The organism is Parabacteroides distasonis ATCC 8503 (assembly GCF_000012845.1).
GTDB lineage: Bacteria > Bacteroidota > Bacteroidia > Bacteroidales > Tannerellaceae > Parabacteroides > Parabacteroides distasonis.
This window is the reverse complement of record NC_009615.1, coordinates 3,160,858-3,218,528: the sequence shown is the minus strand read 5'-3', so window position 1 is coordinate 3,218,528 and position 57,671 is coordinate 3,160,858. Positions and strand designations below refer to the sequence as shown.

General features: G+C 44.8%; 46 protein-coding genes (2 of these 46 only partly in view). 32 read left to right on the top strand and 14 right to left on the bottom strand.

Features of this window, described 5'->3' with window-relative positions:
- On the bottom strand, positions 1–609 hold the 5' portion of the coding sequence (locus BDI_RS13540) for a FimB/Mfa2 family fimbrial subunit (protein WP_009018429.1). Its footprint begins 294 nt before the window's first position; 609 of the gene's 903 nt are visible here — the first part of the coding sequence; its start codon is at positions 607–609; its stop codon lies beyond the left edge, outside the window.
- 36 nt (positions 610–645) lie between these two features.
- Positions 646–2,037, bottom strand: a complete 1,392-nt coding sequence (locus BDI_RS13535; RefSeq protein WP_009018428.1) for an Mfa1 family fimbria major subunit — start codon at positions 2,035–2,037, stop codon at positions 646–648.
- A gap of 189 nt (positions 2,038–2,226) precedes the next feature.
- On the opposite strand from BDI_RS13535, the gene BDI_RS13530 reads away from it, so the two are divergent.
- The 15 genes from BDI_RS13530 (at position 2,227) to folE (ending at position 17,766) form a co-directional block, all read left to right on the top strand.
- Positions 2,227–4,389 (top strand): DUF4906 domain-containing protein, encoded by a 2,163-nt coding sequence (locus BDI_RS13530; protein WP_011966949.1) that lies wholly within the window; start codon positions 2,227–2,229, stop codon positions 4,387–4,389.
- A 134-nt stretch (positions 4,390–4,523) separates the two neighbouring features.
- On the top strand, positions 4,524–5,111 hold the full coding sequence (locus tag BDI_RS13525) for an FKBP-type peptidyl-prolyl cis-trans isomerase (RefSeq protein ID WP_005860958.1): 588 nt from the start codon (positions 4,524–4,526) through the stop codon (positions 5,109–5,111).
- 20 nt (positions 5,112–5,131) lie between these two features.
- A complete protein-coding gene (locus tag BDI_RS13520) occupies positions 5,132–5,842 on the top strand; it encodes an FKBP-type peptidyl-prolyl cis-trans isomerase (RefSeq protein ID WP_005860960.1) in 711 nt (236 codons plus the stop codon).
- 184 nt (positions 5,843–6,026) lie between these two features.
- On the top strand, positions 6,027–6,494 hold the full coding sequence (locus BDI_RS13515; protein ID WP_005860962.1) for an Lrp/AsnC family transcriptional regulator: 468 nt from the start codon (positions 6,027–6,029) through the stop codon (positions 6,492–6,494).
- Positions 6,495–6,595: 101 nt separating this feature from the next.
- Positions 6,596–7,978, top strand: coding sequence for a S8 family serine peptidase (locus tag BDI_RS13510; protein WP_005860964.1), 1,383 nt, complete (start codon positions 6,596–6,598; stop codon positions 7,976–7,978).
- Entirely contained in the window at positions 7,959–9,293 is a 1,335-nt protein-coding gene (gene xseA / locus BDI_RS13505; protein ID WP_009018425.1) for an exodeoxyribonuclease VII large subunit, read from the top strand. The genes BDI_RS13510 and xseA overlap by 20 nt, the downstream gene beginning before the upstream one ends.
- Before the next feature lie 39 nt (positions 9,294–9,332).
- On the top strand, positions 9,333–9,530 hold the full coding sequence (xseB, locus tag BDI_RS13500) for an exodeoxyribonuclease VII small subunit (protein ID WP_005860969.1): 198 nt from the start codon (positions 9,333–9,335) through the stop codon (positions 9,528–9,530).
- Positions 9,530–10,228 carry a 2-C-methyl-D-erythritol 4-phosphate cytidylyltransferase gene (locus BDI_RS13495; protein WP_005860971.1) on the top strand — a complete coding sequence of 233 codons (699 nt, stop codon included), beginning with the start codon at positions 9,530–9,532 and terminating at the stop codon, positions 10,226–10,228. The genes xseB and BDI_RS13495 overlap by 1 nt, the downstream gene beginning before the upstream one ends.
- Before the next feature lie 22 nt (positions 10,229–10,250).
- Positions 10,251–12,347, top strand: coding sequence for an ATP-dependent DNA helicase RecG (gene recG, locus BDI_RS13490; protein WP_005860973.1), 2,097 nt, complete (start codon positions 10,251–10,253; stop codon positions 12,345–12,347).
- 210 nt (positions 12,348–12,557) lie between these two features.
- Entirely contained in the window at positions 12,558–13,808 is a 1,251-nt protein-coding gene (locus BDI_RS13485) for a M23 family metallopeptidase (protein WP_011966948.1), read from the top strand.
- Positions 13,809–13,966: 158 nt separating this feature from the next.
- The gene (locus BDI_RS13480; protein WP_005860977.1) at positions 13,967–14,512 is read left to right on the top strand and encodes a DUF1599 domain-containing protein; all 546 of its coding nucleotides are present in this window, start codon (positions 13,967–13,969) and stop codon (positions 14,510–14,512) included.
- Positions 14,513–14,517: 5 nt separating this feature from the next.
- Positions 14,518–15,801, top strand: a complete 1,284-nt coding sequence (locus BDI_RS13475) for a BT_3928 family protein (RefSeq protein WP_005860979.1) — start codon at positions 14,518–14,520, stop codon at positions 15,799–15,801.
- Between the two features lie 36 nt (positions 15,802–15,837).
- Positions 15,838–16,593, top strand: coding sequence for a triose-phosphate isomerase (gene tpiA / locus BDI_RS13470; RefSeq protein ID WP_005860982.1), 756 nt, complete (start codon positions 15,838–15,840; stop codon positions 16,591–16,593).
- Between the two features lie 70 nt (positions 16,594–16,663).
- Positions 16,664–17,170 (top strand): hypothetical protein, encoded by a 507-nt coding sequence (locus BDI_RS13465; RefSeq protein ID WP_005860984.1) that lies wholly within the window; start codon positions 16,664–16,666, stop codon positions 17,168–17,170.
- A gap of 5 nt (positions 17,171–17,175) precedes the next feature.
- Positions 17,176–17,766 (top strand): GTP cyclohydrolase I FolE, encoded by a 591-nt coding sequence (folE, locus tag BDI_RS13460; RefSeq protein ID WP_005860986.1) that lies wholly within the window; start codon positions 17,176–17,178, stop codon positions 17,764–17,766.
- A 4-nt stretch (positions 17,767–17,770) separates the two neighbouring features.
- Here the strand turns inward: folE and BDI_RS13455 are convergent, their stop codons facing one another.
- Together BDI_RS13455 and BDI_RS13450 are read right to left on the bottom strand one after the other, a co-directional pair.
- Positions 17,771–18,043, bottom strand: a complete 273-nt coding sequence (locus BDI_RS13455; RefSeq protein ID WP_005860988.1) for a type II toxin-antitoxin system RelE/ParE family toxin — start codon at positions 18,041–18,043, stop codon at positions 17,771–17,773.
- Positions 18,044–18,046: 3 nt separating this feature from the next.
- The gene (locus BDI_RS13450; RefSeq protein WP_041525590.1) at positions 18,047–18,244 is read right to left on the bottom strand and encodes a hypothetical protein; all 198 of its coding nucleotides are present in this window, start codon (positions 18,242–18,244) and stop codon (positions 18,047–18,049) included.
- 832 nt (positions 18,245–19,076) lie between these two features.
- On the opposite strand from BDI_RS13450, the gene BDI_RS13445 reads away from it, so the two are divergent.
- Genes BDI_RS13445 through BDI_RS13435 form a run of 3 tightly spaced genes read left to right on the top strand, consistent with a single transcriptional unit; the run spans position 19,077 to position 23,007 of the window.
- The gene (locus tag BDI_RS13445; protein ID WP_011966946.1) at positions 19,077–21,236 is read left to right on the top strand and encodes a TonB-dependent receptor domain-containing protein; all 2,160 of its coding nucleotides are present in this window, start codon (positions 19,077–19,079) and stop codon (positions 21,234–21,236) included.
- 20 nt (positions 21,237–21,256) lie between these two features.
- The gene (locus BDI_RS13440; protein ID WP_011966945.1) at positions 21,257–22,315 is read left to right on the top strand and encodes a sensor histidine kinase; all 1,059 of its coding nucleotides are present in this window, start codon (positions 21,257–21,259) and stop codon (positions 22,313–22,315) included.
- A complete protein-coding gene (locus BDI_RS13435) occupies positions 22,312–23,007 on the top strand; it encodes a LytR/AlgR family response regulator transcription factor (RefSeq protein ID WP_005866589.1) in 696 nt (231 codons plus the stop codon). Before BDI_RS13440 ends, BDI_RS13435 begins: the two co-directional genes overlap by 4 nt.
- A 65-nt stretch (positions 23,008–23,072) precedes the next feature.
- Here BDI_RS13435 and BDI_RS13430 read toward each other — a convergent pair whose 3' ends face one another.
- The 6 genes from BDI_RS13430 to BDI_RS13405 all read right to left on the bottom strand — a co-directional run bounded on the left by BDI_RS13430 (position 23,073) and on the right by BDI_RS13405 (position 31,149).
- Entirely contained in the window at positions 23,073–24,266 is a 1,194-nt protein-coding gene (locus BDI_RS13430) for an esterase (protein WP_008780628.1), read from the bottom strand.
- A 65-nt stretch (positions 24,267–24,331) separates the two neighbouring features.
- Positions 24,332–25,540, bottom strand: a complete 1,209-nt coding sequence (locus BDI_RS13425; protein WP_041525589.1) for a hypothetical protein — start codon at positions 25,538–25,540, stop codon at positions 24,332–24,334.
- A gap of 63 nt (positions 25,541–25,603) precedes the next feature.
- Complete coding sequence (locus tag BDI_RS13420; protein WP_011966943.1) at positions 25,604–27,457, bottom strand: DUF349 domain-containing protein; 1,854 nt, start codon at positions 27,455–27,457, stop codon at positions 25,604–25,606.
- Positions 27,458–27,673: 216 nt separating this feature from the next.
- The gene (locus tag BDI_RS13415; RefSeq protein ID WP_009276413.1) at positions 27,674–28,909 is read right to left on the bottom strand and encodes a sodium ion-translocating decarboxylase subunit beta; all 1,236 of its coding nucleotides are present in this window, start codon (positions 28,907–28,909) and stop codon (positions 27,674–27,676) included.
- On the bottom strand, positions 28,909–30,834 hold the full coding sequence (locus BDI_RS13410; RefSeq protein ID WP_009276414.1) for a biotin/lipoyl-containing protein: 1,926 nt from the start codon (positions 30,832–30,834) through the stop codon (positions 28,909–28,911). The genes BDI_RS13415 and BDI_RS13410 overlap by 1 nt, the downstream gene beginning before the upstream one ends.
- An 18-nt stretch (positions 30,835–30,852) precedes the next feature.
- Positions 30,853–31,149 (bottom strand): OadG family protein, encoded by a 297-nt coding sequence (locus BDI_RS13405; protein WP_010185308.1) that lies wholly within the window; start codon positions 31,147–31,149, stop codon positions 30,853–30,855.
- A 289-nt stretch (positions 31,150–31,438) separates the two neighbouring features.
- On the opposite strand from BDI_RS13405, the gene BDI_RS13400 reads away from it, so the two are divergent.
- The 11 genes from BDI_RS13400 (at position 31,439) to rocF (ending at position 45,137) form a co-directional block, all read left to right on the top strand.
- On the top strand, positions 31,439–32,404 hold the full coding sequence (locus BDI_RS13400; RefSeq protein WP_011966942.1) for a tetratricopeptide repeat protein: 966 nt from the start codon (positions 31,439–31,441) through the stop codon (positions 32,402–32,404).
- Positions 32,405–33,215: 811 nt separating this feature from the next.
- Positions 33,216–34,322, top strand: coding sequence for a hypothetical protein (locus tag BDI_RS13395; RefSeq protein WP_011966941.1), 1,107 nt, complete (start codon positions 33,216–33,218; stop codon positions 34,320–34,322).
- Positions 34,323–34,354: 32 nt separating this feature from the next.
- Positions 34,355–36,382, top strand: a complete 2,028-nt coding sequence (locus BDI_RS13390) for a fimbrial protein (protein WP_011966940.1) — start codon at positions 34,355–34,357, stop codon at positions 36,380–36,382.
- Between the two features lie 28 nt (positions 36,383–36,410).
- On the top strand, positions 36,411–38,309 hold the full coding sequence (locus BDI_RS13385; protein WP_011966939.1) for a hypothetical protein: 1,899 nt from the start codon (positions 36,411–36,413) through the stop codon (positions 38,307–38,309).
- Positions 38,310–38,629: 320 nt separating this feature from the next.
- Positions 38,630–38,782, top strand: a complete 153-nt coding sequence (gene rpmH / locus BDI_RS20395; RefSeq protein ID WP_005633099.1) for a 50S ribosomal protein L34 — start codon at positions 38,630–38,632, stop codon at positions 38,780–38,782.
- A 150-nt stretch (positions 38,783–38,932) separates the two neighbouring features.
- Positions 38,933–39,559, top strand: a complete 627-nt coding sequence (locus BDI_RS13380) for a PASTA domain-containing protein (RefSeq protein ID WP_005861027.1) — start codon at positions 38,933–38,935, stop codon at positions 39,557–39,559.
- A 4-nt stretch (positions 39,560–39,563) separates the two neighbouring features.
- Positions 39,564–40,643 carry an RluA family pseudouridine synthase gene (locus BDI_RS13375; protein ID WP_005861030.1) on the top strand — a complete coding sequence of 360 codons (1,080 nt, stop codon included), beginning with the start codon at positions 39,564–39,566 and terminating at the stop codon, positions 40,641–40,643.
- Between the two features lie 2 nt (positions 40,644–40,645).
- Positions 40,646–41,638: a D-alanine--D-alanine ligase gene (locus tag BDI_RS13370; RefSeq protein ID WP_005861031.1), complete on the top strand. Its 993-nt coding sequence runs from the start codon at positions 40,646–40,648 to the stop codon at positions 41,636–41,638.
- 6 nt (positions 41,639–41,644) lie between these two features.
- On the top strand, positions 41,645–42,808 hold the full coding sequence (locus tag BDI_RS13365) for a 1-acyl-sn-glycerol-3-phosphate acyltransferase (protein WP_005861032.1): 1,164 nt from the start codon (positions 41,645–41,647) through the stop codon (positions 42,806–42,808).
- A 220-nt stretch (positions 42,809–43,028) separates the two neighbouring features.
- Positions 43,029–44,237 carry an ornithine--oxo-acid transaminase gene (gene rocD / locus BDI_RS13360; protein ID WP_005861033.1) on the top strand — a complete coding sequence of 403 codons (1,209 nt, stop codon included), beginning with the start codon at positions 43,029–43,031 and terminating at the stop codon, positions 44,235–44,237.
- A 3-nt stretch (positions 44,238–44,240) separates the two neighbouring features.
- Positions 44,241–45,137, top strand: a complete 897-nt coding sequence (gene rocF / locus BDI_RS13355) for an arginase (protein WP_005861034.1) — start codon at positions 44,241–44,243, stop codon at positions 45,135–45,137.
- A gap of 105 nt (positions 45,138–45,242) precedes the next feature.
- Here the strand turns inward: rocF and BDI_RS13350 are convergent, their stop codons facing one another.
- The 4 genes from BDI_RS13350 to BDI_RS13335 form a co-directional block, all read right to left on the bottom strand.
- Entirely contained in the window at positions 45,243–46,514 is a 1,272-nt protein-coding gene (locus BDI_RS13350; protein ID WP_011966938.1) for a hypothetical protein, read from the bottom strand.
- A gap of 129 nt (positions 46,515–46,643) precedes the next feature.
- Positions 46,644–49,094, bottom strand: coding sequence for a BamA/TamA family outer membrane protein (locus BDI_RS13345; protein ID WP_005861036.1), 2,451 nt, complete (start codon positions 49,092–49,094; stop codon positions 46,644–46,646).
- A 2-nt stretch (positions 49,095–49,096) separates the two neighbouring features.
- Positions 49,097–53,713, bottom strand: coding sequence for a translocation/assembly module TamB domain-containing protein (locus BDI_RS13340; RefSeq protein ID WP_008780638.1), 4,617 nt, complete (start codon positions 53,711–53,713; stop codon positions 49,097–49,099).
- A 29-nt stretch (positions 53,714–53,742) separates the two neighbouring features.
- Entirely contained in the window at positions 53,743–54,417 is a 675-nt protein-coding gene (locus BDI_RS13335) for a TonB-dependent receptor (protein WP_011966937.1), read from the bottom strand.
- A gap of 177 nt (positions 54,418–54,594) precedes the next feature.
- Here BDI_RS13335 and BDI_RS13330 point away from each other — a divergent pair, with 177 nt between their 5' ends.
- From BDI_RS13330 to BDI_RS13320, 3 genes are all read left to right on the top strand, one after another.
- On the top strand, positions 54,595–55,380 hold the full coding sequence (locus tag BDI_RS13330) for an inositol monophosphatase family protein (RefSeq protein ID WP_008780640.1): 786 nt from the start codon (positions 54,595–54,597) through the stop codon (positions 55,378–55,380).
- Positions 55,381–55,606: 226 nt separating this feature from the next.
- Positions 55,607–57,337 (top strand): tetratricopeptide repeat protein, encoded by a 1,731-nt coding sequence (locus tag BDI_RS13325; protein ID WP_008780641.1) that lies wholly within the window; start codon positions 55,607–55,609, stop codon positions 57,335–57,337.
- Positions 57,338–57,425: 88 nt separating this feature from the next.
- Positions 57,426–57,671, top strand: partial view of a DUF3244 domain-containing protein gene (locus BDI_RS13320; protein WP_008780642.1) — the 5' portion only. Its footprint extends 120 nt past the window's final position; the window shows 246 of its 366 coding nt (coding positions 1–246); its start codon is at positions 57,426–57,428; the stop codon falls past the right edge of the window.

Sequence of the window (57,671 nt, the reverse complement as noted above, 5' to 3'; positions counted from 1 at the left end):
GTCATGGGCGAACAATGATGAATATCCATATTTACCATTGTTGTCTTCAATATAGATGTTATGAGATATGTCCTTATCCAAATTATGAGCAATAACACGGATATGATTTGTAATCTGTTTTAGATTTATCCAAGCAATCATTTTTTCGTGTTCATCCAATGCTACAGTCTCGTGTATCCCATGATATAGTAACTTGGGCTGATCTGTAACTCGGTTATCCGTATCCCGTTTCAGGAATAAGAAAAAATCTTCTATATGTGTTTGACCCGGTATGCATGTTGTTATTCCGTAGGTTGCCTCGTTATAACCCGCCCATGTTACAAATTGGTAACTTCCTTGTTTATAAGGAAGTTCCAATTCGTAATTATCATCGATCCATATCAGAGAATCATTTATTTGTGAAACGAAAATACCTTTGTCATCAAAAATGAATACAGATAACCGATCAACCCCATTTTTGTTACTTTGGGTATTTGTACCGGTCGGATACCGGAATTTAAGAACGATGCCGGTATTGTCCGGAATGCATTCAGGTAAATTTTCTTTTATACAGCTCGTCATCGTGAACGACCATGTAATTAATACTATCCATTTTAAATAGGCTTTCATCTCACAGATAAATTTTAAGAATTCATAGATAGTGGGCTATAGATCATAGTCTTCTTCATAGACTTCCCATGGAGTTATTTCTATATCAGTACTTATCCATGTTTCTGATTTAATCACCTCTCCGGTATCGAAATTGTCTGAAGGATTTCCCGGAGCTTGTATGCTATGGATGTTTACCTTAAAATACTGATTCCGGTAAACGTTATAAGGTGCTTGAGGTGACGTAGCATTGGCATTGACGAAAATGTGGAAGTAACAGATACCATTTGTAAATGTATTCTCATTCAATATGTATGTTCCGTTGTAAAGAGGCATCCCCGGAGTATTTTTACTGCAAAGATCGGCATATTGTTGTGCTATAGTCCCATTTACAAAATAGTTGGCAATACCGTCGGCTGTTCTGACTACATAGAATGTTTTGTCGGAATTATTGGGATTACTGATAATCGCAAAATCTGCCGGTTGGGTTGGGCTGGGATTTGAAGTCGATATTACTTTATCTGGCGTAAACACTCCGCTGACACTAATAAAAGTCGTTCCGTTTACTTCTGTTTGATCCAAGCTGTATTTGAATGAGTTCTCAGGTGCGTAGGAAAAAGTGACCGGATCGTCCGTTGAAGTATAGGTGTTTATGGCGTCCGACCCTCTTTCGAAATCCGATACGGAATAATTTTCCCAATTATAGTCCTTGATAATCCCGTCTCTTTTATCCTGTATGAAATAGAACTTTTTATTCAAGTTCCTCCAACCGAATTTTATCTCCGTCATGTTTCCTCCTCCGTTTACAACAAAGTCATTAGCTTTGAATACTGCTGCTTTCGCTACAACGCGGGAAACCGGTATAGCCATGCGATTCGTTTGGGCAAGGCTTTCATTTTCATATAAGTTTGCAGCCGGGGTACTTTCCGGATAACTCGTGTTGAACATGACAAAGCCATTTGTCAGATCTGCCAGTTGCGAGATTTCTTGGGCAAATTGATTGTAACTGAATGATCCGAGTCCATTGGCTGTGATATAGTTGACCATATCTGTATTGAGGTTCACTGCTGCAAAAATATATTTATCGGCTTTTTTAGTTTTGATAGCTCTGTTTGTTACCCAAGTGGAGCTACCGGGAGATTTGGGGGCAAGAGAATTGTCGTCTACCGTAAATTCGGCAACTGTCGGAGTATTTGGGGCATCGGTATCGTAGATAAATACATGTAAGGTCTTGACCTTGTTCTCGTCCGCTATTCCCTGATCAATGGCACGGCCCGAAGCGGCTTTCGTCATAGTGGTGTGGGGAATATTGATAGCGATAGAGGTATATGCGTCCGGCATATCGGCATTCGGGTCTTTAGCAGATCCTTGAGGAAGCTCGTTATCTTTACTGCATGCAGTGATAGCTAATGCCGCAAATAACGTAATATACAAATTGTTTGTTTTCATATGCCTATATTTTTTAGTGAATACTTATATTATTATTTAATTCATCCGGTTTGGCCCGGTTGTCCTATAGAACACCCGTTCTGTCCAAATAGTTATATTTTCTTGGGAAATGGAAATTCTTTAAAAGACAATGAGTTTGGTTGATGGAACAAAGGGAGGAGGATTTGTGTTCTATCTGAAAAATGCATCATGAGAAAATTTATATATATCCTGGTCGTTTTTCTTTTTTTTATATCCTGTAATGACGAGACAGGGATATCTGTCGGAAATGATGTAGGTGGTATAAAAATGAGATTGGTAATAACGAGTCCGTCTTCTACCGTTTATTCTAAGACAAAAGCTGAGATTGATCAGCCCACTCATGAGTCTTTGATTAGTGAAGTTCAGGTATTGGTATTTGAGGACCAGAAATACCGGTATCGGGTACCTGGCATATCTATCAGTAGTAATATGGCACAAACAACATTCACGGTACTTCTGAAATCAACCTCCTTGCCTGTGGAATTGCTTATTTTGGCAAATACTGACGAAACTGTTGTTTCCAATGAACCGTCGTTGGACGATAGTAAAGAGGTCGTAAAAAAGAAGATAAATCGGGAGTTTGATAATTTAGTTTCCAATTTCCCGATGTATGGCGAATATAAATTTCCTGCCGGACTGTCATCCACCGAAATGCAAGAAATCACCGGGATAAAGATGTTGCGCTCCATAGCCCGTGTGGATGTTGTTGCTACCGAAGCTGCAAATTTTAAACTGGCGGGAGTAAAAGCATATCGTGCTAATAATTCGCTGCAAGTGATTCCCAATGAAACGGGTTCTATGAAAGTAACGACACCAAGCGTTCCCGACGGAAGTATGGCAAATGTAAGCAGCCGTATGTTTTCGGTCTCAGAGGAGGATCGGAATGAATTCTCCGCACAACTTTATTTGCCGGAGGTCAGTTCTCCAGCCGAAGGCGACCGGGTGAGCAGTGCGACGTGTATCGTTGTAGGCGGTTACTATAATGGAAGTGAAAAGATGAGTTATTATCGTATGGATTTTGACCCGGACAATAAAGAGAATGCTTTTGGGCAAATCTTGCGTAATCACAAATATATATTTAATGTGAAAAAGGTTTCCGCTCCCGGATGGGATAATCCTGACGATGCGGCGAACAATCAGTCTGCACATATTGTGGCAGAAGTGCGACAATGGGATGATAATACGATCGATATGTCTTTTGACGGAGAGCATCATTTCGGAGTTTCCTCCCGTGAAATCATATTGAAGAATAAGGCTGGTTCTAAAGCTACTATAGAGGTGTTTACCGACTTGTCCGACTACACATTACAGTGGGCGGATGAGAATGGTATGCCGATTGGAAGTGAGGGGCAATCATTGTCAAATGATTATTTTACCGTAGAAAAGAATCTGGACGGCAGCCAGTTAGTTGTAACGGCCTTACAGAATAATATGTCTGGCGATGCTGGGCCGGTCCAGAACTTTGTCATTACTGCTCATCGGTGGAAAATCTTGGTGGCGATCAAGCAAAAATATAGCGTAGCAGCCAATACGGTAATTAATTTGTTGACATTTAATGTCGGCTTAGGCAGTTTAGGTACTAATATTGTTGCTTCGGTACCTCCCGACGCACGTGCAGACGGTTTAAGAGGCATATTGGATAATCAAAGTAATTTCGGTCCGAACGGGAATGTCGTCTGTGGAGGGTATAATCTGATACGGTCCAACGTTAGTAATAATAGATTGACAGATGCCCTTTTTGCTGCTTTTGATGTCGTATATGTCCATTATATGAGCAATGGTTATTTTGGAAATGAAGATGCGAAGAAAGTACATAATTGGTTGAATGCAAAAAAGAATCGTGTGCTAATCGCTTCTTATGACGCTGCGGATGTAAGTAAATATCTGATCGATGAATTTTTAGGAGGAAATAGCAATATAAAATTTTTGACTGTCAATAATGGTGAGTTTACCGTAGCTCCATCAAGTGCGGATAATAGTTTCTTCACTTCTACTGGACCTTTTACAAGTGGATCTTATACTCCGGTCTCTTCGAGTTTCTCATTTCGTAACTACGATGCCTATCATGGTGAGATACTTTTGAACACTGAGTCGGCAAAAGGAATCACGCCACTCTTGACTGGGAAGGCTGGTGGTATCGTATTAGGAGTAGACTATTCGAGACGGATCGTTTATATAGGAGATACGGATTTGGGGAATTCTTCATCTGGGACTGGAGGTACAAAAGATAACCGGATAAATAATACTTCAGGAGAGATAAATAATGATGCTTCCAAATTGATAGCCAATGTTTTTGCATGGATAACCAATGTCGTATTATATGGGGAATAGGGAAAAGACTGAGGATGTATGTCTTTTGTTTGTTCTAAAAAGATTTGAATGAAATAAAAAGTTCTTACAAAATGCTGTTATACGATTAAAAGCATTACTTTTGTGGCTTATAATTAGTTGAACAAGAAAAAAGAATGGATAAAGTAAGTTATGCGCTTGGCTTAAGTATCGGAAATAATTTCCAGAACTCAGGCATCAAGGATCTTCAAGTGGAAGATTTTGTACAGGGATTGAATGACGTCTTAACAGAGGCAAAACCTGCTCTTAGTTATGATGAGGCAAAACAAGTGATCAATGATTACTTCATGAAGCTTCAACAAGAGAAACTGGAAATCAATAAGAAAGCCGGTGAGGAGTTCCTTACTATCAATAAGCATAAGGCTGGTGTGGTAGAGTTGCCTAGCGGTTTGCAATACGAGGTGCTGAAGAATGGTACAGGCGCTAAACCTACGGCGAACGATAAGGTAAAATGCCACTATCACGGTACGTTAATCAACGGTCAGGTGTTTGATAGCTCCGTACAGAGAGGCGAGCCTGCCGTATTCGGTGTTTCACAGGTAATCCCGGGATGGGTAGAGGCCTTGCAGTTGATGCCGGTCGGTTCTAAATGGAGATTGTTTATCCCGTCTAACCTTGCTTATGGCGAGCGTGGGGCAGGTGAGGCTATCGAGCCGAATAGTACATTGATCTTCGACGTTGAGTTATTAGATATCGAAAAATAATATATAAGAGTTAAAGAAAAATGAAAAAGTTAAGTGTATTAGTCGCTACAGTGATTGTAGCAATGGGCGCATCTTTCACCTCTTGCGGTGATTCTCACAAAAGCGCGAGCTTGAAGACTTCCATCGATAGCGCAAGCTACGCTATTGGTATCAGCACAGGTGCCGGTTATAAGGAAAACTTAAAGACTTTGCCGGGTGGCGAGGCTAACGTAGATGATTTGATCGCTGGTTTTATCCAAGCTATCAAAGGGGATTCTTCTGCGATGAAGATGAATCCGCAACAGGCTCAACAATATTTGCAGACTTACTTCGTAGAGGCTCAGGCTCGCGAGGCTAAGAAGACAAAAGAAGAGGGTGATAAGTTCTTGGCGGAGAATAAGACAAAAGAAGGCGTTATCACGACTGAGAGCGGCTTGCAATATAAGGTAGAGAAAGAAGGTACAGGCGCGAAGCCAACCGCTACCGATAAGGTAAAAGTTCATTATACCGGAACTCTATTGGACGGTACTAAGTTTGATAGCTCCGTGGATCGTGGCGAGCCGGCTGAGTTCGGTGTTGGCCAAGTAATCAAGGGCTGGACTGAGGGCTTGCAGATCATGCCGGTCGGTTCTAAATATATCTTCTGGATCCCGGCTGAGTTGGCTTATGGCGAACGTGGCGCAGGACAAGATATCAAACCGAACAGCGTATTGAAGTTCGAGGTTGAGTTGCTTGACATCGTAAAAGAATAAGTAGCGAAGAAATAGAAACGGAACGTTTGTAAGATAATAGGCGGGCAAATTATGCTAAAAAGCATTTTTTGCCCGCTTTTATTATTTATTGATTACTTTTTTCTTTCAGAATGATATATGATTCAAATTTATTATATACTTTTGATACATTAAATCTGAATGCATATAATAAAGCGAATTTAAAATGGAGAAGATAGACAAACTGGACCGGCAGATATTGAACATTATTTCAAAGAATGCTAGGATTCCTTTTAAAGATGTTGCCGAGGAGTGCGGTGTATCTCGTGCAGCTATTCATCAACGGGTTCAACGCATGATTGATATGAATGTGATCGTTGGCTCAGGGTATCACATCAATCCTAAAATATTGGGGTATAATACATGTACCTATATCGGCGTGAAATTGGAGCGTGGATCTATGTACAAGGATGTTGTCCCGGAATTCGAGAAAATACCCGAAGTGGTAGAATGCCATTTCACTACGGGTCCGTATACGATGCTGATCAAGCTGTATGCCCGTGATAACGAGCACTTGATGGAACTTTTGAACTCTAAGATTCAGGAGATACCGGGTGTTACGGCTACAGAGACCTTGATTTCTTTACGCCAAAGTGTTAAACGTGAGATCCCTATTTGTAATATCAATGAATAAGACGAAGAATTATACATGAGCCCGGCCTATTCCAGTGCCGGGCTTTTTTGTTTATTCGGCGGTATCATCTATCTTTGTAATTCGTAATTGTGTGAGGTTCTATGAGTAAATATATAGGAATATTCGTTTTCGTATTCAGTTTGTTTTCTTTGGGAGTACATGCCGGGGAAAGTTTTCGTTTTCGGGTGTATTTGAAAGATAAAGGGGATTCCGGTTATACGCTGGATAACCCGGAGGAATATCTTTCCAAGGAGTCTGTCGAGCGACGGAACCGGCAAGGTATATCGGTGTCGGAATCGGATTTGCCGATCGCTCAAGCTTATCTGGATACCTTGTCCGCCAATGGAGGAAAACCGGTGCTGGAGAGTAAATGGTTCTCTACGGTCGTGGTGTCCAGTCCGGATAGCTTGGTCGCTGAGCGTCTCTCGCGCCTCCCGATCGTGGATTCCGTGAAATGGGTCTGGAAAGGTGACGAGGAAATCGATATTCCTAGGGAGGAGAAAGATACGACACGGTTTATGCCAATAGATAAACCTGAGAAATCGCCTTACGGTTATGCCGAGGAGCAGATCAAGATGCTGAACGGTATCAAATTGCATGAGGCAGGCTTTAAGGGTGAGGGTATGCGTGTGGCCGTGGTCGATGCCGGTTTCATGAACGTGGATCGGATCAGCGTATTTGATTCCTTGCGGTTATTAGGAACGCATAACGTGGTTTTCCCCGGTCGAAGTGTTTTCATCGGGGATGATCATGGGACGAAGGTCTTATCTTGCTTGGCCGCTGATGCGCCGGGCTTGATGGTCGGTACGGCTCCCCAAGCCGAATATTGGCTGATAAAGAGCGAGGATAGCCGTTCGGAGTTTCCCATCGAGGAGGATTATTGGACGGCAGCTATGGAATTTGCCGATAGCGTGGGAGTGGATGTGGTCTCTTCTTCGTTGGGGTATTTCTCTTTTGATGTAGAGGCCCTGAACTATCATCAAGATCAATTGGACGGGAGGACTTCCTTGATCAGTCGTGCCGCTAAGATGGCTTCATCAAAAGGGATCTTGTTGTTTAGTAGCGCCGGCAACGAGGGGGGCGGTAGCTGGGGAAAGATAACCTTTCCAGCGGATGCCCCGGATATATTGACAGTGGGCGCTATCACGGATCGTAAGAAGAAAAGTAATTTCAGTTCTGTCGGCTTTACAGCGGATTACCGGGTGAAGCCGGATGTGGTTGCCTTGGGTACGGGCTGTTGCGTGATAGATCCTACGGGGAATATCCGTTACGCGAACGGTACCTCTTTCGCTACGCCGATCTTAGCGGGGTTGGGTGTTTGTCTATGGCAAGCGTTTCCCAGTCTGACGAATAAGGATATAATCTCTCTTTTGCAGCGTTTCGGCAGTAAGTTTGAGCAACCGGACGCTGAGTTGGGATATGGCATCCCGGATGTGTACAAAGCTTATAAACAGGAGCGTAAATATGCGGCCGAATCTAAATAACTTATCGGGTGAGAAAGAGGCTCTATCTTTGTTAGAGCTGAATACCCGCATACGGGGTGCGTTGTCGAGGGCTTTCCCGGAGACTTGCTGGGTGCGTGCGGAGATGAGCGATGTGCGGGTGAATACTTCTTCCGGACATTGTTATCTGGAGTTTGTGGAGAAGAATGCGCAGACCGGGCAATTGGTGGCCAAGGTACGAGGGTCTATCTGGGCGAAGACATTTCGTATGTTGAAACCTTATTTCGAGATGGAGACCGGTCAGATGTTCGCTTCCGGCTTGAAAGTGTTGGTGAAGGTGTCTGTTGAGTTCCATGAGTTATATGGATTGAGCCTTACGGTGCTTGATATCGATCCGGCTTATACGTTGGGGGATATGGTGCGTAAGCGTATGGAGATTATCCGCCAATTGCAGGAGGAAGGGGTCTTTACGCTGAATAAGGAATTGCCTTTTCCGCTACTTCCTAGGAGAATCGCTATCATTACTTCTCCGACGGCTGCCGGCTACGAGGATTTTATGAATCAGTTGACACGGAATAAAGGAGGTTATCCGTTCTATACCAAATTATTCCCCGCCTTGATGCAAGGAGAACGGACGGAGGCTTCTGTAATAGCGGCTTTAGACCGGATTTATCAACATCAAGATCTTTTTGATGTGGTCGTGATTATCCGTGGGGGTGGGGCTACCTCGGACTTGAATAGCTTCGATTCTTATCTGTTGGCGGCGAATTGCGCTCAATTCCCTTTACCGATTATCACGGGTATCGGGCACGAACGGGATGATACGGTCGTAGATTTGGTGGCGCATACCCGGATGAAGACACCGACCGCTGTCGCTGAGTTCCTTATTTCTCGAATGGATAGCGTAGGTGAGGAGTTGGAGAATTTGTGTCAAGACGTGAGTTTATTGGCTATGGATATTCTATCCCGCCAGAAAAACTATTTGCAATTGGTCGCTACCCGTTTCCCCTCTATCGTGACAAGCCGGATCGAGCGGAATCGTTCGGGACTGCAAACAATCGCGAGTGGTTTACCTGCGATGGCATCGGGCTTGTTATCACGCCGCCAGTCGGTGCTTGAGAATACGGAACTTCGCTTGCGAAACGGTATTACCTCTAAACTCTCCGAGGATGTGCGTTTTATCCAGCTTACGGAACAGTTTATCAAGATGGCTTCTCCTGATTATATCTTAAAGCGAGGCTATAGCTTAGCCTTGAAAGATGGCAAGATTATCAAACATGCCTCTGATTTGCGAGCCGGCGAAGAACTGACGACTCGCTTCATCGATGGTGAAATAAAAAGTATTATCAAACCATAGAGGGTGGTTTTATAACCGTCCGATAAATACATAATTAATATGGCGAAAAAAGAAGAAACATATAACGAGGCGATCGAGAAACTTCGTAAGATCGTGGCTGAGATCGAGAATGGAGACTTAGATGTCGATATCCTGTCCGAGAAGGTAAAAGAAGCTACCCGTCTGATCAAGCTCTGCAAGGAGAAGCTGTATAAAGTGGATGAGGAAGTTAAAAAAGTTTTGGAGGAATTGGATTGATGGATAAGTACGTCTTGATCGTTGCCGGGGGTAAAGGGCTTCGTATGGGTGGAGATCTGCCGAAGCAGTTTATTCCTATGCGGGGGAAACCTCTTTTGATGCATACCTTAGAGGCTTTTCATCGTTGGGATGCTTCCGCACGTATAATCCTTGTGCTTCCGGAGGATCATCAGCCGTATTGGAATATGCTTTGCAAGGAAATCGGCTGCAAGGTCCCGCATGCGATCGTGAAAGGGGGAGATACTCGCTTCTTCTCGGTTAAGAATGGGTTGGATTGGCTTTTGGCGGAGAGGCGTCGGAAGGGGGAGGAGGATAGCGGTCTGAGTTTGGTCGCTGTGCACGATGGCGTTCGTCCTTTCGTCTCTCCGGAGGTTGTTGAGGCCTGCTTTGATAAAGCGGCTGTCACGGGAGCCGTTATCCCGGTTGTTCCGATGATTGATTCCCTGCGTGAGACAGATGAAAAAGGGAGCCATCCGGTGGACCGTTCCCGCTATATGGCTGTACAAACCCCGCAAGTCTTCCTTCTGGAATTATTGACAAAAGCCTATGAGCAACCTTATTCGTCTTTATTTACGGACGACGCTTCCGTGGTGGAGGCGATGGGGCATGCGATTGATACGGTTCCCGGTGATCGTGAGAATATCAAGATTACCACGCCCTTTGATTTGTTAATAGCGGAAGCGATGTTTGCCCGGTAAACCCTAAAAACTCATAGACGTTATGCTGGACCTTGATAAGCGATCGATTACGTACTTGCCGGGAGTAGGACCCAAGAAGGCGGATATCCTGCAAAAGGAAGCGGGGATATCGTCGTATGAGGACTTGCTCTTTTATTTTCCTTATAAATATATAGATCGCAGCCGGTTTTATAAAGTAGCTGAGATCAGCGGGAATATGCCTTATATCCAGTTGAAAGGCCAGATTCTCTATTTCGATACGCTAGGCGAGGGGCGGAGTAAACGGCTGGTTGGTAAGTTCTCGGATGGTACGGGCACGATCGATTTGGTCTGGTTCAAGGGCTTGAATTATGTGACGGATAAGTATCGTCCCAATACTGAGTATATAGTTTTCGGAAAGCCTACGGAGTTCGGGCATACCTATAACATACCGCATCCGGATATCGACTCAATGGAGCAAGCTGATCAAGTGGCGAATGGCTTGACTCCTTTCTATAATACCTCGGAGAAAATGAAGAAATCTTTCTTGAATTCCCGGGCGATCCAGAACCTGCAATATACGTTGTTAAGCTGGCTGAACTGGGAACTTCCGGAGACGCTTTCCCCCGACGTATTGAAACGGATCCATATGATGTCTATGACAGAGGCGATGCGGAATATCCATTTCCCGGAATCTGCCGCTAAGTTGCGTGATGCCCAGTTACGTTTGAAGTTTGACGAGCTTTTCTTCATACAATTAAATATATTACGTACTGCTAGTGTTCGGAAACTGAAGCTAAAAGGGATCATATTCCCGACGGTCGGCCATTATTTCAATACGTTCTATAAAGAGTATCTTCCTTTTGAGTTGACGAACGCCCAGAAGCGGGTAGTCCGTGAGATCCGGATCGATATGGGTAGCGGGCGGCAAATGAATCGCCTGCTGCAAGGTGATGTGGGGAGTGGCAAGACTTTGGTAGGCTTATTGTCTATGCTATTGGCGATAGATAATCATTGCCAAGCTTGTATGATGGCTCCTACCGAGATCTTGGCGACCCAGCATTATGCGACGATCATGGGATTCCTGAAAGATATGGACGTGAAGGTCGCTCTTTTGACTGGATCTACCAAGAAGAAGGAGCGGGATAAGATATTACCGGCTATTGCCAGCGGTGAGATCCAGATCGTGATCGGGACGCATGCGTTGATTGAGGAGACGGTGGTTTTCTCTTCGTTGGGATTAGCGATTATCGATGAGCAGCACCGTTTTGGTGTGGAGCAACGCTCACGCCTTTGGATGAAGAACGCTATCGTGCCGCATGTGCTGGTGATGACGGCTACCCCGATTCCCCGTACTTTGGCGATGACTTTGTATGGGGATCTGGATGTATCGGTGATCGATGAGTTACCTCCGGGACGTAAACCGATACAAACGCTTCATCGCTATGATAATAAAAAGGCGCAATTGTATGAGTTCCTTCGGAAAGAGATACAAAAGGGGCGTCAGGTTTATGTGGTATATCCGTTGATTGAAGGAAATGAGAAACTGGATTATAAAGACTTGGAGGCCGGTTTTGAGACGTTCAAGGAGGTTTTCCCTGAATATAAGGTATGTATGGTACATGGCCGTATGAAAGCGGCGGATAAGGATACCGAGATGCAGAAGTTTATCTCCGGCGAGGCGCAAATCTTGATGGCTACTACGGTTATAGAGGTTGGCGTGAACGTGCCGAACGCATCCGTCATGGTGATCGAGAGTGCTGAACGTTTCGGCCTCTCTCAACTTCATCAGCTTCGTGGCCGGGTAGGACGTGGTGCTGAACAATCCTATTGTATCTTGGTCTCATCCTATAAACTAAGTAATGATACTCGTAAGCGATTGGAGATTATGGTGAACAGTACGAATGGCTTTGAGATCGCTGAGGCGGATCTCCGTCTCCGGGGACATGGAGATTTGGAAGGTACCCGACAAAGTGGCGAGGGGATAGACCTTAAAATAGCGGACTTGGCGGCCGATGGACAAATACTTCAGTATGCGCGGGATATCGCTCAAGGAGTTCTTGACGAAGACCCCGAATTATTGTCCGAACAGCACCGGATATTGAGCGAAAGGCTCAAAACTCTGTTCACAAGGAAGATAAATTGGGGAATGATTAGCTAATATGTTGTGAAACATATTGTTCTGTAAGTCTTTGATATTTAGCTTGTTTATTCGCTTGTTTTGCTTTTATTCAAAGTCATTGCAGAAATTTTTCGTTAATCAATTTTGTCGGCTTATTCAAATTTCCGAACTTTGACAAGTTGACAATCAGGCAGAGATGTCGGGTATTGCCGTTTTATCCTGAATTATAAGAATGAAAGTTATCAAAAAATGAGTATAAGGACATTTCTATTCATTTGTTGTGCCGCTGTGATGGTATCGACTGCTAATGCGGAGAACCCGGTGAAACCGGAAACTCCGGAGACTCCCAATCATCCAACCCACAAACTTATGGACAAGCGTGTATCTGAGTTAATGGCTGACCGTGTTGGCTTTAAGAAAGATATGGCTTTGAAGGAGCTTGCGGAGATTAATGAAAAAGCGGAGTTGGAGGCGAGAGAGAACTTGATGTTCCCTGCCGATGAATTATATGGCGAATGGACAAATGAATGGGTGAATCCTTTCCGGGGTAAAAAGGTAGATATGCCGGATTCTTGCGTAATCGATTGTTCTACTTTTGTCTTGCCTATGGACTCTATGACAAGGGTCACTTCAAAGTATGGTCCTCGCCGTAGACGGATGCATAAGGGGATAGACTTGAAAGTGCAAATTGGAGATACGATCCGTGCGGCGTTTGACGGCAAGGTGCGTATCAAGAATTTCGAGCGTAGGGGATATGGCTATTATCTTGTGATTCGCCATCCGAATGGTTTAGAGACTGTATATGGTCATTTATCTAAATTCTTAGTAGGTGTGAACGATATCGTACGGGCTGGAGATCCGATCGCTTTAGGGGGAAATACAGGACGCTCTACGGGATCTCATTTGCATTTTGAGACTCGTTTTCTTGGACAGGCTATTAACCCGGCTGATATTATTGACTTCGAGAACTCAATACCTCATCAGGATCAATATGTGTTTCGTAACGTCAAGATTAACGGACGTAAGAGCAATATCTATACATCTTCCAATAGTCAGATGGTGTACCATCGTGTAAAATCCGGTGATACCTTAGGTAAAATCGCACGTATATATGGTACGACAGTGAATGAGCTTTGTCGTTTAAATGGATTGAAATCTACTTCTATGTTACGTATCGGCCAGTCCATTCGTTGTAGTGCCGGTGTGGAAACCGCGGCTAAAGCGACTCCAAAAGCTCAAACTCAAAAGAAATCGACTGCTTCCGCATCTTCTAAGAAAATCACGGTACAGGCAAGTTCTTCCGCTACCGCTTCTTTAGGAGAAGACACGAATACAATGAATGATGTGGAGGCTACTTCGGTTTATCATCGTATTAAATCCGGTGATACGCTTGGCGCTATCGCTAAAAGATACGGTACTTCTGTTAGTAAACTCTGCGAATTGAACGGTATCACAAAGACTACCGTGTTGCGTTTAGGACGCTCATTACGCTGTTCATAACGATATATAAGATGTAAGGAAACGAAAAGGAGCCGCTTATAAAGTGGCTCCTTTTTGTTGTAACCTCTTTTCATTTATCTTATTAGCTTTTGTTGTCTTGAATTTTCGAGAACATCTACGTCTTTTTTCCTATATTCGCGGGTATAATCTAGGATAGTATGCCAAATACAAAGGAACAATTCGAGCAAGTGATCTCCCTGTGCCGGGAGTTGTTCGAGAAGAAGTTGAAAGATTACGGGCCGTCGTGGAGGATCATGCGCCCCCAGTCGGTTACCGATCAGATATTTATCAAGGCGAACCGTATCCGTAGCTTGGAGATCAAGGGGACGAGCATGGTGGACGAGGGAATCCGTCCGGAGTTTATCGCTATCGTTAATTATGGTGTGATCGGCTTGGTCCAATTGGCGTTGGGATTTGCGGATACGACCGATATCACGATAGAGAAAGCCTTGGAATTATACGATAAATACATTGCGGAGACGAAGGAACTGATGTACGCCAAGAATCATGATTATGATGAGGCGTGGCGCAGCATGCGTATCAGCTCGTATACGGATCTTATTTTGATGAAGATTTATCGGACTAAGCAAATCGAGAGTCATGGAGGCAAGACGCTCGTTTCTGAGGGAGTGGACGCCAACTACATGGATATGATTAATTATGCCCTCTTCGGTTTGATCAAGCTGGAGTTTGGTGAGGAGTGAGCTACATGGAATATAAGGAAACCGTAAAGAAAGTGATCGCAGAGGTCTGCCGCCTGTTACTGGGAGTAGTCTTTATCTTCTCCGGGACGGTGAAGGCTGTCGATCCCATGGGAGGAGCCATTAAGATTGGCGACTATCTGACTTCCTTTGGGCTGGATAAGCTGCAACCTTTTACGGTATTGATCTCCTTCAACTTGTCCGCTCTGGAATTCATGCTGGGTGTCTGTATGCTATTAGGGGTGTACCGGCGGTATACGACCTTCTTGACCTTGCTGATGATGTCTTTCATGACGCCGCTGACGCTGTATCTGGCGATCTTCAATCCCGTATCGGATTGCGGTTGCTTCGGGGATGCCTTGGTGATCAGTAATTGGCAGACCTTCTATAAGAATGTCGTACTTTTGGCCGCCGCTATTTACGTGTTCATCCATAATCAGCGGCTTTTACAAGGCTATACCTACCATGTCTACTGGTTCGTGGCTTTGTGGTCATATGTCTTCGCTATCGGTTTCGCTTACCGGAATTATAATCATTTGCCGATCTTGGATTTCCGTCCCTATAAGTTGGGTGCGAATATCCCTGCCTTGATGTCGATACCGGAAGGTGCGCCCGAGGATGAATATGCGTATTCTTTTATTTACGAGAGGGATGGCGTACAGAAAGAATTTTCTTTGGAGAACGCCCCGGCCGATGATAGCACGTGGACTTTCGTGGATTCAAAGACCAAGCTGATCAAACAAGGATACGTTCCCCCCGTTACCACATTTCATATTTATAATGAGAATGACGCAGACGTGACTGATGAGTTGCTGAACGACCCGAAAGGTCTCTTTCTTTTGATCGCCCCCCGTCTGGAGAATGCGGATGATGAGCGTATTGACGAGATCAACAATGTATACGATTACGCCTTGGAGAACGGTTTGGGCTTTTATTGCGTGACGGGTTCTTCCGCCGAGGCTATCGCTACATGGAGTGATAATACCGGTGCCGAGTATCCGTTTCTTATGGCCGATGATGTCCTTTTGAAAACGATCATCCGCTCCAACCCGGGATTGGTCTTGCTGAAGAAAGGTACGATCTTGATGAAGTGGCATTACAACGATATTCCACAGGAAGAAGACCTGAAAACGATCGTAAACGGCTATCTGGAAGGAAATACCGACTGGAAAGCGAAAGAAGATGCCCGGCTAATAACCAACCTATTAAGTTTTACCGTACCTTTGTTGCTGGTTTGGGGATACGATGCCTTGCGCAATCGCCGTCGCCGGAAAGGAAAAGAATCTGAATAGAGATTTATTTGTATTACATATTTAAATTATTAAGTTATGAGAAAGAATATTGTTGCAGGAAACTGGAAAATGAACACTACTCTTGCTGAAGGTCTTGCTTTGGCTAAAGGTTTGGACGAGGCTTTGAAGGGTAAGACTCCGAATTGCGATGTGATCATCGGTACTCCGTTCACTCACTTGGCAAGCGTTGCTGCCGCTATCGATACAAACAAGATCGGTGTTGCCGCTGAGAACTGCGCTGACAAGGAAAAAGGTGCTTATACAGGTGAGGTTTCTGCCGCTATGGTAGCTTCTACTGGTGCGAAATATGTGATCTTAGGCCACTCTGAGAGACGTGCTTATTATCATGAGACTCCGGAAATCTTGAAGACGAAGGTTGAGTTGGCTTTGGCTAACGGTTTGACTCCGATCTTCTGCATCGGTGAGGTTTTGGAAGAGAGAGAAGCCGGTAAGCACTTCGAGGTAGTAGACGCTCAGATCGCTGGTTCTTTGTTCGACCTTTCCGCTGAGGATTTCGGTAAGATCATCTTGGCTTACGAGCCGGTATGGGCTATCGGCACGGGTAAGACTGCTTCCGCTGAGCAAGCTGAGGAGATCCACGCTCACATCCGCGCTACTTTGGCCGCTAAATATGGCAATGAGGTAGCTGATAACTGCACGATCCTTTACGGTGGTAGCTGTAACGCCGGTAACGCTAAGGAATTGTTCGCTAAACCGAACGTAGACGGTGGTTTGATCGGTGGCGCTTCTTTGGCCGTTGACAAATTCATGCCGATTATCGAGGCTTTTTAATTAATTCATAATAAGAAGGTATCTTTCCCCTCAATGAATGGGGAAAGATACTCTTTTTAATATTCTATCTATGAAAAGAATTCCTTGTATCTTATTGCTATTTGCCTTTATGATGGCCGGTACTTCATCTTTATTCGCTCAGACGGCGTTGGAAGGTGAGCGTTCGACCATATTCGATGCGTTGCAGAGATCCGGTTTGGGAAAAGGCGAGGTCGTTATCAATCAATCCGCCGCTATCCGCGAGATGGTGGGTGAGCGTATGCGTGGAGCGAACGTGGAGACGACAGATAGCCTTACCTTCTTGAAGGTACAAGGGTATCGTACGCAGGTATTTTCCGGTAATAACCAACGGGTCTCGAAAGACGAGGCTTTTCGTAAGGAGAAGGAAATCAAGGAGCTTTTTCCAGAGATCCCGACGTATGTCACTTACAACGCCCCGTTTTGGAAGTTGCGTGTGGGAGATTTCCGCTCGCATGAGGAGGCCTATCATATGATGCGCCTGTTGATGGGTGCTTTCCCGAAATACGGGAAGGAAATGTATATCGTACGAGAAGAGATAAAAATTCCCCTAAATTAAAGAGAATGTCAGAAGTAAACGAAGAGACGCTACGTGCCCGGGAAGCTTTGGCCGGCCATTATAAGGAAGTATTGGGTTTGCTGGGTGAGGACGTGGAGCGTGAGGGTCTGCTTAAAACGCCGGAACGTGTAGCGAAAGCGATGCAGTTTTTAACCAAGGGATACCATGAGGATCCGGAGGCGGTACTCCGTTCCGCCATGTTTCAGGAAGAGGATTACAAACAGATGGTTATCGTGAAAGATATCGATTTCTTCTCCCTTTGTGAGCATCATATGTTGCCTTTCTTTGGCAAGGCCCACGTGGCTTATATCCCCAAGAAATATATTACGGGCTTAAGCAAGATCCCTAGGGTAGTGGATATCTTCGCCCGCCGCCTTCAGATACAGGAGCGTATGACGATGCAGATCAAGGATTGCATCCAGAGGACCTTGGACCCGTTGGGCGTGATGGTCGTGATCGAGGCGCAGCATATGTGTATGCAGATGCGTGGCGTGGAGAAACAAAATTCCTTGACGACTACCTCTGATTTCACAGGCTTTTTCCAACAAGCTAAGACGCGCGAGGAGTTTATGAATCTGATCAAGCATAACCGCTGATGACTTAATACAAGTCGGCATGCGTACCAGTATCGGTCATGATCAAGACCAGTTCGGTATCGTTTTGTTGCCATATTAAGAGCCAGTCGCTTTTAATATGGCATTCCCATAGGCCCTCAAATTTACCGCTTAGTTTATGGGGGCGATATTGGTTGGGGAGCGTACCGGTTTCTTGAAGAATATCGATAACCCTTTGAAGTAGATGAAGTTCTAATCCCCTTTTCTTACACGTTTTAAGATCTTTCTTAAAATTCGTGGTGTATTCCAATCGGTACATGGGTCAACCAAGGATTTGTTGAAACATATCTTCTGCGTTTTTCGCTTTGTGTGTTCTTCCGGCCTTGATATCCTCCAGTCCCTTCTCTATACCGGACTTCTTCCTGCTGATATTCCAACCGAATTTCTTGGCCAGTTCTTTGAGCAAGGCCATGTCTACCTCCGGTAAGGTAATTTCTACTTTCTTGACTGTCACTTCCATATCTTGGGTTGTTTATAGATTGTATGTGACAAAAATACGTTTTTTTATTGAATTGATAATCATCTTTGAGAGATTTCGAGAAAGACGATCGAAGGATATGACAATCTGTTAGGATTGACAATTTGTAATCGGAAGTCTCGGAGAATCGGTTTTTCCGGGCTAAGGTACGTCTTGTGCTTGAATTTGAAAAAATAAATCAGCAATCGGTTCATTGATAGAGCAATGCCGAAAAATAGCCTTTTGTTCTAGCGAAAATAATTCATCGTAATTCATATCCGATGGAGCAAAAGGAGGGAAAAACGGTGTTACGATAGGGCTATAAGGAGGTAAGAATGCCCATTCACGACTACTTACAACCCTATTTGCGACTGCTTATAATGCCCAATGGCACTACTGGCGTTGCTTAACGCGACCGTATGTGTAGGCTTTTGTCGCCTAATGTGTATCGAAAACGGTCTTTTTCATTGGAAAAGCACTGTTTATTGTTATCTCCCCTCCTTTATCTTGTGATTCCTGTGGAAATGAGATGTTATGGAAAAGCTCTAATACTACTCAAAAAGACAGAAAAGCCTCTTCGTGGATGACTTTATGGAAATGAGAATTTTGCTTGATCAACAGCTGGAAAAAGCGTTTAGAAGTGAATAACTAATCACTTCTAAAGCCGTTAGTTATTCACTGGGTATACTCGTTAGTTATTCACTCGACAAGCCGCAAGTTATTCACTTCAGAAGGCAAAAGTAGGAGATTTTACCTTTCATCCCCCGGATACTTCCGTTGGTCACAATAATTTGATTGGATATTCCTGCTGATGTAATTTTGATATAAAAACGACATGAGCAGGAATTTTTTTATAGTAGTTCTATTGACAATTGGTTCTTTTAGCGGTTGGGGACAGGTCGATACGATAGCGGACCAGAAGCTACAGGAGGTGGTGATAATGGCTAAGCTCCCTACGGTAGAGATGAAACCGGGGAAGATGACTTATAGGCTGGATGCCTCTATCACCCAAAGCCAAGGGAATGTCTACGACGTGTTGACCAGTTTGCCGGGAATCGTGATACAAAACGATGGCACTATTTTCTTGAATGGTCAAAACGGAGCGAATATCTTGATGGATGGTAAGCCGACCTATTTATCGGGGCAAGATCTTGTCAACCTCTTAAAATCGACTCCTGCCTCCATTACAGATAAAATCGATTTGATTACGCAGCCATCGGCACGTTACGACGCTAGTGGAAACTCCGGTATTATCGATATACGTACGAAGAAGATATTGCGAAGGGGAATGAACCTTTCGGTAAATGGTAGTTATGACCAAGGTAAATATGGGGAAGGTTTCGCTTCTACTACCTTGAATCTGCGGACGAATAAGTTCAACTTCTATCTCTCTTATTCCTATTCCCGGAAGAATGATTACGATGATTTGTATGTGGAGAGAAGCTATCTGGAAGGTTGGCGGCCGGAAGGGGAGACCGGGCAGATGACGCAATCTTCCTATCGAACTTGGAAGAATAAGTCAAACTATTATCGTTTCGGGATCGATTATCAAATGTCGGAAAAGACTACGATAGGGCTTTCCACGGATGGAAATCTGGCGGGTAGCAAGGTTGAGGGAGACATGAACTCATCCATTCCTAAGCGATCTCCGCAAACCGGAGGTTTGCTTCGTACCTTGAACGACCAGAATCGTTCGCGGGATAATTTTACGGCTGTTTTAAGTTTAACACATACCTTTAACTCCGATGGCGGGGTCTTGGATGCCTCTATGGACTACTTGCGTTATCGATACGAGGAAGATCAATATTTGAATAGCCAAGATACCTTGTTTGGGGATATGGGTGGAGGAATCCATTTATACTCCGGACAAGTGAATCTGGTGTGGCCTTTCTCGAAATCCTTCACGTTCCATGCGGGCGCCAAGACCTCTTTCGTCTCTATCGATAATAACGCTGATTATAATCGGCTACAAGGCGACTCTTGGCAGTCGGACCATGACTTGAGTTGTGATTTTCAGTATGACGAGAATATAAACGCAGGCTATATACAGCTTGACGCCAAATTCTCTTCGGTAAGTCTGGAGGCAGGTCTTCGTCTGGAGAATACCCGTATAGAGGGTGAACAGTCGGGTAACGCTTATCAAAGAGACTCCTCCTTTACCAATCATTATACACATTTATTCCCTACGCTTTCTGTTCAGTATGCCTTGAGGAATGGGAATAGTCTGTCGCTTACTTATGGCAAACGGATTGTCCGTCCGAATTACCGGGACCTGAATCCGTTTGTATATATCCACGATGAGTATACGTATGATAAAGGTAACACCTTATTACGCCCGGAATTATCCGATAATCTGGAACTGGCCTATATATATGGCGATTTATTCCGGGTGGGGCTTGCTTTCAATTATACGAAGGATGTAATTATCAAGAGCTATTTGGATCAAGGGAACTATGTTGTTTATGTCTCACCGGAAAATCTCTCTTCCCGCGTCAGCGTAGGTCCTCGGCTCAGTACCTCCCAGTTACCGCTAACCTCATTTTGGAACGTGAACGTCAGCGCATCCTGGATCTATAACCGGTATCGTTTGCCGGAGAATTATCAAGTAAAGGTGAATGAGAGATGGACACCGAATATCGGGATCTCGAATCAGTTTAACTTTGCCCGGACTTGGAGCGCTGAACTTATCGGTTTCTATAATGGGAAAATGGCGGCGGGACAAGCTACGATCTATCCGTTATGGCAAATAAATGCCGGTATCCAGAAGAAGATATGGAAAGGCCGGGGAACGATCCAGTTATTCGCACGGGATATTTTCCATTCAAATGTATCGAGAATGAGCGTGATGACTCCCACCCAGCACGCTTTTATAAAAGAGCGGATGAACCGGACGGTAGTCGGTATTTCATTGACCTATCGTATAAATCGTGGTTTGGAGGTGAAAGAATCTCGCCGGAAGCATAGCGTAGATGAAAGTAAAAGAATAAATTTGTGAAACCTCTAGACAAATGGTTTATGAAAAAGATATATAAGTGGGTATATGCCATGATTTTTGCGGTCTCTTTGTATTCTTGTATCCGCTGGGTAACGGATTATACGAAAGAAGGACACTATTGGACACAGTCCTTGGGGAATAGTATCTTAGAAATCGTGATCCTTGCTTTTGTCTCTTATTTGTTTTTTATTTATTTCAGATGGCAGATCGAGAAGAGCCGAAGAGCGAAAGAACCGAATAGATGGAAATTTGTTTGGAGATCGTATGGAATGCCTTTCTTATTGATTATATTGGGTGTGAATGCTACGTTGGCAATAACCCGTATATTTACCGGTGATGCTTTCCATATGGACGATATAATAATCGCGAACGTGATAGGGTGTTTGTTTGCGTTTATGGTCTATAATGTTCAGCGAGCTCAAGTATTGGATAAAGATTACGCCGAGCAGCGTATCCAACTGGAAAAGATCAAGAATGATCAATTACAGACGGAATTGAAGTTCTTGAAATCCCAATATCATCCTCACTTCTTGTTTAATGCGCTTAATACCGTTTATTTCCAGATTGATGAAAGTAACAAGGCGCCTCGTCGCACGTTAGAGATGATATCCGAACTCTTGCGTTACCAACTGTATGGCGGTAATCAGAAGGTCAGTATCCTACAAGAAATTGATTATTTGAAAACTTATATAGCTTTGCGTAAGCTTCGTATGAGTGAACGCCTGCGGTTGCGTGTAGAGTTTCCGCCCGAATTGAATGAACTGAATATTTATCCGTTACTCTTCCTCCCGTTGGTAGAGAACGCTTTTAAATACGTAGGTGGCGATTATCAATTGGATATTATCATGAAATGGGAAAATAACCGGATCAGTTTGTTTATACGAAACTCCATCCCCGAGCTTTCAGCGGAGGACGAAGCGTTGCGTAAATCGGTGGATGAACGGCAACGTAAAGGCATCGGTCTGGTAAATTTACGCCGCCGATTATCTTTGTTGTATCCCAATAAGCACCGTTTGGAAACCCGGAAAGAAGAGACTGAGTTCGTAGCGGAATTAATGATTGAAATAGAAGATATATGACAATAACCTGCGTGATAACAGATGATGAGCCGATGGCCCGTAAAGGATTGCAATCGTATGTGGAGCGAGTGGATTTTCTCTCCTTGACCGGTGTATGTGAGGACGCTATCCAATTAAATACCCTGTTGAAAACTCAGCAGCCGGATTTACTTTTGTTAGATATCGAGATGCCTTATCTTTCCGGTTTGGATTTATTGGCGACCTTAAACCAGCCTCCCAAAGTGATCGTTACTTCCGCTTATGAGCAATATGCCTTGAAAGGGTATGAGCTGGATGTCGTGGATTATTTGCTGAAGCCTATTTCCTTTGAGCGTTTCTTAAAAGGCGTGAATAAGGTGCACGACCTGTTGGCTCGGGAGAATACGCCGGATGCGGATGCCTCGTTCTTCGTGAAAAGCGAGAAGCAAATGCGTAAGATCTACCTAAGAGATATCTTATTTGTAGAGGCGTTGGAAAATTATGTTAGTATCTATACTACTTCCGGTAGAGTATTGACCCATTCAACCTTGAAGCGGATCGGGGAATCCCTACCCGATGATCAATTTCTCCAAACGCATAAATCGTATATAATTAATGCGGATCGTGTCGATCTGGTAGAAGGGAATAGATTACGTATCGAATCCTATCAAATCCCGATCGCCCGTAATCTCAGAGATGTTGTATTTAAGCGTATCCTTAAGAATACGTTGTAATTATATGACTGTAGCTAGGTCATAGAGATGCGGCACATGCCGCGTCTCTACAACTGGGTATTTTGTTATTTGAATAACATTGGGGCGAATTTTGTGAGGTAGATGCGCCAGTTTTTCCAGATATGGCCGCCGTCGCTCTCGTAGTATTCGTATTTGTAGCCGTTATCGTCTAGTTTCTTGCGATAGTCTACGTTGTTCTTGTATAAGAAGTCGGTCTTGCCGATGGCGATCCAGTATAATTTCGGGTGCTTGCCGAATTGTACTTTCAGCTTCTCATCCATATTCTGGTAGATGGGAGATTCGGAGCCTTCACGGGGGAGGATAGCGGCAGAGAATAATCCTACGTAATCGAACATATCAGGATATTGCTTAGATATATGCAAAGAATGGAAACCGCCCATGGAAAGTCCGGCTATCGCACGGCTGGATTTCTTTTTTTCCACACGGTAATTGCTCTCGATAAACTTAATGACATCCGGGAAGCTGCTTTCCATGCTACCCTCCATGGTTTTAGGTAGTTGCATATTCGGCTTAACTAAACCTAGGCTGGATTCTCCCGGAGCGGCCTCTTGATCCGCGTTTCCGTTTGTCATAACCACGATCATCGGTTTTGCCTTACCTTGGGCGATCAAATTGTCTAAGATCTGGGCCGTACGTCCTAAGGCGATCCAAGCTTCCTCGTCGCCACCCATGCCATGTAAGAGGTAGAATACCGGATATTTTTTGCCACTTGTCTCATAGCCAGCCGGCGTATAAACGGTAATACGGCGGGTCTTTCCCAATGTCGGGCTCTCATACCAACGGCGAGCGACCGTTCCGTGAGGAACATCATTAACGCTGTATAAATCGCCCTGTCCACCCTTGATGATAAAGATATTCGTAACGGATGCCACGTCACGGTTCAGATAGACATTATTAGGATCTGTAGTCTTTAATCCATCGACAATAAAGGAATAGCTATATAATTCGGAGGGAAGAGGTTCCGGTGTGGTATATTCCCAAACGCCTTCTTTACCTTCCTTTAAATCAACGGTACCGGGTACATCCACTAAACCGAACTGAGTCTCCATCTTCTGTGTGGGAAGGAAATCTCCTGTTACCTGCACCTTGATCGCTTTGGGTGCCATGAACCGGAAGGTTACGGTGTTATCCGGATGAATCTCCGGAGAGATGATGTTCTGACTACCCCAAAGGGCTTGTTGGGCGAACGTGATCACGCTGATCAGCATGAATACGGCCAAGATTGATAATCTTTTCATAATGATAAATTTATTAATGGTATTACTGAGGTCTAAAGATTTTTACAAATGTAATGAATAATCTGTTACATGAGCAATAAATAGGCTCGATAATGTGTGTCTTTCGTGACGGGGCATAATGAGAGGTAGCCTTCTTGAATCCTTCCATTCGCAAAGCGAAGTGGATAAGTCTCAGACATGAGGCGGTGTTTCTCGAGAGCTTCTCCGGCTTCCTTCTCGTAAGAAACCCGGTAATCGCCAACAGCCCTAGGCGCTACATAATGCTGGAATAGACGTAAAGCGACCATTCCCATCGTGTACCGCATATTGATCTCAATGCAGGGATGAATAGCGAAAGATCCATCCTTTTGTCTATAGGCCAGCATATCCACACCTATACAGCCCGCGTAAGTAGATCCGTACACTTCTTGTAATACAGAGCCTACCGCCTCTTGGATGCGGGAATAGGTTTCTTCGCCCGTGAATCGGGTGATGCGAGAGAGCATGGTGGATTGTTCCTCTAGGATGTTGCCTGTATAGGAGCCTCGCTCCTCGGTATTGAAAACGGATAATCCCTCGTAACGGACAGTACCTTGCCCGTCGGAATAAAATTCCATGGCGAAATCCTGTACTTTGTCTAATCCGCTTTCGATACTGATCATTCCTTGTTTGTTGAATGCGCCCTCTATCCAGTTTTTCGTTTTTGTATCCGGTTTTCGTTTCTCTACCCATAGCAATCCCCGTCCGGAAGAGGAATAGGGTGTTTTTAATACGAAGGGAGCGTTGCATAAGATCATGTATCTCTCCACCTCCCGGATTTTCGTGCAGAAACGAGGCGCTACCGGAATAGGGAGATCGGGTAGGAGGGCCTGTATCTTTTCCAGACATTCCGCCGCCGTTTGCCTACCGGTAAGGCGAAAATAATCCTCTTTCCAAGTCGGGACGGATAGCCGGACTTTTGCCTTGTCCCTCAACTGCTCGAATAAATGAAGACTATGCGGGGAAAGTCCCCACGGGGCTGCGTCCATAGGAGAGAGGTAGGGAGCGTTTTTCATCAGCATCGCTTTTGTTACAGGTATAGGAGCCGGGTGTAGGTCTTTGGGCAAATGGGCGAAAAACGGAGGGGTTGCCTTACTATCTTCCAGATAGACAAAATCATCCTCTTCCGCATACCAAACCGGCAGCAGCGCCAAGTCTTTTTGCATTTTACGGACATTTGTCGGTGCCGTGTAGTTCTGTGTCCCTAAAAGTACGGCCGTCTCGTGGCCGGGATTGAAATAATGTATCCGTGACATAAAAGCGTAAAAACAACAAAGCCGTCTTTTTAAAGGACGGCTTTGCTCGGGTTTATGAGATTGTTATTCCAGATTCTCGTCGATGGCATCGATCTTCTTGACTGTTAAAGCCATATCCTCTTTCAGTTTTTCGATCTTGCGTTCCATTTCTTTCAGTAAACCGCCGCCGCCCTTGGAGGAAATGCTTAGGAAGCCGATGTTGTTCTCGTAAGTCTGAAGCTCGTTCTTCATGCGCTCGTACATACGCATCAACTTATCACGCTCGCTGAACAAACGGCCTTTACCTCTTTCGCCGCTGGTCATCTCGTTTAGGTTGTTGCGGAACGACTGCATCTTGCGATCGTTCTGGTCTACCTTCAAGCGATCGAATTGTTGGTCAACCGCCTCGTGATATTCCTTGTAGATCTTATCTTTCTCCTTGAACGGTACGAAACCGATCGTGTTCCATTCCGCCATATAAGACTTCAAGGTCGTGATAGCCTCATCATGTCCAAGGCTCTCGTCCATGCCCTTAATCTTAGCGATCAACTCTTTCTTAGCGGCCAAGTTGGTCTGCTCTATGCTCTTTTGGGAAACAACGTTCTTATTCTTTTGCTCGAAGAAATAATCACAAGCCGAGATAAAACGTTTCCAGACAGCGTCGGAATGCTTACGGGCTACCGGTCCGATCGTCTTCCATTCTTTCTGCAAAGCGATCATCTTATCCGTCGTATCCTTCCAGTCCGTACTATCCTTCAAAGCCTCGGCTTTCTCACATAACGCACGTTTAGCGTCGAGGTTTTTCTCCATATCGCTCTTGATCGCCTTGTAGAACTCGCTTTTCTTCTCGAAGTAGACATCGCAAGCGGCACGGAAACGTTCGAATATCTTTACATTATATTTTTTCGGAGCGAAACCAATCGTCTTCCATTTCTCTTGCAAGCCGATTACCTCCTTATTCTTTTCTTCCCAATCCTTAAACGATTTCAACGCACTGAAATCAATCGCCTCGATTTGTTCGCAAATCACGGTCTTCGCATCCAGATTCTCCTGCTCTTTCGCTTTCAGTTTCTCGAAGTGCTCTTGGTGACGCTTATTGATCACGGTTGAGGCAGCTTTGAAGCGAGCCCATAAATCCTCACGCAACTCTTTCGCCACCGGCCCGATCTCACGCCATTGCTGGTGCAGCTTCTGAAGCTGGTGGAAAGCGGAGATAACATCCGGCTCATTACCTAGTTTCTCTACGGTTTCGCACAAGGCGGTCTTCAATTCCAGATTCTTCTTGAAGTCGTAATCACGGAACTGATTGTTTATCTTGATAATATCATAGAATTTCTCGGTGTAGATCTGATAGTTCTTCCAAAGCTCGTTCACGTGCTCTTGGGGAACGGCCTTCACCTCTTTCCATCTTTGTTGGATGTCCTTGAAAGAGTTGTATAATTTATTGAAATCATCTTGGCTTTCGCAAAGCTCTTTCAACTGGTCGATTAACTGCAATTTCAAAGCGTAGTTAGCGGCCTTTACACGCTCTTCCTCGGCGAGGATAGCGGCTCTTTTCTCTTTATAAGAAGTGAGCAAATCCTTGATCTTGTTCTCGGTTTCGTCAGCGGGAGCTGTAAAATCCTTTTCTTCGCCACCATCAGCGATGAATTCCTTCTTGAGCTCTTCCACCTCGTTACGACGGATCTTGTAGTAAGCCTGTTTCAAAGCCTCTACTTCTCCACGGGAAGTCTCTACGGAAGTCTCAACAAGTTCGGTTAACTTAGCGAGAATTTCTTCTTTGGTTAATTTACCTGCGGCAATAGCAGCGTCCGCCTCCGCTGTATCGTTGGCTTCAACGTCTGCGGTAGCATCGATTTCCGGCGTCTCAACCGGTTTTTTAGTTTCTTCCAATTTCCCGGCTTCTTCCGGCAAATTAGTCTCAAGAGTGTCCTTCATATACAATCGCTTTTAAGAAAAGGATAAATACATTCCTATATCAAGTCACAAATTAAACTAAATATTTTTGGATTACAGCATTTCGGGGAAATTATTTATCTAAAAAGTCATTTTGGATACTAATAGATGTTAAGGTTGGCCTATTTCTCTTGATTCCGGTTGTAGAGACGGGGCATGCCCCGTCTCCCACCGTCTACTTATACTATTTAATCTTATTTATCCCAAGAAGGAAATCAATACGCCGGCAGCTACCGCCGAGCCGATCACTCCCGAGATATTACTAGCCATGCAATATTGCAAGACATGGTTCTTCGGATCATATTGCAACGCGATCTCATTCGCCACACGAGAGGCCATTGGCACGGCGCTTAAACCCGTGGCTCCGATAAGCGGATTGATTTTCTTCTTAGTGAACAAATTGAAAATCTTAACGAAGAAGATACCTCCGGCGATAGACAAGGCGAATGCCAAGAAACCGCCGATTACGATACCGATTGTTGTTAGGTTCAAGAACGCTTCCGTGGTCATGGTTGCCCCGACGGATAATCCGAGGAAGATCGTGGCTGCGTTCATGATACTGTTGGAAGCGGCATCGAACAGACGGAACGTATTGGTTCCGATCTCTTTTACAAGATTACCGAACATCAACATACCGATCAAAGGAACGGAGCTGGGAACAAACAGGGCGACTACGGTAGTTACCACGATCGGGAAGATAATCTTCAATACACGCAAATTCTTGATCTCCATGTTAGAAGGGTATTTCTTCTCTTGTTCCTTCATGTTGATCTGTAATTCTTTCTTAGAACACAGTAGCTTAACGACCAACGGGATGATAACCGGTACCAAAGCCATGTAAGAATAAGCGGCGATAGCGATCGGGCCTAGCAAATGCGGAGCCAATTTAATGGTCGTGAAGATAGCCGTCGGGCCATCGGCGCCACCGATAATACCTAAAGACGCTGCCTCTTTTGGTGTGAATCCCATCAAGATCGCTACCAAAAGCACCGTGAAGATTCCCAATTGAGCCGCGGCGCCGAAAATGGATAGGCGAAGGTTACGGAGCATCGGTCCGAAGTCGGTCAACGCACCGACACCCATGAAGATAATCGGCGGCAAGAAGCCCGTCTTGATCAACATATAATAGATGAAGTTCATCAAGCCAAGTTCGTGTGCGATATCATGCAGCGGCATTTCCCAGATGTTTCTCATCACGCCGTGTACATTAACCAACCCATTCTCATCCGCTTGAATCACTCCCATATCGCCTCCGGGGAAATTGGCGAGCAATACGCCGAACGCGATAGGCACGAGCAATAGCGGCTCGTATTGTTTCTTGATACCGAGGTAGAGCAATACGAACGCTATGGCATACATGATCAAGAACTGCGGTTCAGCAATGATATTGCTGAACGCAGTCATCTCATATAAGTTTTGAAATATCTCGTTCATTATTGAATCGTCATTAATACATCATCCTCAGATACGGCATCACCGGAAGACAGGCAGATCGCCGTGATCGTTCCCCCGAACTCGGCACGTACGGCATTGTATGTTTTCATGGCTTCCACGTAGCAAAGGACATCCCCTTCTTTCACTACGTCGCCCACCTTCACCGGGGTATCGGAAGCGTTCTTTACTAGGAAGAATTTACCTTCCAGCGGAGAAAGCACCTCTTTCCCAGCGCCTGCGGGAACGTTTGTTACCTCTGGGGCTGTCGGGGCGGGAGCCACTGTCGGTTTAACTTCCGGAGTTGAGCTGTTGGTATCACCAAAAGCGACGGTCACATGGTAAGCCTGTCCGTTTACATCTACGGTCATGACTTGCGGAGTCGTCGGCATCGTTAATGCAGCGGCAGGTGCCGGAGCCGGTGCGGCAGGAGTGGCGGGTACCGTCGGTTTACCGGCGTTCGCTTTCTCTGCCTTACGTTTTGCCACGTCTGCCTTAAACTCGACCTTGGCCTTTCCAGAGCGATATGCCTCGTATTGAGCGGGGTGCATGGCGTATTCGAAGAGTTCTTCCTCGTCCTCGCCAACTTCCCATTGTTTCTCGTTCATCAACTTGCGGTACTTATCCAACGCGTCCGGGTAATTGTCTTGAGGATTACCTTCGAAGAACTTACGTCCCTCGGCTTGCGCCTTCTCGATAATCTCGGGAGCCAACGGACCTGGGAGTCGTCCGGCTTTTCCAAGGATCATATCCCAGATATCATCGGCGATCATGCTCCAGCGGGCTTTCCCCTTCTCCATCTGCATGACGTTCATCAAAGCTAGGTTCTTCACGTATTGGCTGAATGGAGTTACCAATGGAGGATAACCGACACGTGGCCATACGTAAGCTACCTCGTCGAACAACTTGATCAATAACTGGTCTTGAGACATCAGCGGTTTGTTGTTCTTTATATTGCTCTTGTTGATCGTCTCTAGGTTCTTCTCAAGGTCTGCCATCAAGCTACCCATCATACCGCCCGGAAGTCCCGGTCCGATTAGCAAGGAATTCATCAACCGGTTCTTCGGGCTGATATACAATCCCAAGAAATCATCCATGAATTCTTGAACCAAGGCACGAACCTTCATATAAGCCTCCATATTGATCTCGGGCACCTTATAACCGGCGTCCTTCAACATAGCCTGTACGGTCAGCAAGTCCGCGTGCCCTGTACCCCAAGAAAGCGGCTCCATACCTACGTCGATATAGTCGCAACCCGCGTTACAAACCTCCATGATGGAAGCTACGTTAAAGCCGGGACCGGCATGGCTATGATATTGGATAGGGATCTCTGGATATTTTTCCTTGATATTGGCTACGATACGGCCTAATGTGTACGGACGTCCGATACCGGCCATATCCTTGATACAAATCTCATCCGCTCCGAGTTCGATCAACTCGAATGCCATCTTGGTATAATACTCAACCGTATGTACCGGAGAATGCGTGATACACAAGGAACATTGTGAGATCATACCGGCCTCTTTTGCGTATTTAATAGATGGGGCGATATTCCGTACGTCGTTCAGGCCGCAGAACGTGCGGGCGATATCCGTTCCTTGCGCTTTCTTTACCTTATAAAATAGCTGACGTACATCGTCGGGTACCGGGCTCATGCGAAGGCCGTTTAACGCACGGTCCAACATATGCGTCTGAATGCCTGCCGCATGGAAAGGTTTTGTCCATTCACGGACCGCTTTATTAGGATTCTCGCCGAATAATAAGTTGACTTGTTCAAATCCTCCGCCATTCGTTTCCACCCGGGCGAAACAGCCCATCTCGATAATTGCCGGAGCGACTCTGGTTAGTTGGTCTACGGTCGGGACATACTTTCCGGCGGATTGCCACATGTCTCTGAAGACCAAACTGAATTTGATTTCTCTTTTCATGATATTAATATGTATTATTTATACTTTCTCAATTTTGATAACTTTCCCCTGTCCACGGGTCACGGCACTGATTGCCGATACGATGGCGGCTGTCTCCTGTCCGGAAAGGCTACCGATCGCGGTGGTTTGCGTTGGAGTGGCCGTTTGTACCCGAACGGCTGCCGCTACTGGTTTCTTCGCTATGATCTCTTCCGGCGCGTATTTATTCACCAAGACGATAAGTCCTTTCCCCAGATAGATAACGATCAAAAGGATAGCAAATACGGTGGTCATTCCAACTACCATTAACAAAAGTCCTGTCTCTATATTCTCCATATTCTATATTTGTGGCTAGCTTAAAAGGTTTCTACAAAGGATTGAGCAACTTTCAGCCAAATTAAAAACAATCGCAAAATTATAAAATACTGGAAAACGATCTGTTACATTTTAATTAAAAAAATGAAAATAAATAAGCGAAACGGCCTTTTCGGTGAATGATTGTCAGCTTGAAAAAACACGTACGTGTTTTTTCCGATGCTTGTACGGCTGAAAATTCAAATATATTACCGTAACTTTGCGGTGGAACTCTAATAATGTAGAACTATAATAATTAAGGAATAAGACCATGGGAAATTTCTTTACATCTTTATTCTCTTCTTCCAAACCGGCCGAGGCGACGGAGGATAAGGCGAAGAACGAGCAGAAGAACTTTGATATCTTGAAATACGACGGCGTGCGTGCCCAGAAGATGGGAAAACTTGCTTATGCGATCAAATGCTTTACGGAGGCGCTGAATATACAGGAGGATTTTGAGACGATGAGCTATCTCGTCTCCGCTTATACGATGGCGAACGAGCTGGGGAAAGCCGAGGACGTGTTGAACCGGATGGTTGAGATGGAGCCGGATCATATCGCTACCCGCTTGACTCGCGTTAACTTATTGTTTATGTTGGATAAGGATGCGGAGGTCATAACCGATTGTTTGCACGTGATCGAGCTAGAGCCTTCTAATCATGTCGCTTATTTCATGATGGCAAAAGCGAAGAAAGCGACGAATGACGTATTTGGCGCTATCGCCGACCTAACGAGATCGATCTCCTTGAAGGAGGATTTCGCCGATGCTTATTTATTGCGTGCAGAGATTCTTTTAGGACTGGGACAAGCTAAAGAGGCGCTGCCCGATGTGGAGAAAGCGATCGAGATCGTGCCGGAGGAGGAAAGTTCTTATTTATTGAGAGGACGTATTCATATGGCTTTAGGGGATATCGAGGCTGCGAATTCTGATTTCCAGCAGGTCCTAGATCTAAATCCGTTTAATGAGGATGCTTGTATCTTATCTGGTCAGTTATTGATCGAGCAAAAGAAATATGACGAGGCGATCGCTTTCTTTGACGAGGCGATCGAGACGAATCCGTCTTTTGCCAAGGCTTATAGTGAGCGTGGGCGAGCCAAGAATCTGAAAGGAGATAAGACCGGTGCGTTCGAGGACTTGAAGAAATCTTTGGAACTGAATCCAGAAGGCGAAGAGGCCCAGAAGATGAACGGACAGCATTCGAATTTCGATAATATGTATAAAGGGGGAATCTTTTGATCAAGGTAACCACATTTTCAATCCCATTGGATACCTCTAGTTGTAGAGACGTAGCGTACTACGTCTCATCCCTTCAAAATGGTAACTTAAAGTAAGGACATACTACATTCCAAGACAAATTCCATACAATAAGTATATGAATGACATGGCTCTGTAAGTTATTGGACATTAGTGTCTTAAAAATACGATTGTGTTTTTCGCAAAAGACGTACGTGTTTTTTTGAAAAGTCGTAAATGTTTTTCGAGAAACACGTACGACTTTTTACCGAATCATTCGATAGAGAACAAGAGCATACATAGAAATATACGATAAGCCTCCCTTATCACTGGATCTTCTCGTATGAAACAGTACATCAAAAAATCTCTGGAAACGAGTTTATATTTTTTCTCAGCGTAGGTATCTCTATCGAAATGATAGGATTCTCTATCGTTTATTTCAGCAAGCCTCAAATTGCTAGTTTTACCCCTTAAAGTTGAAAGTTCCGCCTATTCCCTACATTAATGTATCCATCTAATTTTGTCCGTGTAAAAAGTTCACAAGCTTGATTTTGGAAACTTAGTCCCGATAGGACTAAATACTTTAAACAGGCTTAAGTAAAGAGGATATACAAGAAAGTATCAACTCTTTACCCTACAAGAAAACAGGTAAGGATGATTTTCATAAGTTCTTCTCTAAAGGGGATGGATTTATATAAGAGATTATAATATAAGGATTTAATAATAGGGCTAGATTAAATAGTCCTATCGGAACTAAAACGATCCTTATATTCTAAACAACGAGGAATAAGTTAAACGAATAAAATATAGGGACATGAAAATAAAGACAATAATCTCAAGTATTTGCTTGATGCTATTAGCAGTCGCTTGCTCGATGGAGGATGACGTGCTGAGGGACATGGAGATAGGAGATTCGGGAAATGTTGAGATAGAGATGGGAGAGGCCGCTTTTGTTCTTAAGACTTCTCTTTCTTCTTTGGAGACAAAATCCTTATCTGATGCTGGAACATTACCTGCTTCTATGGATGAGGCAGAGATTAATAATTGTACGTTGATATTTTTTGAGGGCACACAAGTCAGTTCCATAATGGAAGGGTTGTTTGTGAATAAGGAGAATTATATCGTTAAAACGAAAGACGGAACGAAAGATGATTGGGCTAAAGTGATTTTAAAAGTGAAAAAGCCTAGTCCTTATTCCGTGATGGTAATCGCTAATAGCTCGAAGTCGTTTGCGGGTTGCCAATCGGAAAATAATATAAAGGATATAATACAGGATGATAAGGATGCTTTGGTAAAAGTTGGGAAAATGGATATCAGTTTTGATACTGACTTTGCTGGCTATCCAACAATTGCGGAGGCATTGGGAAAGCCTTTAGAAATAGGTGCAATACCTCTTTCTCAACTAACAGCTCGAATAGAACTTGCGGAATTTAATGTTTCAGGTTTTCAAGGAGCATCTGTTAAAGAGAAGGTTACTGTTACAGGAGTGGATCTGTTAAACTTGAATCCTGAGAGTTATACGATAAATGAGCAAACTCATAAAAATGCGACTTATTTGTCTGAGAGTAAAACGTGTAATGTGGAGGTCTATAATGGGGTATCGGATCTTCCGTCAACTTATTCTTTTGTAGATAATAAGAATCTATTGTCTTTTTATTCTTTCCGGAATCTGGCGAAGGCAGAGAGTGATCAAGTAAAAATGCAGGTTCGGTTCAAAATAGGAAATAGCAATGAGGAAAGAACTACGAGGCCGTTTGTGATCAATAAGGAAGGAAATATCTTACATGGCGTTAAATCCGGATATGTTTATCGCTTGGTTGTCAATATGACTATTATTGGAGATAAAGTCGAGACAGAACTACTTTGCTATACAAGAGATTGGTTGAATAATACCATATCCATTCCTATGGAAGATAATTAAGGTGTAAACGGGTAAAATAAAAATACAAGATTATGAAAATAAGGAATATATTATCAGTGCTGTTTGTTGGACTGCTTTTCACGAGCTGTAACTCGGAAGAAGAAGTTCAGCGAGGAAATGAGGACGGGCGGGATATCTCATTCTCTATGACTCTTACTTTGGGAGAAGTGACAGCGATGACGAAAGCTGGAGGGGATATCGCTGAAGGGTATACATATTCGACAGAGGATGAGGTAAAAGTGAATAATGTTGTGGTCGCTATATTTAATGAGGCGAATGGAACTGTGGGTGAGTGCTTGGAGTACAAGTCTGTAGCGTTTGACGGGGGAATTCCCAATTCTACCGTAACGATTGATGGAAAAACATTGATTGCTTATAAAATTGATAATATACAAGCAAAGACAGGTAAGGTTCGTATCGTAGCGATTGCGAATTCAACGCATTATGAGGACTTGGCTAGATTGGGAACGACTACTTATGAGAACCTGAAAGGTTTGTCGGAAACCGTTTCAGGTGGAACTTTTGATGCTTCAAATTTGGTAAAGGTCGGGGAGTTGGCTGCGTATGACCTAAATACGGCTGTGACAAGTATATCTGTTCCGATGACACAATTAGCGGCACGCATCGATATGAAGTTTACGGTAGATGAAGAGCCGGAGACTGTGTCTGCAACAGCTGATACAAAAATAACTAACCAGTGGTTCTATACTGTAACTAAACTTACGATCAAGAATATCAATCAGAAATCAGATTTAATATTGCTTGGTCGAGATAATCAATATGATGATGCTTTCTCTACGGCAAAGGATATTACATTGCAAAATGGCGTTGCGTTACCTTTTTATACCTATGAGAAGTTGAACACGACGTTAACCCCATTGTCTATATATGTAACGGGTGATTTACAAAAGATACAGGTCACGACTACCTTTAATGAGGATATGACTATTCAAAATGTAACAAAGGGAAGTATTATAGAGGAAGAGAAAGATCATTCTTATAAATATGAGGATTTTAATCCTACAACAGAACTTGAGGGATGTACGACAAATGGTATCATACATGGTAATAGATATGAGCTTACAGGTAAAATATCCATGAAGACACAACGAATCAACTTTATGGTATCTACAACACCGTGGGAAGGCGTGGAAAAGTTTGTCGTGGATGTGGTTATTGCAGATTTGAAGTATTTGTTCGTTAGGGAGACTAAGGTGGTGATGGCGAATATCACTGAGTATAAGATTGAGTTTGCTTCTAGCTCGAATATTACGATTGATCAACCATCTTATGCGACTTATGAAAAGTATGAGTTAAAAGGAAATGTTATTACTAAAGGTACAGGATACTATGATAATAAAGATAAGCAGTATCCGTCTATAATAGGAGATTTAGGAAAGAGTGGATATATTAAAATTACGAGTAAATTACCAGAGAATTATTTCCCAAAGCAATTTGTTTTTGGAGTTCATAATGTAGAGGGTTTGAAAGTATTAGGAATTGCAGTGGATCAGTATCCTCCTCAATATCTGACAGGAGTTGTGTCTGGGGGAACTAATACACCCGCCAGTCCGACGGGTAGTACTAATCCCAATTTGTTTACTGTAACGACTATTGCTCCGGGAACATTAGTTATTGGCGATCCTTATGATAAAATTACAGGACTAACAAAAAATGATATGTTGTCCAATGAATTGGTTTCGCCAAGATTTGTAGTTGCATCTCGATATGGAACGGTGTCTGGTGGTAGTTATAACTATGATAAAGCAGTTAAACGTTGTGAGGTGTATGAAGAGCATTATACGGATGAAAGAGGGGTTTATCATTCTTATGAAGCAGGAACGTGGCGATTACCTACTTTGGCAGAATTGGAATTTATGTATACGATACAGAATTCAGATCAAGTAGTAAATTATTTATACAATACGGGGGGGCAGTATTGGAGTGCTAGAAAATATTGGTGTTATTATTTTGGAGCCAAGGGTACAGGTTACAGATATGAAACAACAAATAGCACTAATAGCAATAGATTTGTTCGCTGTGTACATGATCTTTACTGATTTTATGAACCTTTAATATTAGGTAATTATGATAAAAAAAATATATGGCTTGTTTTCTGTATTGCTGTTGCTCGCTTCATGTGCGACAGAGGAAATAGAACAAATAGAAATTCAACCGACAGATGGATCAATGGTTTCTCTTTCATTCTCTGTAGATGCTCCGAATGCTCTTGAGATTACGAAAGCGACCGGGGATGTGGAGAAAGGTGTTGAGTCCTTATATCTATATACATTTAATGAGGATGGAGAGTTTATCTCTCCAGTTGTAGAGGCTGTTGTTTCTGGCAATGGATATACGGCTTCTATCTCAAAAGAGACCCGTACCATCCATTTTGTCGCCAATGATGGAACGTTAACCCCTTCCCTAGAAAGCGGAATGGCCTCGTTAGGAACAGATAAGCAAATCTTTTGGGGAAAGAGAACTTTTAGTGAAATTCCTGCGAAAAATATAAGCAATAATCTAGAAGATGCTGGTAACAACAATGTTGAACTACTACGAAACTGGGCCAAAATAACGCTGAATCTCTCATCGGAGGCAGCTGTGAAATTGAAAAATGTTTCTTATCTCATTTATAATGAATCACAGTTGGCATCTATCGGTTATAAAGATGCGGGAAAGTTGAATATTCCAAATCAAGATTTTTATGCGCCCCAGAATGAGCCAGATGCTAGTAAATATGCGAAGCCGGGTGAATCTGTGTATACTTTTGAACATTATAATCAAGATAAGAATGCGACTTTTGTTATTATTAAGGCGCAATTTGATGGTAGCAAGACCTATACATATTATAAGATTGATCTTGCCGTAAAGGATGAGAATGATAAGGTAACTCGTGTTTATGATGTCGTTCGTAATTATGCCTTTAATATAACGGTCAAGAGCGTTTCCAGAAAAGGAGCTACGTGGGCTGAGGTTATAGATGAAAATGTGATAGCGGATAATAATATCACGGCCTCGGCTATTATGGAAAAGTATCCGAATATAACTTATGATGGCGAGGCCTTGAATGTTACAAAGACGACATTCGTTTTTACGGGCTCTTCTAACACATTGTCGATGACTGCGACATATGCGGGAACAGGGCAGTTGAGTGTGGTTCCGGGTGAGGGAATGTCGGATGTCGTAGATGGTAACTTAAGTTATCCTTCTTGGATACCTTCTGGCAATCAGACGATAACGATTACAGCCAATATAAAGCCGGCTCCTGACTCCGGTGAGAAGATAGCGTATTTCTACGTGGTAGGAGGTAATTTGCAGCGTAAGATTAAATTGGTCTTACGTCCCCCTTATGACTTTATTAATCCGAGATTTGAAGACGTGAAGGAGGGGACGGGTACAAATGAAATTGCCGCAGGTCAGAAGCAAGATGCTTATCTGAAATTCTCGATACCGGAAGATATTGATGAATCCTTATTCCCCATTGAATATAAGATATATACTAAAAAACTGTATGCAGTAGAACCCGGTGTTCGTTTGGAAACGACCGGAGCGAGCGATTGGTACTACGTCTATACGGATCAGATATTTAGTCCTGAAGAGAAGGTTATTCAATTTAAAACAAATACAGCAAATGATGATGAAGATGATGTTATTTTAAAGGCTGATTTATTCAATCCTGTTTCTGATTTGAGTTATACTAGACCTGAAAAAGTTAAAGAGACGAAAACTTTCTATTTGCAATGTCGAAGAAATGGAAGCAATGTGGGAAGTAATGTAACGATCACTTATTCCATATCAAGTGGTGGAGGAGCAGCAATTAGAACTAATAATAGCTCTAAAATAATATTGGATAAAGTATCCGTGTATGCAGATGATGAAATAACGTTTACACACACATCTTGGGGAGGTACGTATACTGCGAAAATGTCTGTATCTGATTTGGCGAAAAGTAGTACCAGTAATTATGTATTTGTGGATATGAGATAATAATAACGGGTTCCCATCCATCATGTGAATAATGGATGCGGGGAGCGTGCAGCACACAATGGATTGAATTTGTTTTACACGTAGGCTGCACCTCCTCCCCGGCCCTTTACCTCATATAGCATTCGTGCTTCATCGATGCCATTCATTCCGTAAGGAGATGGGCGGCATCGCTTTCTTCATTTGCTGATGAAGTTAACTTGCTTTGGTCTGAGATCAAAGGTTCTTGCGTAAAAAATTGCGCAACCCTTTGTTTATTAAAAAAAAGGCTCTATCTTTGCAGCCCGAATAAGTATGCGAATAATAATAAATAATATAGAAAGATGAAAAGAACATTCCAACCTTCCAACAGAAAAAGAAAGAACAAGCATGGCTTCCGTTCTAGAATGGCTACCGCTAATGGCCGTAGAGTATTAGCTTCTCGTCGTGCTAAAGGCAGAGCTAAATTAACGGTATCTGACGAATACAACGGATAATTAGTCACGTTCTAAAGATTTATAAAGAAAGTAGAGGTTTTTTCCTAAAAAGCCTTTACTTTCTTTGTTTTTGTAGTATTGTTCTGGTGGGTATTGGTCTATATGCCGTTTTTTTTCTACTTTTGAACCGCCTACAAATACATACGTGAAATGAGTAACTTTTTTGTAAAACTGATAAAGAATCCGTTTGTCATCAATCTCTTGTTGGTGATAGTCGTGTCGTGCGGCGTTGTTTATGGCGTACTGGCGTGGCTGGATTCTTATACCCGCCATAATCAAGCGGTGGTCGTTCCGGACGTGAAAGGAATGAAGCTAGAGGACGCCGCCGAGTTTTTCGGGAATAATAAGCTACGCTATAACGTGATCGATTCCGTATTCTCGAAAGATGTGGCTCCGGGCTCCATCGTGGAGTTGGTTCCCGGTGTCGGATCGAAGGTGAAAGAGGGGCGGATCGTCTTTGTTACGATTAACGCATTGACCTCCCAGATGGCCGTGATACCGGAGGTGGAAGACTTATCTTTCCGTCAGGCGTATGCCTTGCTGCGGGCCCGTGGCTTCTCGTCGGTCGAGATAGAGTATGTGCCGGGCGATTATAAAGATTTGGCGATGGGGGTGGAGTTAAACGGGCGTACCTTGCTCAAAGGGGAACATGTACCGTTGACCGCTCATCTGGTATTGAAAGTAAGCAGTGGCGATCCGAATATGCTTCCCGACTCATTGGCTTTGGATAGTATTCCGGTAGAACCATTGGATAGTGATATAGAAAACTGGTTTTAAGGGAATGGACGAGTTTTTGGACGATATGGATGATGAACAGGTAGACGACCTGTTGATGCCGGAAGAAGACGAAACATCGTCGAGCCAGATGTATGAGCATTTCCGCTTCGTAGCGGACAAGGGGCAATCCCTGCTCCGGGTGGATAAGTTCTTGGTAGACCGTATGATGGGCGCTACCCGTAACCGCATCCAATTGGCGGCTGAGGCGGGTTGCATCTTGGTGAACGATAAGCCGGTGAAAAGTAATTACCGGGTGAAACCTTTGGATGTGGTTTCTATCGTGATGGATCGCCCACGCCGGGAACTGGAGATTATCCCCGAAGATATCCCTTTGAATATAGTATATGAGGACGATGATTTGCTGGTGGTGAATAAGCCGGCAGGCTTGGTCGTACATCCCGGTCACGGTAATTATACTGGTACATTGGTGAATGCCTTGGCTTATTATTTGAAGGATGATCCCTATTATGATCCTTCCGATCCTCGTTTAGGCTTGGTACACCGTATCGATAAGGATACGTCGGGCTTATTGGTGGTGGCTAAACGCCCGGAGGCCAAGAGTAACCTGAGCCTGCAGTTCTTCAACAAGACAACCAAACGTAAATACCGTGCCTTGGTATGGGGCATCGTTCAAGAGGATGAGGGGCGTATCGAGGGAAATATCGGTCGTGACCCTCGTGACCGTATGCAAATGACCGTCTTCCCGGAAGGCGATCAAGGCAAGACCGCCGTCACCCATTACACCGTGTTGGAACGCTTGGGCTACGTGAGCTTGGTGGAGTGCCGTCTGGAGACGGGGCGCACGCACCAGATCCGTGTACATATGAAATATATCGGTCATACGCTTTTCAACGATGAGCGGTATGGCGGACATGATATCTTGAAAGGAACAACTTTTACTAAATATAAACAGTTCGTGCAAAACTGTTTCGCTATTTGTCCACGTCAGGCCTTGCATGCTAAGACGTTGGGGTTCGTTCATCCTACTACGGGAGAGGAGATGTTTTTCGATTCTGAGATTCCTTCCGATATGCAGCAGCTGATCGACAGATGGCGTGTATACGCGAACACTAAAGAATTGTAAAAATGAAAAAGAACATCGCTATCGTAGCAGGGGGAGATTCCTCCGAGATCGTTATTTCATTAAAAAGTGCGGACGGAATCTACTCTTTTATTGATAAAGACAAATATAATTTATATATTGCCATCGTTAAGAGGGATGAGTGGGCGGTTATACTTCCTAGCGGGGAACATACACCAATTGATAAGAATGATTTTAGCTTCAAGGAGAATGGCGTGACGAGGCATTTTGACTTCGCTTATATAACGATACATGGTACTCCGGGCGAGGACGGACGTTTGCAAGGATATTTCGATATGATCGGTATGCCTTACTCGTCTTGCGGGATGCTGGTGAGCGCTTTGACATTCAATAAATACGTATGTAATCATTACTTGAAAGACTTTGGTGTAAAAATTGCCGCGTCCATTCATTTATTCAAGGGAGAGACTATTACGGACGAAGAAGTCGTGACTCGTTTGGGTTTGCCTATTTTCGTGAAACCAAACGATGGGGGTAGTAGTTTTGGCGTGACGAAGGTGAAAGAGGTCTCCGCTATCCAGCCCGCTATCGCTAAGGCGTTTGGGGAAGGACGTGAGGTGATTCTCGAGCGCTTTATCGATGGAACGGAAGTGACATGCGGTTGCTATAAGGTGGAGGGTAAAGAGGTTGTCTTCCCTTTGACCGAGGTGGTTACGAATAACGAATTCTTCGATTTCGACGCGAAGTATAACGGACAGGTGGACGAGATCACTCCGGCCCGTATCTCCACCGAGTTGACGGAGTTGATACAGTGCGAGACATCAAGGATCTACGATATATTGGGCGCCAAAGGACTGATTCGTGTGGATTATATTATTCCGGCAGACGGGGAGCCTGTCTTACTGGAAATAAACACGACACCGGGAATGACGGCTACCAGCTTTATCCCACAGCAAGTACGTGCGGCGGGATTGGATATAAAGGATGTCATGACAGACATTATTGAAGACGAACTCAAAAACAGAAAAACAAAATGAATAGATATGGATACAGAAACAGTTTCCCCTAATTTCGACGACATCCGTCCGCTGAACAACAGTGAGGTGAAGGACGCGATTGAAAAATTGGTCGCCAATGAGGATTTCGAGCGGGCTTTACGTTACATAAAGCCGAATTTGAATTGGGAGGAATTCTCAGTTGCCATGCGTGCTTGCAAGACGAAGGAGGAGTTTAAATCTACTCTGGCCTATGACGCTGTAATGACGGTGGCGAAAAATACTACTTTCTCGCTTACTATCTCAGGGCGTAGCCGTCTGCCGAAAGATAAGGCGGCCTGTACGTTTATCTCGAACCATAGGGATATCGTATTGGATGCCTCCTTCTTGAACGTCATGTTATATGATGTGGGGTATGGTATGACGCAGGTCGCTATCGGCGACAATCTTTTAATCCGTCCGTGGATCGAGACGTTGGTGCGCTTGAATAACAGCTTTATCGTGAAGCGTGGCGTTTCTGTTCGTCAGATGTTGGAGGTCAGCAAGACGCTTTCCGCCTATATCCATCATGCGATCAAGAATGTGAACGAGTCTGTATGGATCGCCCAGCGTGAGGGACGTGCTAAGGATTCGGACGATCGTACGCAGGGCAGCGTATTAAAAATGTTGAGTATCGGCGGTGATAAGGATAATCTGTTGTTGAATTTGATGGACTTGAATATCGTACCGGTCGCTATCTCCTACGAGTTTGATCCTTGCGATTTCTTGAAGGCGAAAGAATTCCAGATGAAGCGGGATGATCCGGATTACGTGAAATGTCAGCGGGATGATTTGTTGAGCATGGAAACGGGTATCCTGAATAATAAGGGTCGTGTCCACTTCACGATCACTTCCCCGATCAATGATTCCTTGGCTAAACTAGACAAGGATATGGAGAAGAATGAGCTGGTAAGCGCTATCGCGTCCGTTATCGACCGGGAGATCTATAAGAACTATCGTTTCTATCCTTGTAATTACGTAGCTTATGATTGGCTGAACGGTACTCGCCGTTTCCACGAGCATTACGGACCGAAGGATAAGAAGCAGTTCGAGGAGTATATACAAGGACAGTTGGACAAGATCGTCCTTCCGAATAAGGATGAGGCGTTCTTACGTAAGAAACTATTGGAGATGTACTCCAATCCGTTGAAGAACTATTTGACAACTTTATAAGTTCCAATTGATTTTGATAGAGAGGTGTTGTAAAAGAGCGGAAGAAGCCTTTTACAACACCTTTTTGGTTAACCGACGTATCTACGTTCATAAATACCTGCATGAATGTATGTTTCTTAACATACGCTTTCGGTGACATATTGTAATCCCCTATTTCGTATCTTTGGCATATACGGTAAGAAACGCTTACAGTATGCTAATCATTTAAATCAGTAGCAGTATGAAACCGGAAGATTACATCACCCGTGAGGAGAAGTATGGTGCCCACAACTATCATCCCCTGCCGGTCGTTCTCAGAAGAGGCGAAGGCGTGTTCGTGTGGGACGTGGAAGGAAAACGTTATTTTGATTTCTTGTCCGGATATTCGGCGTTAAGCCAAGGACATTGCCATCCTAAGATCGTAAAGGCCCTGATGGAGCAAGCGGAGAGGCTTACGCTCGTGTCTCGTGCCTTTCATGCTGATATACTTGGTGAATACATGGAATTTACTTGCAAATTCTTCGGCTATGACAAACTTCTGCCGATGAATACGGGAGCCGAGGCGGTAGAGACGGCCTTGAAGCTTTGCCGTCGGTGGGGATATCGTCGGAAAGGGGTTGCCCCGGAACGTGCGAAGATCGTGGTTTGTAGCGAGAATTTCCATGGACGTACGATTACGATTATTTCCATGAGTACGGACCCTAGCTCATACGCCGATTTCGGTCCTTATACACCCGGGTTTATAAAGATACCCTATAATAATGTGGATGCGTTGGCCGAGGCCCTGAAAGATCCTGATGCAGTAGGCTTCTTGGTGGAACCGATCCAAGGTGAGGCTGGGGTAGTGGTGCCCGACGATGGTTATCTGCGGGCTTGCTATGATCTTTGTCATCAAAAGAATGTGTTGTTTATCGCGGACGAGATACAGACGGGTATCGGCCGTACCGGTAAGTTATTGGCTTGCGATTACGAGGGGATTCGTCCGGACATCTTGATCTTGGGAAAGGCGTTGTCCGGTGGGGTCAGTCCGGTCTCGGCGGTATTGGCGGACGATGAGATCATGCTTACGATCGCTCCGGGAGAGCACGGTTCTACGTATGGTGGAAATCCGTTGGCGGCGAAAGTCGCTATCGCAGCCTTGGAGGTGGTACGTGACGAGCATTTGTCGGAGAATGCGTTTAAGATGGGTGAGCTGTTCCGTGGTGAGATGGAGCGGATTAATAATCCTATGATAAAGAAAGTACGGGGTAAGGGCTTGCTGAACGCTGTCGTGACGGAACCTAAAGATGGGAAGACGGCATGGGACATCTGTTTGGCGTTGAAGGAAAACGGTTTGATAGCCAAGCCTACCCACGATCATATCATCCGCTTCACGCCTCCTTTGGTGATTACGGAGGAGCAAATGATGGAAGCGATTGGCATTATACGAGATACGTTTGCTAAATTCTAGTGTATGAAGATAAATGTAATAGGTGTTCCCTTGAATCTGGGATGTGACCGGGCTGGCGTAGAGCGTGCCCCGAACCACCTTCGGGAACGGGGATTGATGGGGGTGATCCGGAAGAACGGGCATAAAGCCTTTGACTTGGGTAATTTGTATGTACCCCCTGTTAGCGAGGCGGATAAGTTCGTACGGGGTAACAGCATGAAATATCTGGATGCGATCGTGGAGGTAAATACGAATCTGGCGGAGTTGGTTTATGATACATTGCGTGGAGGAGCGTTCCCCTTGGTGATTGGCGGGGATCATTCGCTGGGTTTAGGTAGCGCCTCGGGCGTGGGTAAATGTTATGATGATTTCGGTATTATCTGGCTGGACGCTCATGGGGATATCAATACCAGCGAGACTTCTCCCAGTGGTAATATCCACGGGATGCCTTTGAGTGCGTTGATGGGGATGGGAAGCGAGGAACTGGTGAATATCTACGCTCCCGGGAATAAGGTGAATCCGCAGAACGTATTCTTGGTCGGGACCCGCAGTCTGGATGAGGGCGAGTGGGATTTGATCGAGCGGGAGAAGCTGAGTGTCTATACGATGGAGACGATCCATCTGAAAGGCATCGGCTTCGTAGCTGAGGATATCAAGCGGAAATTGAAGGAACGGAAGATCCGCAACGTGCATTTCAGCATAGACGTGGATAGCATAGACCCCCGTTTCGCTCCGGGCACGGGAACCCGTGTGTGTGAGGGACTGATGCCGGATGAGTTTAATAACTTCGTGGATCATATGTTGTCTACGAATCTGGTTAAGTCGATGGATTTGGTAGAGCTGAATCCGGAGCTGGACGTGAACGAGCAGACCACAAACCTTTGTCTGCAGATCATCGATTATATTACCGCCCGTCTATAAGGAATCTAAATTCCATGGTTTATGATAAGAGTGTGAAAAGGAAGTCCCCTTGTTCCGGTTAAGACCGGATACGAGGGGACTTGAAAATACGATATGTCTATTGGTTTATTTCATTCTTCGGATATTGGCGTAATTGAAGCTATCGCTCAAGAAATCGTCCTCGCTGAATTTATAGCCTTGCGGTCCCCAGTTGCCCATAGCGAGCATGGCGATCATCTTCATCGGGTTGAAACCGCTCATATCGCCGCCGGCGGCCGCTAGAGGAACGGACTCCATCAGCTTGCGCATGGAATGTGGATAATTCTCGTTGATCACCATGTTGCGGTATAAGGCAAGGATTCCATCTCCTTGCTCCTTACGGTTCCAAGTCAGTATATATGTACCGTCGTTGGCTTCCGCCTTCGCTTGGAGATCGGGCAGTTTGGCGGAGTTGGCGTCCGCTATGATAAAGGTTACGAAACCTTCCTTGTCCACTTTAGGCATTTCTTTGTCGTAAATAGAGGCATACGAGTAGGTCTCGGCTGACCCGAGGCATATGGACCAGTATCGTACATCGGCGGTGGCGTATTCGCTTACGCTTTTAGGAGCCGTAGGAGGGATGAAACGGAAAGTTGCTACCTCCCCTTCGTTCAGTTTGATGCGGGCGAATAGGTATTCTGCCGGGCTGTTCGGGTACATTAGGCTCAGCGGGGCACGCATGAACGGGAGTTGCGGCAGGTCGGCGGAGAAATCCATCGGCGGCAAGTTCAACGATTCGTGGATGTTGCAGACCTCACGCTTCGGGAAATCTACTTCCTCACCTGTAGTCACGTCGAAAGCTTGGATAGCAGGCATGTCCACGCCGCCATACTCATCGCCGCTATATTGTTTCGCCAAGTAAAGACGCATGAAAATGGAGACCATATTGACATCCTCCGGGAACTCACATACGTTCTTCATCGAGGCACGTGCGCTGGCGGGGGTGTTAGCGGGAATGATGTAAATCGTATAGCCATTTGCTCCGTAGTCATCTGTTTCCTTTACATAAGGGTTGATGGAGCTGTCGTCGGGTTGGATATTTACGTCTTCAATGCTGGATACGTCTATTTGGGTCTCGTCGTTATAAACCGTGAAGTTGAAGAAGCGTGACTTCGGGAACTTTCCAGTCAAACGAAGGCCGATGTTTGGATTATCTTTGTAAGAATAGGTGTATTCCCAATAATCGGCATAGATATCAGGAAAGGCCAGTAGGGTTTGATTGTCGCCTCGAAGCGTCTTGCCCCATTGTTCCTTGGGTTCCGGGTTGTTGATTTGAGGGGTATTCTCATCATCGTCGTCGCAAGCGGTGAACATACCCACAGTAAGGGCTACCAACATTAAGTAAAAAATCTTCTTCATGATTCTGTTCGTTAATTAATCTGTTTGTTATTAAAATGAGAGCGCAAAAGTATCTCATTTCCAATTAGGGTTGACCTATTGAAAATGAAATACCTTGGATAAGACCACAGAATCCTAGGAATGGAACAGCTAGAAGGGGTATCCGATAGCGAAGTGGTAACCCATGCCGTCCTTGAATTTCGGGATATTGTAATAGCCTTTCTTTCCGGTATCGTAAGGGAGATGCAGACCGATACCCACGTCGAAACGGATGACGATAAAGGTGAGGTCGTAACGCAGGCCGAAGCCGGTTCCCAAGGCTAGATCCTTGAGGAAGCTACCCCATTTCAGTTGTCCGCCGGGACGATCCGGATCGTTCCGGATCAGCCAGATGTTACCGCTGTCGAGGAAAGTGGCCCCATGCAGGTCGCCAAGGATCGGGAAGCGGTATTCGAGGTTGGCCTCGAATTTAAGATCACCCGTACGGTCGATGTAAGCGTATTTATTGTTATCGCTGTTTTGATAGTAGCGTCCGGGACCGATGCTGCGGATCGTAAAAGCACGGATGCTATTCGCTCCGCCGATGTAGAATTGCTCGTTATAAGGGGAGGTACGGGCGTTGCCGTAGCTATAAATAGCGCCGGCCATTAATCGGCCTACGAGATATTGCTTATGCCCGAGGGCGTAATTATAACGTATCTCGGCGGTTCCCTTGATGAATTGGGCGAAGGGGTTGCCGAGTAATTCCTTATCCTCTTTATTGAATTTCTTCCCGGCTAACGCATAAATCCCATCCAAGACAAGGCCCGCTTGGGTAACGGATGCCTGCCACCAAAGATGGTTCCGGCGACTGGTAATCGGGGAATCATCATAGGTATAGGTATAGTTCATGGCCGGGATGAATTGATTTTGCAAACTCTTTTTTAGAGCCTTATTCACGTTGGTAATGCTGTCGAACTCGTGCGTGGTATGCTGGAGCAAGTTGAACGTCAGCTTGAAAGGGGTGATGGAATGATGAGACGTGGCAGTAGGCTGGAACTCATACGAGGCGTCACCACCGAATGCCAGCAACTTGAAGAAACGGGCCCGGTTCATCTGGTCCGCATAGAGGCGGAAGGTGGTGCTGGCCGGGAAATTCATGTCCCGTTTGCTGAATGTAGGGAACAATACCCGTGGGAAAGTCAGCGTGGTAGTCAAGCCTAACTCATAACTGTTGATCTTGGAGTTGCTACCATCCAGCTTGTTGCCGGTCTGCCATTCGTAAGAGCCGCGGAGTTTCACGCCGAAGGTCTCGCCCCCTCCGAAGACATTCCGTTTGGTCACGCTGAAAATGGCGCCCGGACCCACTTGGTCGTTGCTCTTGGCGGTAACGTTCAACTCGAGCTCGCCGTCCAATGGAAGATCGTAGACCGTATTGATCCGCAGATCCAGCGTATCTTGACGGCGCATGGTATCACGGGGGGAATATTGCAACTCGGCATAACGGAAGATACCCAAGCGGGACAGGGCGGTTTGCGTCCGTTCCTGCGCCCGCTGGTTGTAAAGTTCCCCCGGCTTGAAATATAAACGGTTGTAAATGACCGAGGGGCGAACCCTTAGCTTGCCCTCATAATGGATCGTAAGGTCCTTATAGCGGATCGAGTCCGTGGGAGTCTCATTCTGGTAACCGTTTAGCCAGACGGATATATCCCCGAGCTTCCAAGGGCGGAGGGCCGAGGGGGGCAGGCTTTCCTTCGGGGCCACCCGTAAGGCCACTTTCCCGGGGTTCAACAAGGTATCCGCTTGATAGGTGATGAAATCGGGACGGAAATAGTAATAGCCGTTGTTACGGAGCAAGGACGAGATGCGTTCCCGCTCGGCTTGCAACTGGACGACATTGAAATTCTCTCCTTTGTGGAGGATACGATCGCCGATCGTGGCATCGATCAATGAGTCGGCACGGTGACGGATATGGACGTATTGGATGCTGTCTAGCGTATACGGATCGTTCATGGTGACGCTATATTCCAGCTTCGCCTTCCGGGGATTCTTGGGATCGGGTACGACCTCGAAAGAGGTCTCTCCATTGAAATAACCGTATTCGTTCAATAGGTTCCGGGCTACCTTGACACGGACTTCCGGGTTCACGGTGGTGATCAGCACCGGTTTCGACGCCAGCTTGTTGAAGATCCACTTGCCGACCTTCCCTTTCTTGTTCACGAAAGCGTTGTAGACCCACAGGCCGAAGGGGAAGGGCACCCGGATCGAGGAGCTTCCCAGCAAGGCGTTGTTGGGGGGATAGGCTAGGGCGGCCTCGACCTCTTCCAAGGCGGCTTCGCCGGGTTTGGTCTTATCCTCGTTCTTCACCTCTATTTTCTTGATACCGGTATATAGGACCGCTCCCTCGGGAAGGTTCTTCGTGGTGGAGCAAGAGGTGAGTAAGAAGGCCAGCAGCCCGAGTAGCGCCAGCGACGATAGGATCGCTCTTTGGGTAGACACCCCCCCTCGCCCTGGGGAAGTATCCTTCCCTGCTTTGGGAAGGCATGTTTCCCTGCTCTGGGAAGGCATGTTTCCCTGCTCTAGGAGGGCATCCTTCCTAAAATATATTAAAACATTTTTCATATTCATTCCTTTTCTGTTTCCTCTTTCACTGGTTTCACTTTCGTTTTCTTGAAGTTGAATAGCTCCCTGAGATGCATCATTTTCTTGCGGAGCACGATACCGGCTCCGGTCTCCGTGATCTCGCCTTCCAGCAGGCTCTCGTAGTTCTTGTCGTGGAAAAGTTTGACGTAACGGGAGCCACTGCTGTCTAACCGATATTCTACGGATACGTTATCGATGAACGGCTGCGCCTGTCCATTGTTAATGTTCTCGCCGGTAGAGATACGGCCGCCTAGAACCACACGGATACGGTCATTATAGAATCGCTTGGCGAAGCGGAAGGAGTAGTCGGTACGGGTACCACCTCCGGCGTCGCCATTATCGTCGTACGTCTCCATGCCGAAGCTGATATCCACGGATTTCAAGGCACTTCCGGCGATGTTGTTGATCTCGCTTTGCAAGAAGCTGGTCAAGGCGTCTCCCATATTTACGTTCACCTTGCCGCCACCACCGCCTCCGCCGAGGTACATACCGGTCACGAGCATGCTGACAGCCAGCTTCGCCCGTTCCTCCGGGCCTTTCGAGGTCAGTTCCTCCTGCATCGCCATGTCTTCCGGGGCGGTGAGGGTAAATTGCAACCCTAGGTTCTCCAGTTGTTGGGTCAGTTCGATGCCTACGTCGAAATTCACCAAGCGGGGCGATGATTGCCCGGTTAGGGTGACGGACGTACGGACTCGCTCGGTGGCCGTAAGGTTCAAGGTCGGGTCCATGGGGTTACCCGTCCATTGCACGTAGCTACCCTCCTGTACGTTGAACTCCTTCAATGGGATTACCGGGATGGAGTACTTGATGGTTCCCCCGGATAGCGTGTAGCGTCCGTTCAAGAACATATCGCCTTGCGGGGTATACTGGAAGGAAAGATCGCCGCCACCCTCCAGATTGATATGGTTGGACTGGTCGGGACTTAAATCCACGTTCGCTTGTACGGCGGGATCGATGTGGATCGTCATCAGCATGTCCATGCCTCCCATCGGCAACGGGGGTTTACGAGGCATGCGCCGGCGTAAGGTATCCGTGAAAGAGGTGAAGGTTACCATGTCCGACATACGGTCTTGCACGGTCAGCGGGGAGTCTTTCAGCACGTAGGTGATATTCGTCCCGCCCAATAATTGCAAGTCGCCTCGCATGGTCAAGGCATCCAACGGCCCGCGTACGGTAGAATTCAGGTTGACGAACAGCTTTCCGTAGACAAGGCTTTCTTCGTTTTTCTTAACGTTCAGCAGTTGCAAGTTATTCGCCGTTAGTTTAAGATTGGCGGTCATGCGGGATAAATTGTTGAAATCCACTTCTCCGTTGATGATAAACGGATTCTTGTTGTATGCGTAAATACCATATTGGTTGAACAAGATCCGGTTGTTCTTTATTTCTATCTTTTTATCGTCGAAACGGAAGGTAGAACCTGCGGCGCCTACATAAACGGAGGCGGTATCGAGAATCAGATATCCCTCGGCCATGGGTTTATCGCTTTGTCCGCTGATAGCGAGCGTACCATCGAGGTCTCCGCCCATTTTCGCCATATCATCCGGAATGAACGGGTTGGCGATATCCAAGGGGAAGTGCATGAACTCGACAGTACCGCTGATATGGTCGGTCTCGCCCATCTGGTATAAGGCGGTAATGGCACTCACCTCTTTCCGGTCCCGGAAAAGGTGCATATCCACTTGATGGTTCCCCTGCTCTAAAGGTAGATAGACTGCGTTGAACATGAGTTCGCCGACCCGCTCGTTCTCATAATACAGATCATCAATGTTCATATCCGCCACGACCATGAAGGCCGAGTCGGAAGGAGCGTACTGGAAATCGGCGTTCAATATACCTTTCATCGGCGGGATATAGCTGAATGCGTTGGAGATAATCCCAAGGTCGATCTGGTTCAACTCGGCGTGGACTTCCTCCATCTCGTCACTTTCCGCTTGGGAGTGTATCCACAAGGCGGCGTTATTATCTCCGCTGAGTCGCAGGTTCGCCTCGATATCCTTCATGCTGCGTACCACGACGTAATTATCCGGGTTCAGCTTGAAAGGGCGGAACGCTATGATCGGGTCATCGGGGAAGAGATGGAACTTGACCCCGTTCTGTATCTTATCGGCCCGGATTCCGAGCAACAAGCCGGTCTCGCCTTTCCCGTCCTTGAAATAAAGGCGGGCGTCGCCGAAGCCATAACGTATTTGCCCGTCCAGCCCGGCGCTGAAAGGTTGTTGCTGCCTGTATTTATTCTTGATCACTTGGGCGCTATAGAGTAATCCGAGCGAATCTTGGTGCATCTCTGCCCGGATGGTATCGATCTGCATCGTATCCCGTGCCAGATCGTAAATGGAGGCATCCATGCGTATACCCGTTTCCGGTGAGGTATAGGCGTTCATGGCGATGCTCTTGAAATCTACGTAATAGGTTTGGAGATAGTTGTAGATCGGATTGTCCTGTCCTGCCCGTACCTCAAGGTACATATCGGGGAGGAGCGGGCGAAGGATCTCCAGATTGACAGTCGAGTCCCGTTCCAATTGGAGGGTGATATCGTTCGATACCTTAGTCAACTTATCCGTGATGTGGTGTATGCAATCATTACCCGTGAGGATGATCCCTAAATCCCCGGCGTGGAAAGACACACGGGTGGTATCGATATCCGTCCGGGCATGCAAGGTCAGCGTTTTCGGCTTGAAACTTTGTTTTGGGGTGACGACCTCCCAGTTTCCTAACGTAACGTCGATCGTGTTATCTTCATCCAGATTACTTTCTACCTCTGCGAAGAGCTGGAAAGAGGTGGCGAAGGGATTTGCCATTAAGTGCATACCCTGTAAATCCATGTTCTCCACATCCGCTATCAACATCGCCTTCACCTCGTGCTTGTGGAGGGTCGCGTTTAAGGAGACATCCATTTTCGCCAACGGGTATTTGCTAAGCAGATCCACTTTCAGTAAGTTCTTTTCCAGAGAGCCATCGATGGATACGTCTGATACCGATGAGGCGCCGTAGCGTATATCCGATATCTTACCGTCCAGTTTGGCCCATGTACGTTCAGAGAAAGGGTCTGTGCCCCGGCCTTCTGCTTTAACAGAGGCGGTCAGCCAAAATAGAGAGTCTTTGGGCATGAAATGGGTAGGTTCCAGACTGTCTATCCGTAAATTAGCCTCATAAGCCAGTTGCACCGGATTATAGCGGGCGGTCAGACCTACTTTGCCTTTATCTTGGGTAAGAACAAGCTCGGTGCGGTATTCTTGATTTGCGACTGTAGCTTCCCCCTTCAACTGAATTCCTGCCGGAATGGCAAATTGATCCCGTTGGGAGGCGGGAAGCATCGCCAGCAAAAAGTCCAGATTACCGGATCGAGCCTTTAACTGAATCTCACCGGTTCGCCGGATGCTATCCGTCACGGACTCCATGCTACCCGTGACGTTCATCTGAAACGCTCCCGGCAGCATGATATCGCCTTGTGTGATACGTATACTGGAGAGGTTGCCTTCTACGCCAGCCGTAATAGCGAGAGGCTTGTCCGGATAGGCTTTCTTGAAATCCTCCGGTAGGGAACCTGCCGCTATCAATAAATCTTCTTTCCCCAACGAGGCGTTTAACAGGGCTTTCATGCTACCTTGTGGGTGGTCCTCGAGGGAGCTCCAAGGGATAGTCGCTGTCAATCTCACTTCGGAATTTGGTGTCTGGAGAAGTAGGTCCGGTACGTCTATCTGTTCATGGTCACTCCGGACATTTCCTGCCAATGCCGAAACCTTGAGGCCGGAACGTTCTTCCACGAAGAATTCCTTGATGTGGGCGTTTATTTCTTTTCCTTGATATAAGATGGAATCGATAGAAGTGTTCAGGTTCGTTAAACTAATATGGGAGAAATCGAGTCCTTGCTCGGGTGTCGCGTAATTCCCGTCATAAGCGAATGTAGAATTCGTTATGTCAAAGTTTCTCGCCTTATATTGTTCCGCTCCAATATCTACGAGGCCGTTATTTAGCCCGGCTTTATTAACGAAAGCCGTAAGGCGTAAGGAATCCGAGGGCATTTGTAGGGCGAAGGCTACCCGGTCCAAACTGATTTTATCCAGCTTGAGTACCCAGTTCAGAGGTGTGGAAGTCGTGTCTTCTTTCGAGGTTGAATCATTTAATAGAAGGGTAATGGCGGTATCGAATAAATCTATGGTATTAAATGTAGCTTTCTCCTCGGACAGGTCTATACGATCGGCGTGCAGGTAAAGCTTTCCCAAGAATCCTTTGATTTCCATACCTTCAATCATAGTCCCGGTGTTAACCTTTACGTTCCGGAGGTCGATCGCCTCTACCAATACTTGCTTCCGCAAAAGAGGAAGGGCACGAACCCGTACCGTCAAGCTCTGTAAACTCAACAAGGTATCGGCGGGAGGATTTACGACCTCGACACCCTTAACCGTAAGGTCTAACGGGAAAGATAGCCTAATCTGCTCGATCCCGATTTGCATACCAGTCACTTTTCCTGCGTATTCGGTCGCTTTCCGTACCGCGAAGTTTTGGAAAGGAGGTATATATAGTAATATAGAGAGTAACAATACCAATGCGATCGGTATTAGGCATATCACTCCTATCCGTTTAATCCATACTCTCATGTTGATACGTTTCTCTTTTTCTTATTTGTTTATTTGCCTGTTTTTATGACGATCGCTCCGTTTGCGCCTCTTACCCCGTATTCACCGGCGTCTTTCAATACTTTTAATTCCGAGACATCTTCGACGGGAATCGTGTTTAGAACAGATAGGTTCATCGGTATACCGTCTACCACTACTAGCGGGTCACTAGGACTGTTTAGGGAAACACTCGCACGGATGCGTACGGAACCATCGGCGAATGTTATGCCACTCATCCTTCGTAGTAGGCAATAGAGATCCCGGCATCCGGTTTTCTGTATCTCTTCTTTATTCATAACGCTTGAGCTTACTATTTTGTTTCGTTCCCTTTCCATAATTTCTTTCAGGGCCTCATCCGGTTCAAAACTACGCTTTGCGTTGAATGTGCTATTCTCTAAAGTAATGGTTATATAATTGTATCCGTTGACTGGGACTTTGACTACATTTCTTGTTTTCTTAATAGTGACGAACAAGGTATCATTCAGGTTAGCCCCCGGGATGGTGAATACGCCATGTTTGTTCGTTTTCACGGTGATCGGATTCTGACTGCCTAGCGTGACCGGATAGCGTTTGATTATTTTATCGCTGATGTCACGCAATACACCGACTAAAGTATCATTCTGTGCCAAAAGTATTTGACTGCTGAATGATAAGATGATGATTGAAAGATAATGTATTGTTTTCATAGCTCAATCTTTTTAGCTGAACATAACACAAAGATAATATAATATTTCTTAAAGGCAGAGTTTTAGGGCAAATTCGTAATAGGTATTATTTTTACGTTTCTATGTGGTCTCATTTGTCGCTAAAATGAGATTACTATAAATGGAAATCATTACATTTGCCAAAATAAAATGAACGGTATGGAATTAGATTTAGCCTATTTGTGTAAGGAGGTTCGAGAAATAGCTCGTGCTTCTGCGACATTCTTAAAAGAAGAACGCCGAAAGTTTGACCGGAACTTAGTAGAGGAAAAAAGTGCTCATAACTATGTATCTTATGTGGATAAAGAATCGGAACGACAGATCATAGAGGCTTTGTCTACTTTGCTACCCGAGGCTGGTTTTATCGCGGAGGAAGGCTCTGGAAGTTTGACCGATGAGGAATATTGTTGGGTAATTGATCCATTGGACGGTACTTCAAACTATATTCATGATATCGCGCCTTATTGCGTGAGTATCGCTTTAAGAAATCGGAAGGAGTTATTGTTAGGAGTAGTCTATGAGGTGTGTAGGGACGAGTGTTTTTATGCAGTGAAAGGTGGTAAGGCTTACTTGGATGGGAATGAGATACATGTATCGGATGTCTCAGTACTGGATAACGCTTTCATTGCGTTGGGTTTCCCTTATAACTCTGATGCTTATCGTCCGGTAGCCGCTCATTTGGTTGATAGGTTGTATGGTTTTGCGGGAGGTACCCGTTTGATGGGATCTGCCGCCGCTGAACTGTGTTATGTGGCAGCAGGACGTTTTGATGCCCGTATAGAGGCCTTTTTAGGCCCTTGGGACGTAGCTGCTGGTGCCTTGATTTTATTGCAGGCCGGAGGAAAAATATCAGATTTCAATGGAGGAGAGAACTGGGCTTCGGGTGAACAGGTAGTTGCCAGCAATGGCAAGGTTCACTCTCTTGTGTTGTCTTTGTTGCCCTAATACTAGAGTAATCCTGCGTATTCTAGTGCTTCTGTGTGTATTTAAAAGGTAAAAGAGTTTAAACTTACTTCTTATTTGCGGGGTGTTTGATCCGTTTTGATTTTCAAAACAGATGGAGGAATACAAATACCCGTAAATCCTTGTATGTGTCTAATTCAGTAAAAATCAAGACTTTTAGGATTAGAGATTTTACTTACATTTGTGGAAAATAAAAATGTTACAGAGTATGAAAAACAATCTATACGTCTTTTTTCTGTTCTTTATTACTGGACTAATGTCATGTAGCCATCACTCAGGTCTATATGAACATGCGGAAAAGATAATGTCCCAACATCCCGATAGCGTTTTAACATTGCTATCAACAATACAAGATGTAAATGATCTTTCAGAAAAGGATCGTGCTATGTACTACCTACTTTTGACAGAAGCTCAAAATAAGACTTATATCAAACCTACTTCAGATTCGTTAATTACAATAGCAGTTGAATTTTTTGATAAAACGGAAGATTGGGAAAGAAAAGCAAAAGCTTGGTATTATAGAGGGAGAATAAACCAAGACCTAGGTGATGCTCTTCATGCGCAGGATTATTATTTGAAAGCGTTACAGGATGAGAGTAAGGTAGAAGATCATGCGCTACTAGGACGAATATATAATAGCATAGGAATGTTATATACATATCAAAATGTGTATGAAAAGGCTCTTCCTTACCAAAGGAAGGCTTTAGATCGCTTTGCTTTAATGCAAGATTCTGTTGGTATATCGTATGTTTTGAGAGATATAGGGAGAACTTTTACTGCTTTAGAAAAGAATGATAGTGCAATAGCATATTATGAACAAGCTCTTCTTGTTTGTAATAATCGTAATAAGCCTTTGGTGTATGGAGAATTAGCCAGTTTGTATATAGATAAAGGAGAATATTTAAAAAGTTATAAATATATACAGAAAGTTTTGAGTTCTCCCTCAAAAAGAATTTTGTTGGATCCTACATATCTTACTTTAGGAAAACTTTTCCATAAAACAAATCAGATAGATTCTGCCTATTTTTATTTACGACTTTGTACAAATAGCCCTATTCTTAAAACACGTGCGGGTGCTTTTTACTATTTGGCGCAATTAGAATTAGAAAAAAAGCATTGGAAGTATTATGCTATCAATCAGATACAATATGAAGAATTGAGAGATTCTATTAATTTGATTAAGCAGACTGAGTCAATTCGTAAAATGGAGAGTTTATATGATTATCATCAAGCTGAATCAAAATTTTTGAAAGCGAAGATTTTGCTTGATAAAATGAAGATAAGATATTTATATATGTGTTTGTTTGGTGGAATTTGTCTGATTTGTGTTGTAATGGGGGCAATATGTGTATATTTTTCTCTGAAAAGAAAAAAGATGAAACTGTGTGAGCAACGAGAAAGACTATTTGCTCTAAAGAAGAAGAGAGACGAAGATCAAATACGTCTTGAGCATAATGAAAAGATGATCCAGTGCTTGGAAAAGCAACTGGAAGAGTCTTCCATGGCCTATACTGAAAAAGATAAAGAACTTATGGCTTTGCAAAAATTAAAATTAGAAGCTGAAAATCAGACTTTAAAATGCGTTAAAACGGAAAAGCAGCTTCTGATTGAGGAATTTTGTATGTCGGATATTTATTATAGATTCCACCTTAAAGAAGAATGGAGGCCTAAAGAAGAGGATTGGGATGAGTTGTTTAAGGCTATAGATAATACATATGACAATTTTACTCATCGTTTAATGGGTGTCGCTCCTAGATTAACGATGACAGAATTGCGGGTTAGCTGTTTAATTAAAGCAAATGTTCCTCCTGTTACTATTGCTATGTTGATTGTGACAACTCCAACTAATGTTTCAATGATAAGGAAACGATTATATGATAAAATTCACTCAGAGAAAGGTTCTTCTGAGAAGTTTGATAAGTTTATACGTGACTTTTAATAGGATTGTGCATAATTTGTGCAATTAGTAATGCCTTGCTTTTTAACTAATCATGCTATGTTTGTTTCACAATTAATACACATTTGTTATGAGAAATGCATTTAAATTTGCTGTTTTAGCAGTTATGTTGTTTTTAGTTCAGTTTTCTTTTGCGGATACTATCCCTACAGAAGGACAATGGAATGAGGAGGATTATTATCGTTCCGTTAACACAAACCGTCCTCCAGTTGCATCAATCGAAGGAGACATCCTTTCCTTGAGCTTTGAAGATGATTTATCAAACTTGACCGTATGTGTCATGAATGATAAAGGAGTGAAAGTCTATGAAGATGTT

Coding starts and splice junctions, on each gene's coding strand:
- BDI_RS13535 (WP_009018428.1), bottom strand. CDS start 2,037: ATGAAAACAAACAATTTGTATATTACGTTATTTGCGGCATTAGCTATC.
- BDI_RS13530 (WP_011966949.1), top strand. CDS start 2,227: ATGAGAAAATTTATATATATCCTGGTCGTTTTTCTTTTTTTTATATCC.
- BDI_RS13525 (WP_005860958.1), top strand. CDS start 4,524: ATGGATAAAGTAAGTTATGCGCTTGGCTTAAGTATCGGAAATAATTTC.
- BDI_RS13520 (WP_005860960.1), top strand. CDS start 5,132: ATGAAAAAGTTAAGTGTATTAGTCGCTACAGTGATTGTAGCAATGGGC.
- BDI_RS13515 (WP_005860962.1), top strand. CDS start 6,027: ATGGAGAAGATAGACAAACTGGACCGGCAGATATTGAACATTATTTCA.
- BDI_RS13510 (WP_005860964.1), top strand. CDS start 6,596: ATGAGTAAATATATAGGAATATTCGTTTTCGTATTCAGTTTGTTTTCT.
- xseA (WP_009018425.1), top strand. CDS start 7,959: ATGCGGCCGAATCTAAATAACTTATCGGGTGAGAAAGAGGCTCTATCT.
- xseB (WP_005860969.1), top strand. CDS start 9,333: ATGGCGAAAAAAGAAGAAACATATAACGAGGCGATCGAGAAACTTCGT.
- BDI_RS13495 (WP_005860971.1), top strand. CDS start 9,530: ATGGATAAGTACGTCTTGATCGTTGCCGGGGGTAAAGGGCTTCGTATG.
- recG (WP_005860973.1), top strand. CDS start 10,251: ATGCTGGACCTTGATAAGCGATCGATTACGTACTTGCCGGGAGTAGGA.
- BDI_RS13485 (WP_011966948.1), top strand. CDS start 12,558: ATGAGTATAAGGACATTTCTATTCATTTGTTGTGCCGCTGTGATGGTA.
- BDI_RS13480 (WP_005860977.1), top strand. CDS start 13,967: ATGCCAAATACAAAGGAACAATTCGAGCAAGTGATCTCCCTGTGCCGG.
- BDI_RS13475 (WP_005860979.1), top strand. CDS start 14,518: ATGGAATATAAGGAAACCGTAAAGAAAGTGATCGCAGAGGTCTGCCGC.
- tpiA (WP_005860982.1), top strand. CDS start 15,838: ATGAGAAAGAATATTGTTGCAGGAAACTGGAAAATGAACACTACTCTT.
- BDI_RS13465 (WP_005860984.1), top strand. CDS start 16,664: ATGAAAAGAATTCCTTGTATCTTATTGCTATTTGCCTTTATGATGGCC.
- folE (WP_005860986.1), top strand. CDS start 17,176: ATGTCAGAAGTAAACGAAGAGACGCTACGTGCCCGGGAAGCTTTGGCC.
- BDI_RS13455 (WP_005860988.1), bottom strand. CDS start 18,043: ATGTACCGATTGGAATACACCACGAATTTTAAGAAAGATCTTAAAACG.
- BDI_RS13450 (WP_041525590.1), bottom strand. CDS start 18,244: ATGGAAGTGACAGTCAAGAAAGTAGAAATTACCTTACCGGAGGTAGAC.
- BDI_RS13445 (WP_011966946.1), top strand. CDS start 19,077: ATGAGCAGGAATTTTTTTATAGTAGTTCTATTGACAATTGGTTCTTTT.
- BDI_RS13440 (WP_011966945.1), top strand. CDS start 21,257: ATGAAAAAGATATATAAGTGGGTATATGCCATGATTTTTGCGGTCTCT.
- BDI_RS13435 (WP_005866589.1), top strand. CDS start 22,312: ATGACAATAACCTGCGTGATAACAGATGATGAGCCGATGGCCCGTAAA.
- BDI_RS13430 (WP_008780628.1), bottom strand. CDS start 24,266: ATGAAAAGATTATCAATCTTGGCCGTATTCATGCTGATCAGCGTGATC.
- BDI_RS13425 (WP_041525589.1), bottom strand. CDS start 25,540: ATGTCACGGATACATTATTTCAATCCCGGCCACGAGACGGCCGTACTT.
- BDI_RS13420 (WP_011966943.1), bottom strand. CDS start 27,457: ATGAAGGACACTCTTGAGACTAATTTGCCGGAAGAAGCCGGGAAATTG.
- BDI_RS13415 (WP_009276413.1), bottom strand. CDS start 28,909: ATGAACGAGATATTTCAAAACTTATATGAGATGACTGCGTTCAGCAAT.
- BDI_RS13410 (WP_009276414.1), bottom strand. CDS start 30,834: ATGAAAAGAGAAATCAAATTCAGTTTGGTCTTCAGAGACATGTGGCAA.
- BDI_RS13405 (WP_010185308.1), bottom strand. CDS start 31,149: ATGGAGAATATAGAGACAGGACTTTTGTTAATGGTAGTTGGAATGACC.
- BDI_RS13400 (WP_011966942.1), top strand. CDS start 31,439: ATGGGAAATTTCTTTACATCTTTATTCTCTTCTTCCAAACCGGCCGAG.
- BDI_RS13395 (WP_011966941.1), top strand. CDS start 33,216: ATGAAAATAAAGACAATAATCTCAAGTATTTGCTTGATGCTATTAGCA.
- BDI_RS13390 (WP_011966940.1), top strand. CDS start 34,355: ATGAAAATAAGGAATATATTATCAGTGCTGTTTGTTGGACTGCTTTTC.
- BDI_RS13385 (WP_011966939.1), top strand. CDS start 36,411: ATGATAAAAAAAATATATGGCTTGTTTTCTGTATTGCTGTTGCTCGCT.
- rpmH (WP_005633099.1), top strand. CDS start 38,630: ATGAAAAGAACATTCCAACCTTCCAACAGAAAAAGAAAGAACAAGCAT.
- BDI_RS13380 (WP_005861027.1), top strand. CDS start 38,933: ATGAGTAACTTTTTTGTAAAACTGATAAAGAATCCGTTTGTCATCAAT.
- BDI_RS13375 (WP_005861030.1), top strand. CDS start 39,564: ATGGACGAGTTTTTGGACGATATGGATGATGAACAGGTAGACGACCTG.
- BDI_RS13370 (WP_005861031.1), top strand. CDS start 40,646: ATGAAAAAGAACATCGCTATCGTAGCAGGGGGAGATTCCTCCGAGATC.
- BDI_RS13365 (WP_005861032.1), top strand. CDS start 41,645: ATGGATACAGAAACAGTTTCCCCTAATTTCGACGACATCCGTCCGCTG.
- rocD (WP_005861033.1), top strand. CDS start 43,029: ATGAAACCGGAAGATTACATCACCCGTGAGGAGAAGTATGGTGCCCAC.
- rocF (WP_005861034.1), top strand. CDS start 44,241: ATGAAGATAAATGTAATAGGTGTTCCCTTGAATCTGGGATGTGACCGG.
- BDI_RS13350 (WP_011966938.1), bottom strand. CDS start 46,514: ATGAAGAAGATTTTTTACTTAATGTTGGTAGCCCTTACTGTGGGTATG.
- BDI_RS13345 (WP_005861036.1), bottom strand. CDS start 49,094: ATGAAAAATGTTTTAATATATTTTAGGAAGGATGCCCTCCTAGAGCAG.
- BDI_RS13340 (WP_008780638.1), bottom strand. CDS start 53,713: ATGAGAGTATGGATTAAACGGATAGGAGTGATATGCCTAATACCGATC.
- BDI_RS13335 (WP_011966937.1), bottom strand. CDS start 54,417: ATGAAAACAATACATTATCTTTCAATCATCATCTTATCATTCAGCAGT.
- BDI_RS13330 (WP_008780640.1), top strand. CDS start 54,595: ATGGAATTAGATTTAGCCTATTTGTGTAAGGAGGTTCGAGAAATAGCT.
- BDI_RS13325 (WP_008780641.1), top strand. CDS start 55,607: ATGAAAAACAATCTATACGTCTTTTTTCTGTTCTTTATTACTGGACTA.